Annotated in this window: 52 protein-coding genes and 5 pseudogenes; 34 read left to right on the top strand and 23 right to left on the bottom strand. The window is 59.9% G+C overall.

The features are described from left to right. Window positions 1–27: 27 nt before the first annotated feature. Entirely contained in the window at window positions 28–1899 is a 1872-nt protein-coding gene (locus AC1DYF_RS25455) for an adenylate/guanylate cyclase domain-containing protein (protein WP_477879695.1), read from the top strand. Between the two features lie 294 nt (window positions 1900–2193). Here the strand turns inward: AC1DYF_RS25455 and AC1DYF_RS25450 are convergent, their stop codons facing one another. Next, window positions 2194–2646 (bottom strand): Lrp/AsnC family transcriptional regulator, encoded by a 453-nt coding sequence (locus AC1DYF_RS25450; protein WP_477879693.1) that lies wholly within the window; start codon window positions 2644–2646, stop codon window positions 2194–2196. Window positions 2647–2749: 103 nt separating this feature from the next. Here AC1DYF_RS25450 and AC1DYF_RS25445 point away from each other — a divergent pair, with 103 nt between their 5' ends. Further along, entirely contained in the window at window positions 2750–3379 is a 630-nt protein-coding gene (locus AC1DYF_RS25445; RefSeq protein ID WP_477879691.1) for a LysE family translocator, read from the top strand. 151 nt (window positions 3380–3530) lie between these two features. On the opposite strand, the gene AC1DYF_RS25440 is transcribed toward AC1DYF_RS25445, so the two are convergent. The 3 genes and pseudogenes from AC1DYF_RS25440 to AC1DYF_RS25430 all read right to left on the bottom strand — a co-directional run. Beyond that, a complete protein-coding gene (locus AC1DYF_RS25440) occupies window positions 3531–4157 on the bottom strand; it encodes a LysE family translocator (protein ID WP_477879690.1) in 627 nt (208 codons plus the stop codon). A 208-nt stretch (window positions 4158–4365) separates the two neighbouring features. Continuing rightward, complete coding sequence (locus tag AC1DYF_RS25435; RefSeq protein WP_477879688.1) at window positions 4366–5589, bottom strand: FAD-dependent oxidoreductase; 1224 nt, start codon at window positions 5587–5589, stop codon at window positions 4366–4368. 270 nt (window positions 5590–5859) lie between these two features. Beyond that, window positions 5860–6067: pseudogene (locus tag AC1DYF_RS25430) on the bottom strand (transposase domain-containing protein); the annotation flags it as partial. Window positions 6068–6380: 313 nt separating this feature from the next. Here AC1DYF_RS25430 and AC1DYF_RS25425 point away from each other — a divergent pair. Together AC1DYF_RS25425 and AC1DYF_RS25420 are read left to right on the top strand one after the other, a co-directional pair. Next, complete coding sequence (locus tag AC1DYF_RS25425) at window positions 6381–6563, top strand: hypothetical protein (protein WP_477879687.1); 183 nt, start codon at window positions 6381–6383, stop codon at window positions 6561–6563. Next, window positions 6550–6801 (top strand): annotated as a pseudogene (locus AC1DYF_RS25420) (recombinase family protein); the annotation flags it as partial. The gene AC1DYF_RS25425 and the pseudogene AC1DYF_RS25420, both read left to right, overlap by 14 nt. A gap of 212 nt (window positions 6802–7013) precedes the next feature. Here the strand turns inward: AC1DYF_RS25420 and AC1DYF_RS25415 are convergent. From AC1DYF_RS25415 to AC1DYF_RS25405, 3 genes are all read right to left on the bottom strand, one after another. Beyond that, entirely contained in the window at window positions 7014–7715 is a 702-nt protein-coding gene (locus tag AC1DYF_RS25415; RefSeq protein WP_477879685.1) for an alpha/beta fold hydrolase, read from the bottom strand. Between the two features lie 178 nt (window positions 7716–7893). After that, a complete protein-coding gene (locus tag AC1DYF_RS25410; RefSeq protein WP_477879683.1) occupies window positions 7894–8598 on the bottom strand; it encodes an aspartate/glutamate racemase family protein in 705 nt (234 codons plus the stop codon). Window positions 8599–8707: 109 nt separating this feature from the next. After that, window positions 8708–9295 (bottom strand): LysE family translocator, encoded by a 588-nt coding sequence (locus AC1DYF_RS25405; RefSeq protein ID WP_477879681.1) that lies wholly within the window; start codon window positions 9293–9295, stop codon window positions 8708–8710. Window positions 9296–9491: 196 nt separating this feature from the next. On the opposite strand from AC1DYF_RS25405, the gene AC1DYF_RS25400 reads away from it, so the two are divergent. After that, window positions 9492–10349, top strand: a complete 858-nt coding sequence (locus tag AC1DYF_RS25400) for a LysR substrate-binding domain-containing protein (RefSeq protein WP_477879680.1) — start codon at window positions 9492–9494, stop codon at window positions 10347–10349. A gap of 211 nt (window positions 10350–10560) precedes the next feature. Further along, the gene (locus tag AC1DYF_RS25395) at window positions 10561–10722 is read left to right on the top strand and encodes a hypothetical protein (RefSeq protein WP_477879678.1); all 162 of its coding nucleotides are present in this window, start codon (window positions 10561–10563) and stop codon (window positions 10720–10722) included. Between the two features lie 136 nt (window positions 10723–10858). On the opposite strand, the gene AC1DYF_RS25390 is transcribed toward AC1DYF_RS25395, so the two are convergent. Then, entirely contained in the window at window positions 10859–12076 is a 1218-nt protein-coding gene (locus tag AC1DYF_RS25390; RefSeq protein ID WP_477879676.1) for a lysozyme inhibitor LprI family protein, read from the bottom strand. A 29-nt stretch (window positions 12077–12105) separates the two neighbouring features. Between AC1DYF_RS25390 and AC1DYF_RS25385 the strand changes: the two genes are divergently transcribed. Continuing rightward, on the top strand, window positions 12106–12411 hold the full coding sequence (locus AC1DYF_RS25385) for a hypothetical protein (protein ID WP_477879675.1): 306 nt from the start codon (window positions 12106–12108) through the stop codon (window positions 12409–12411). Between the two features lie 147 nt (window positions 12412–12558). On the opposite strand, the gene AC1DYF_RS25380 is transcribed toward AC1DYF_RS25385, so the two are convergent. Beyond that, window positions 12559–13605, bottom strand: coding sequence for an AraC family transcriptional regulator (locus AC1DYF_RS25380; RefSeq protein WP_477879674.1), 1047 nt, complete (start codon window positions 13603–13605; stop codon window positions 12559–12561). Between the two features lie 107 nt (window positions 13606–13712). Between AC1DYF_RS25380 and AC1DYF_RS25375 the strand changes: the two genes are divergently transcribed. Then, the gene (locus AC1DYF_RS25375; RefSeq protein ID WP_477879673.1) at window positions 13713–14483 is read left to right on the top strand and encodes an alpha/beta hydrolase; all 771 of its coding nucleotides are present in this window, start codon (window positions 13713–13715) and stop codon (window positions 14481–14483) included. Window positions 14484–14635: 152 nt separating this feature from the next. On the opposite strand, the gene AC1DYF_RS25370 is transcribed toward AC1DYF_RS25375, so the two are convergent. Together AC1DYF_RS25370 and AC1DYF_RS25365 are read right to left on the bottom strand one after the other, a co-directional pair. Continuing rightward, the gene (locus tag AC1DYF_RS25370) at window positions 14636–14995 is read right to left on the bottom strand and encodes a response regulator transcription factor (protein WP_477879672.1); all 360 of its coding nucleotides are present in this window, start codon (window positions 14993–14995) and stop codon (window positions 14636–14638) included. Continuing rightward, window positions 14992–15867 (bottom strand): S1C family serine protease, encoded by an 876-nt coding sequence (locus AC1DYF_RS25365; RefSeq protein WP_477879670.1) that lies wholly within the window; start codon window positions 15865–15867, stop codon window positions 14992–14994. Before AC1DYF_RS25365 ends, AC1DYF_RS25370 begins: the two co-directional genes overlap by 4 nt. A gap of 294 nt (window positions 15868–16161) precedes the next feature. On the opposite strand from AC1DYF_RS25365, the gene AC1DYF_RS25360 reads away from it, so the two are divergent. The 11 genes and pseudogenes from AC1DYF_RS25360 to AC1DYF_RS25310 all read left to right on the top strand — a co-directional run bounded on the left by AC1DYF_RS25360 (window position 16162) and on the right by AC1DYF_RS25310 (window position 30408). Further along, window positions 16162–17055 (top strand): LysR family transcriptional regulator, encoded by an 894-nt coding sequence (locus tag AC1DYF_RS25360; protein WP_477879669.1) that lies wholly within the window; start codon window positions 16162–16164, stop codon window positions 17053–17055. A gap of 275 nt (window positions 17056–17330) precedes the next feature. Further along, complete coding sequence (locus AC1DYF_RS25355) at window positions 17331–17708, top strand: DUF1330 domain-containing protein (RefSeq protein ID WP_477879668.1); 378 nt, start codon at window positions 17331–17333, stop codon at window positions 17706–17708. A gap of 81 nt (window positions 17709–17789) precedes the next feature. Continuing rightward, the gene (locus tag AC1DYF_RS25350; protein ID WP_477879667.1) at window positions 17790–18854 is read left to right on the top strand and encodes an alpha/beta hydrolase family protein; all 1065 of its coding nucleotides are present in this window, start codon (window positions 17790–17792) and stop codon (window positions 18852–18854) included. Between the two features lie 188 nt (window positions 18855–19042). Continuing rightward, window positions 19043–19894, top strand: coding sequence for an SDR family NAD(P)-dependent oxidoreductase (locus AC1DYF_RS25345; RefSeq protein ID WP_477879666.1), 852 nt, complete (start codon window positions 19043–19045; stop codon window positions 19892–19894). 275 nt (window positions 19895–20169) lie between these two features. Beyond that, window positions 20170–21468 (top strand): adenylate/guanylate cyclase domain-containing protein, encoded by a 1299-nt coding sequence (locus tag AC1DYF_RS25340; protein ID WP_477879665.1) that lies wholly within the window; start codon window positions 20170–20172, stop codon window positions 21466–21468. Between the two features lie 6 nt (window positions 21469–21474). Then, window positions 21475–21642, top strand: a pseudogene (locus tag AC1DYF_RS25335) (epoxide hydrolase); the annotation flags it as partial. Between the two features lie 29 nt (window positions 21643–21671). Further along, window positions 21672–21962 (top strand): annotated as a pseudogene (locus AC1DYF_RS25330) (EamA/RhaT family transporter); the annotation flags it as partial. A gap of 230 nt (window positions 21963–22192) precedes the next feature. Beyond that, complete coding sequence (locus tag AC1DYF_RS25325) at window positions 22193–23200, top strand: SLAC1 anion channel family protein (protein ID WP_477879663.1); 1008 nt, start codon at window positions 22193–22195, stop codon at window positions 23198–23200. Beyond that, complete coding sequence (locus AC1DYF_RS25320) at window positions 23197–24150, top strand: GlxA family transcriptional regulator (RefSeq protein WP_477879662.1); 954 nt, start codon at window positions 23197–23199, stop codon at window positions 24148–24150. Before AC1DYF_RS25325 ends, AC1DYF_RS25320 begins: the two co-directional genes overlap by 4 nt. 760 nt (window positions 24151–24910) lie before the next feature. After that, a complete protein-coding gene (locus tag AC1DYF_RS25315) occupies window positions 24911–26662 on the top strand; it encodes a M10 family metallopeptidase (protein ID WP_477879661.1) in 1752 nt (583 codons plus the stop codon). Window positions 26663–26781: 119 nt separating this feature from the next. Further along, entirely contained in the window at window positions 26782–30408 is a 3627-nt protein-coding gene (locus AC1DYF_RS25310) for a M10 family metallopeptidase C-terminal domain-containing protein (RefSeq protein ID WP_477879660.1), read from the top strand. 387 nt (window positions 30409–30795) lie between these two features. On the opposite strand, the gene AC1DYF_RS25305 is transcribed toward AC1DYF_RS25310, so the two are convergent. Next, a complete protein-coding gene (locus AC1DYF_RS25305; protein ID WP_477879659.1) occupies window positions 30796–31011 on the bottom strand; it encodes a hypothetical protein in 216 nt (71 codons plus the stop codon). Window positions 31012–31141: 130 nt separating this feature from the next. Here AC1DYF_RS25305 and AC1DYF_RS25300 point away from each other — a divergent pair, with 130 nt between their 5' ends. Then, window positions 31142–31642, top strand: a complete 501-nt coding sequence (locus tag AC1DYF_RS25300) for a hypothetical protein (RefSeq protein WP_477879657.1) — start codon at window positions 31142–31144, stop codon at window positions 31640–31642. Between the two features lie 145 nt (window positions 31643–31787). On the opposite strand, the gene AC1DYF_RS25295 is transcribed toward AC1DYF_RS25300, so the two are convergent. Further along, window positions 31788–31997 carry a cold-shock protein gene (locus tag AC1DYF_RS25295; RefSeq protein ID WP_477879656.1) on the bottom strand — a complete coding sequence of 70 codons (210 nt, stop codon included), beginning with the start codon at window positions 31995–31997 and terminating at the stop codon, window positions 31788–31790. Window positions 31998–32265: 268 nt separating this feature from the next. Between AC1DYF_RS25295 and AC1DYF_RS25290 the strand changes: the two genes are divergently transcribed. Next, a complete protein-coding gene (locus AC1DYF_RS25290; protein ID WP_477879655.1) occupies window positions 32266–32469 on the top strand; it encodes a hypothetical protein in 204 nt (67 codons plus the stop codon). Between the two features lie 81 nt (window positions 32470–32550). On the opposite strand, the gene AC1DYF_RS25285 is transcribed toward AC1DYF_RS25290, so the two are convergent. Further along, the gene (locus AC1DYF_RS25285; RefSeq protein ID WP_477879654.1) at window positions 32551–33489 is read right to left on the bottom strand and encodes a LysR substrate-binding domain-containing protein; all 939 of its coding nucleotides are present in this window, start codon (window positions 33487–33489) and stop codon (window positions 32551–32553) included. A 131-nt stretch (window positions 33490–33620) separates the two neighbouring features. Between AC1DYF_RS25285 and AC1DYF_RS25280 the strand changes: the two genes are divergently transcribed. From AC1DYF_RS25280 to AC1DYF_RS25270, 3 genes are all read left to right on the top strand, one after another. Next, window positions 33621–34979: an LLM class flavin-dependent oxidoreductase gene (locus AC1DYF_RS25280; protein ID WP_477879652.1), complete on the top strand. Its 1359-nt coding sequence runs from the start codon at window positions 33621–33623 to the stop codon at window positions 34977–34979. 33 nt (window positions 34980–35012) lie between these two features. Continuing rightward, a complete protein-coding gene (ssuE, locus tag AC1DYF_RS25275) occupies window positions 35013–35603 on the top strand; it encodes an NADPH-dependent FMN reductase (protein ID WP_477879651.1) in 591 nt (196 codons plus the stop codon). A gap of 113 nt (window positions 35604–35716) precedes the next feature. Beyond that, window positions 35717–35956, top strand: coding sequence for an aldo/keto reductase (locus AC1DYF_RS25270; protein ID WP_477879650.1), 240 nt, complete (start codon window positions 35717–35719; stop codon window positions 35954–35956). 48 nt (window positions 35957–36004) lie between these two features. On the opposite strand, the gene AC1DYF_RS25265 is transcribed toward AC1DYF_RS25270, so the two are convergent. Continuing rightward, window positions 36005–36940 carry a hypothetical protein gene (locus AC1DYF_RS25265; RefSeq protein WP_477879648.1) on the bottom strand — a complete coding sequence of 312 codons (936 nt, stop codon included), beginning with the start codon at window positions 36938–36940 and terminating at the stop codon, window positions 36005–36007. A gap of 437 nt (window positions 36941–37377) precedes the next feature. Here AC1DYF_RS25265 and AC1DYF_RS25260 point away from each other — a divergent pair, with 437 nt between their 5' ends. The 3 genes from AC1DYF_RS25260 (at window position 37378) to AC1DYF_RS25250 (ending at window position 41589) form a co-directional block, all read left to right on the top strand. Next, window positions 37378–38679 carry a hypothetical protein gene (locus AC1DYF_RS25260; RefSeq protein WP_477879646.1) on the top strand — a complete coding sequence of 434 codons (1302 nt, stop codon included), beginning with the start codon at window positions 37378–37380 and terminating at the stop codon, window positions 38677–38679. Between the two features lie 67 nt (window positions 38680–38746). After that, complete coding sequence (locus tag AC1DYF_RS25255; RefSeq protein ID WP_477879644.1) at window positions 38747–40333, top strand: helix-turn-helix domain-containing protein; 1587 nt, start codon at window positions 38747–38749, stop codon at window positions 40331–40333. Window positions 40334–40500: 167 nt separating this feature from the next. Beyond that, window positions 40501–41589 (top strand): DUF3800 domain-containing protein, encoded by a 1089-nt coding sequence (locus AC1DYF_RS25250; protein ID WP_477879642.1) that lies wholly within the window; start codon window positions 40501–40503, stop codon window positions 41587–41589. Window positions 41590–41776: 187 nt separating this feature from the next. Here AC1DYF_RS25250 and drt2 read toward each other — a convergent pair whose 3' ends face one another. The 3 genes from drt2 to AC1DYF_RS25235 form a co-directional block, all read right to left on the bottom strand. Next, entirely contained in the window at window positions 41777–43105 is a 1329-nt protein-coding gene (gene drt2 / locus AC1DYF_RS25245) for an antiviral reverse transcriptase Drt2 (protein WP_477879804.1), read from the bottom strand. Window positions 43106–43532: 427 nt separating this feature from the next. Beyond that, window positions 43533–43922, bottom strand: a complete 390-nt coding sequence (locus AC1DYF_RS25240; RefSeq protein ID WP_477879640.1) for a VOC family protein — start codon at window positions 43920–43922, stop codon at window positions 43533–43535. Window positions 43923–44038: 116 nt separating this feature from the next. Beyond that, complete coding sequence (locus AC1DYF_RS25235; RefSeq protein WP_477879638.1) at window positions 44039–44773, bottom strand: SDR family oxidoreductase; 735 nt, start codon at window positions 44771–44773, stop codon at window positions 44039–44041. A 72-nt stretch (window positions 44774–44845) separates the two neighbouring features. On the opposite strand from AC1DYF_RS25235, the gene AC1DYF_RS25230 reads away from it, so the two are divergent. Further along, window positions 44846–45766 (top strand): AraC family transcriptional regulator, encoded by a 921-nt coding sequence (locus AC1DYF_RS25230; RefSeq protein ID WP_477879636.1) that lies wholly within the window; start codon window positions 44846–44848, stop codon window positions 45764–45766. A gap of 257 nt (window positions 45767–46023) precedes the next feature. Here AC1DYF_RS25230 and AC1DYF_RS25225 read toward each other — a convergent pair whose 3' ends face one another. After that, on the bottom strand, window positions 46024–46860 hold the full coding sequence (locus AC1DYF_RS25225; RefSeq protein ID WP_477879634.1) for a transporter substrate-binding domain-containing protein: 837 nt from the start codon (window positions 46858–46860) through the stop codon (window positions 46024–46026). 15 nt (window positions 46861–46875) lie between these two features. Next, window positions 46876–49155: a bifunctional diguanylate cyclase/phosphodiesterase gene (locus tag AC1DYF_RS25220; RefSeq protein ID WP_477879632.1), complete on the bottom strand. Its 2280-nt coding sequence runs from the start codon at window positions 49153–49155 to the stop codon at window positions 46876–46878. Between the two features lie 558 nt (window positions 49156–49713). On the opposite strand from AC1DYF_RS25220, the gene AC1DYF_RS25215 reads away from it, so the two are divergent. Further along, the gene (locus AC1DYF_RS25215) at window positions 49714–50235 is read left to right on the top strand and encodes a hypothetical protein (protein WP_477879630.1); all 522 of its coding nucleotides are present in this window, start codon (window positions 49714–49716) and stop codon (window positions 50233–50235) included. Further along, window positions 50222–50920: a hypothetical protein gene (locus AC1DYF_RS25210; RefSeq protein ID WP_477879629.1), complete on the top strand. Its 699-nt coding sequence runs from the start codon at window positions 50222–50224 to the stop codon at window positions 50918–50920. The genes AC1DYF_RS25215 and AC1DYF_RS25210 overlap by 14 nt, the downstream gene beginning before the upstream one ends. A 166-nt stretch (window positions 50921–51086) precedes the next feature. On the opposite strand, the pseudogene AC1DYF_RS25205 reads toward AC1DYF_RS25210, so the two are convergent. Next, window positions 51087–51353: pseudogene (locus tag AC1DYF_RS25205) on the bottom strand (helix-turn-helix domain-containing protein); the annotation flags it as partial. Between the two features lie 179 nt (window positions 51354–51532). On the opposite strand from AC1DYF_RS25205, the gene AC1DYF_RS25200 reads away from it, so the two are divergent. Together AC1DYF_RS25200 and AC1DYF_RS25195 are read left to right on the top strand one after the other, a co-directional pair. Next, the gene (locus AC1DYF_RS25200) at window positions 51533–52519 is read left to right on the top strand and encodes an aldo/keto reductase (protein WP_477879628.1); all 987 of its coding nucleotides are present in this window, start codon (window positions 51533–51535) and stop codon (window positions 52517–52519) included. A gap of 11 nt (window positions 52520–52530) precedes the next feature. Then, a complete protein-coding gene (locus AC1DYF_RS25195) occupies window positions 52531–53784 on the top strand; it encodes a multidrug effflux MFS transporter (RefSeq protein ID WP_477879627.1) in 1254 nt (417 codons plus the stop codon). 336 nt (window positions 53785–54120) lie between these two features. Here AC1DYF_RS25195 and AC1DYF_RS25190 read toward each other — a convergent pair whose 3' ends face one another. Together AC1DYF_RS25190 and AC1DYF_RS25185 are read right to left on the bottom strand one after the other, a co-directional pair. Further along, window positions 54121–54510, bottom strand: coding sequence for a nuclear transport factor 2-like protein (locus AC1DYF_RS25190; RefSeq protein ID WP_477879626.1), 390 nt, complete (start codon window positions 54508–54510; stop codon window positions 54121–54123). Between the two features lie 23 nt (window positions 54511–54533). Beyond that, on the bottom strand, window positions 54534–55286 hold the full coding sequence (locus tag AC1DYF_RS25185; protein WP_477879625.1) for an SDR family NAD(P)-dependent oxidoreductase: 753 nt from the start codon (window positions 55284–55286) through the stop codon (window positions 54534–54536). A gap of 107 nt (window positions 55287–55393) precedes the next feature. Here AC1DYF_RS25185 and AC1DYF_RS25180 point away from each other — a divergent pair, with 107 nt between their 5' ends. Together AC1DYF_RS25180 and AC1DYF_RS25175 are read left to right on the top strand one after the other, a co-directional pair. Further along, a complete protein-coding gene (locus AC1DYF_RS25180; RefSeq protein ID WP_477879623.1) occupies window positions 55394–56296 on the top strand; it encodes a LysR family transcriptional regulator in 903 nt (300 codons plus the stop codon). A gap of 482 nt (window positions 56297–56778) precedes the next feature. Beyond that, window positions 56779–57202 (top strand): hypothetical protein (locus AC1DYF_RS25175; RefSeq protein WP_477879622.1); only part of this gene is annotated, 424 nt, incomplete at its 3' end.

Below are 57202 nucleotides of genomic sequence, written 5' to 3'. Positions count from 1 at the left end.
CGCGCCTTCGGCCTTCTGGGATTGCCGATGGATCGCAAGCTTGCCGCCATCCTCGCCTCTGACGTCGTGGGATATTCCGCGATGATGGAGCGCGATGAGGCGGGGACGCATGAGCGGGTGCAGGCGGTGCGGCGGGATCTGTTCGAGCCCGCCATCGCGCGGCATCACGGCACCGTCTTCAAACTGATGGGCGATGGGCTCTTGGCGGAGTTCGGCTCCGTTGTCGAGGCGGTCGAATGTGCGGTCGAATTGCAGCGCACACTGGCCGCGTGGAGCGCGGATTTGCGGCCCGAGCAGCAGATCCGGGTGCGGATCGGCGTCAATCTCGGCGAGGTCATCGTCGATGGGCAGGACCGGTTCGGCGAAGGCGTCAACATTGCCGCGCGTCTCGAACAGCTCGCCGAGCCGGGCGGCATCTGGGTGTCCGCCAAGGTGGCGCGGGAGGTCGAGAAAAAGCTCGCCTTCGGCTTCGAGGCCATGGGGGCGCAGAAGGTCAAGAACATTACCGAGCCGGTGGACGTCTATCGGGTGACCCTGGATGGACGGCCGGGACCGCGCGCTGTCGTCAAGCGCCGGACTTTGCCCGCCGCGGCCGCACTGGGGATCGCCGTCATCGCCGCCGGCGGGCTCGGCTGGTGGGGGTGGGCGCTCTCGGGCCGTGGCATGTCCCAAAGTCCGGTTTCGACGATGGAAAATGCCGGCGTGCCGGTGATCGCGGTGCTGCCGTTCCAGAACATGAGTGGCGATGCCAAGCTCGATTATTTCAGCGATGGCATGACCAGCGACCTGATTTCCATGCTGGCCGGCGTGTCTGAGCTCAAAGTCATGTCGGGCAGCGCCACCTATGCCTACAAGGACAAGCATACGGATGTGCGCCAGATCGGCCGCGAGCTGAATGTCGCCTATGTCATCGAGGGCAGCGTCTGGAAGGAGACGGACAGGCTGCGCATTACCGCCCAGCTGACGGACGCGCATAGCGGCGAGCATGTCTGGGCGGAAAAGCTCGACAAGAAGGGGACCGATCCGCTGGCGCTGCAGGACCAGATCGTCGACCGCATCGTGGCGACGCTGGGCGGCCAGCGCGGCAAGATGTATGAAAGCGAATACAAGCGGGTGTGGGAGAAGGACACGCCCAAACTGGCCGAATACGACTTCTTTCTCCGGTCGAATTTCTATTTCCAGCAGTTCACCCCGCAAAGCCTGGTCAAGGCGACGGAGATCATCCAGGAGGGGCTGAAGAAATTTCCCGATTCCGCCCTGCTGCGCTTCGGCCTGGCCTGGGACAATGTGCTGGCCGCCAATTACGGCTTTGACCAGACGCCGGCAGAGCATTGGCAAGTTGCCTCCGATCTTCTCCACGAGACGCTGGCACGCCCCAATCTGGGGCCGGACGCGAAGAAAAGCGGCCTCTGGTCGTTCAGCTATGTCGCCGCCCATGAGGGCAAGTTCGACCTCGCCGTGCAGAGTGCTGAAGACGTGGTGGCGCTGTCGCCCGGCGATGCGTTTCTCAGAGGCGATATGTCGAGCGCCTATCGCTGGCACGGCATGACCGACAAGGCGATCGCATGGGCCGACGACGCGCTTGGCAACGACCCCAACAATGCGCATTACTATCTCAGCATGAAGGCCTTCGTTCTCACCGATATGCAGCGCTATGCGGAGTCGGCCGCGCTGATTGCCGGCACGTCGGATGTCTTCGTCGGCGTTCCGCTGCTGCGGGCGATCAATTTCGTCAATCTCGGAAAACCCGATGAAGCGCGAAAGGAGGTTGCCAAGGTTTTGGCCCAGCAGCCCTGGTACACCGCGCCGCGCTGGCGCGACCTGACATTCAACATCGACCCCGCCGTGATCGACAGGCAGGTGGATGATCTGGTGAAGGCTGGGCTGCCGGAGAAGTAGCGGGTCATGGGGTGGGGCTGGCCGAGCTCTGGTCAAGGTCGGCGATGGCGCTCTGCAGGAGCGGCGTTTCACCCCTCACCAAGCGCGCCCAGGCACTCGACTTCGTCTCGCGCGGGCTTGCTATCCTCTCCCGCAGGGGGAGAGGTAGGGCGCCACGAGCATCGGCCTCGGTTGTGGCAAGGCAGTGCCGCAGATTATTCCTCGCCCCTTGCGGGAGAGGATACGAAGGCCGGGTGAGCACTTGCGAACCCTTGGCCGAAGTTGGTGAGGGGTAAATCCCCACTCGCCCCACAATCAAACCGGCAGCGGCCGGTTCTGCAGAACCGTCTTCATTACCAGCGTCGAGGACAGCCGCAGCACATGCGGCAGGGTGGCGAGCTTTTCGTCATAGAGGCGCTGGAAGGCGGCGAGGTCCCTGGTGATGACGTTGAGCATGTAGTCGGGGTCGCCGAAAAGGCGCTGCGCCTGGATGATTTCCAGAACCTTCGGCAGCGCGTTCTCAAAAGCCTCGACAGACTCGCGGTTGGCTTCGCGCAGCGTGGCGAAGACGATGGCCGAAAAGCCGAGGCCCAGTTTGGCCGGATCGATGACGGCCCGGTAATCCGTGATCACGCCGGCCTGTTCCAGCGCCCGCAAGCGCCGGTGACAGGGCGACAGGCTGAGCCCGACCCGCTCTGCCAGGTCGGTGGCAGAAAGCCGGCCTTGCTGCTGCAGGTGAGCAAGTATCTTGCGGTCTGTTGCATCCATGCGCGAGATTATGCCTCAACTGGCCTCGTTCAGGCAAGAGATAGGCAACATCTCCTTGCTCTCGTGGCGTAATCTCCCTCTATCGGTAGCGGAGGGATTGCACATGGATTGGAGCTTGCTGGCGGCGTTCTGGATGCTGTCGTTTTCGCTGGTGGTGACGCCGGGCGCGGACTGGGCCTATGCCATATCGGCGGGGATGCAGGGCAGGGCGGTTTTCCCCGCCGTCAGCGGCATGCTGATCGGCTATCTGATGATCACGCTGCTTGTCGCGGCGGGCATAGGTGCGCTGGTCGCCAGCCTGCCGGCGCTGCTGACCGTGCTGACGGTCGTGGGGGCGGCCTATCTGCTCTATCTGGGGGTCGGGATCCTCAAAAACCCGCCCGGGCCCTCTGCCGGCAGCGGCGAGACGACGACATGGCCGGGGCTGCTGTTGCGCGGCTTCGTGGTCAGCGGGGTCAATCCCAAGGCGCTGCTGCTGTTCCTCGCTTTGCTGCCGCAGTTCACCAGCCGGGCCGCGCAATGGCCGATTGCAGCCCAGATCGCCGCCATGGGACTGGTGCAGATCGTCAATTGCGCCGTGGTCTACCTCCTGGTCGGTTTTAGCGCCCGCGCCATCCTACGAACCCGCCCGCATGTCGCGCGCCGGGTCAGCCAGCTTTCGGGTGGCGCCATGATCGCGATCGCGTCGCTATTGCTCGCCGAGCAGGGTTTGGTTCTCAAGGCGATGCTGTGAGTGCGGTCGGTCGAGCGACCAGCCTGGCCTTCGCGGTCTGCACCTTGCCGGCGTGAAGACGGCGACCATTTGCGTGCATTGCTCTTGATTGCCTTGCGGCGATTGCGGACAAAACTGGGAGGAAAACCAGCCGCAGAAGACGGATTGGCCTTCAGCGCTGCTGAAGTGCCAATCTCACGCCAACTGCGCAATAGATTGAGCCAACAATCTTACCCTGCCACTTCGAAACCGCTGCGTGACGGCGCAGGAAGGCGCCGAGCCTGCCTGCGCTGCAGGCGAATACAAATGTGCTGACGAAACCGAGGAGTGAAAAGATGACGCCGAGGATACTCAATTGCACAAACACAGCCCCATTTTCAGGGCGCACGAATTGCGGAAGGAATGCCAGAAAGAACAATGCGGTTTTCGGATTGAGCACTTCAGCGAGAATGCCCTGCCGAAAGGCCTGGGCAGCCGTCAGCGGCAGTTCGTTTTTGCCGATCACGGAGGCGTCCTTTGCCAGGATCGCCTTGACGCCGAGATAAAACAGATAGGCCGCCCCGATATACTTGATGACGCTGAACAGCGTGGCGGATGCCGCGATGATCGCCGAAATTCCAACCACTGCAAAAGCCGTGTGAATGATATCCCCCGCTGTGATACCTGCGCCGGTGGCAACACCAACTTTCGTCCCGGAGGTCGAAGCTCTCGCAACGGTCAACAGCGTCGCCGGCCCCGGAATGAAAACGAAGCCCAGAACAATCGCGCAATAGGTCATGAGGGTCGTGTGATTGATCATTTCGCGTCCTCCCGAGAGACCTCAGGTAAGCGATGTCTCGCTTGCACCTTGATCGTTATACTCTTTGCGTTTCGAAGACGACTGCCTTGATGGTGACGGCCAGCTTCGTGCTACGAAGCGGTCACGCCAGAGATGTGAGGCACTACGTTGAAGCAGACGGGCAGCCATTTCCTTTTGATGGCTGCCCAAATTTCGCACCAGGGACAGACTACGCTGTCAGCGGGCTTTGTCCGATAACCATTGCCCCTTTTGCGGCAGCGTTGCGGACGACTTCAAAGCCATATTGCATCATGTCACGCTCATAGACAGCGAGAGCATCGGCCAATGGCAGTTCGCCTCGTGACACTGCAACAATCTGCCTCCCCAGTTTTGCCGCGTCCCGGAGGGCGACATTTGCGCCTCGACCGAGGCTTGGTGACATGGCATGGGCCGCGTCACCAAGCAGTGTGACATTGGGTGATGGGGCCAAATCGAATGGGATACTGCTATACATCTCCACATAGAAGAATGATCCTCGCTCTCCACCAAGGATGACATTCCTTGCCTCTGCGGGCCAATCTTTCAAGAGATCGCCTGCGAGTTGCTGGAGGTCATCGCTGCTTGCGAGTCTGAGCTCAGCATCTCCCTTGCCGATGTACTGAGGACGCGCTGCAACGATACATGCGACATAGTCCTCGCGGTGTGGAAGATTTGCCGCCGGCAGCAGACTTCTTGCAGCCGCTGACGGCTCGATCGGAAACATGACGCCTCCTAATCCGAGCAGGACCTTGCGGTCATCCGAGCAGAAGGTGAACACATCAGCCACCGCGTGGGCGGGTAGCAATTGGCGAGCGCGAGTAGCGGAAAGCCGGCCGTAAATGCATCGCACGCCGGTGTCCATTGATTGTGCATGAGGAGCCCRCTGCCGACGAACAGCCGAACGGATGCCGTCCGCACCGACCAGAACAGCCCCGGTCACTGTCTGCCCGTCGGAAAGGGTAACTTCCACGCCGTGGTCGCGGCCTTCATAGGAGACGACAGGGTTGCCGTAGTGGCAGGCGTCATCCAGTCCGGTGAGTAGGATCTGGCGAAGGATGGCGCGGTCGACATTGACATGCGTTGCCAACCCTGCGGCGATGTGATGTTCGGTGTGGCTGTAGATGTCGATCGGAATACGCTTGTTCAACAAGAGATTGGCATCGACCATCGTCGTGTAAGGCAAAGCGCGCATCGCGGTCGCCTCGAAGAGCGCCAGAAGCTTCGGCGACAAGACCTCACTGAGGCCGCCAACGCCATCGGCATCGATATGCAGGCGGTAGCCTTGGGAACGTTCCCAAGGGCTGGCGTCGCGCTCGAAAACGTGAGCATCGACACCGGCATTCTTGAGCATTTGCGCGAGTGCTAGGCCGCCAAGACCTGCCCCGGCGATAAGGACTTTGAGTTTAGTTCTCATGACTTCTCCAGTTATGAAGAAGCGTCCGGAACATGGAAAAACGAGGTGAGATGCAAGAAGGCTCCACGACGAACACCATGCCCGAAACGCATTCGGGTTGATGCCGTGGGTATCGCGTCAGCGATGCGGACCTGAACTCAGGGACCGGAAATACCAACCGGTCTTTTCCTTTTCGACAAGACGCTGATTAGTGTGAATTTCGAAAATCGTCAAGACGAATGGTTCGGCTCCTGTGGGACAGGCGGGTTTAAAGGGTCCTTCGGGCACAGATTACCGTGCTGGGCGATACCACGGCAGCAGCTCATCAAATCTGGCTCTGCTTGTGGCCATTGACGATGGCAGTGAGCGTGCTGGTCAAATACACAGGCGGGTCGATTGCATTTCGCTTACACGTCTCGATGAGCGAGGCAATGGTCGCCCAGTTCTCTGCACCCGCGTCATGCCCTGCGAAGAGTGCGTTCTTTCGGTTCAGAGCCATCGCAGGTTCATTCTGCCCATGTCGGGCTGCTAGTAGAAGTTCATTATCGATGGCGCCCACTTTACGGTGGTTGTTTTCGGCATGAAGGTCGTGAGGATCGCGCTGGTGGCGCGATCGTGCGGGTGGAGGTTAGGCCGGGCGAAGTCATTCATGTCTCGGAATGGATGCTGGATCGGGCATTTTGCGCCGGCATGGAGATGGGCGAACCGCGCGTTGCGGTGACCAACCTCATGGAGCTTCATGGACTGCTTGCTGAGCGTGGTTTCAGGCAAACCTTCGACGGATGGACTCACAGCCATCCAGGAGGCGCGCCATGAAGATACAACCACCCTCGACATTACCAATACCGATCCGGCAACTGAGCATGTCGTTCGACACGCCGCAGATACGAGGCCTGAGCGATACGGAACGGAGCGCCGTTGTCGCCAGACTGGCAACCCTTCTGATGGCCGCGGCCGGCGTCGCGGCGAAGGAGGCGAGCGATGACGAGCAATAATCTCCTTCCCGCCTCGGTGCTGACGCGCAAGGCTGTAGTTTACGTTCGACAGTCGACCCCAGGTCAGGTCCAAAACAACCTGGAGAGCCGGAGGCGACAATACGAACTTGTCGACGTTGCGCGCCGCTGGGGTTTCCGTGATGTGGACGTGATCGACGATGACCTTGGTCGTACCGCCAGCGGCGCTATTGACCGCACTGGTTTCGAACGACTGGTGAGCGGCCTGTGCACGGGCAAATCGGCGCGGTTCAATCACATATCAGGCCACGGCGGGCAATGTGGGAGCAGAACGCCGGTTACGACCTCAGTTTGAAACCGACACGACTATGCGTCAAGCGCCTGCTCTTTTCCATCGCCTGTTCCCACGGACTGCGTTGTGCCCTTGATGACCGCGCCGGGTCGCGAGGAGCCGAGACGTCAGGTCTCTGATGCGTCAAAAGAGGACCTCAACTAGGCTGGTGAGGCGCACAATTTTCGGAGCCATGGCACGACCAATTCGGCCAACGTACCTGGAGCTTCGATTGGCAGCATATGCCCCGATCCCTGAACGATAACGAGTTCTGCATTGGGGATGCCAACTCTCAGTTCCTCGGCTTCCAAGAGGCTTCGAAGACTGTCGTCGGCAGCGGCAACAACGAGCGTCGGACAGCCAATCTCGCCCAGCCTGTCCAGGTCGCTCTCTCTTTGCGGAGCCACCTGGCGAATGAAAACGTCTTTGCCCAGATCAAGGCCCATGCGACGGACACGCTCCATCATCGCGACGTTGTTCGCATTCCCTGGGTGGAGTGATTGCAAGATTGTCRCTCGGCTCAATCCGGTAAAACGGGAGATGCGCAATTGTTCTGAGGCTCTGGCCTTTCGAATGATCTGCTCGGGCCTATCTGTGCGGGCGGATGTGGCGATGAGCACCAGCGCCTCCACTCGACCGGAAGCGATACGAGCTATTTCTCTCGCCACGTAGCCGCCCATGGAGAACCCAATCAAAGCGAACGTCTCTGGCGCTTGGACAATAGCCTTCTTGGCCATGTCGGATATTGAGGTTCCATCGAACACGTCGGCATGAGTCACAGGGCCGATTTTTTCCAGATCGGATATGACATCGTCCCAGAGAGACTTTGTCGCCATGAATCCGGGAACGAGGAGAATGTTCAAAACGCCAGTCTCCCAACGTTGAAGAGTTGACTATCGGCGGTTATGTCGGTGGTCCATCCCGCCCGTGATCCGACCAGACGCTTTTTTCAGCGCCGAGCGCGACAAGCGAAGGGCCAGTTCAAACCATCGGGTCTGTCGCTCCTATGCCATTTCGTTTCCACGACCGTTGATGTTCAGTTCAGCCAGATTGCAGTGCCTTCTCGACTGCTGCCTCGGCGTGGGCAATTGTTGTGTCGATTAAGGGGACCGGGCTGTCCTCTGCCTTAATGAGCATGCCAAATTCGGTGCAGCCGAGAATAATGACCTCCGCACCTCGGCTCGCCAGAGATTCCAGGGCAGCCTTGAACTTCAACCGCGTTTCAGGCCGGAAGATTCCTTTGGTCAGTTCTTCGTAGAGAGCATTGTGAACATTGGCTTCATGCTCACCGTCTGCGACAAGCACTTTCAGGCCATACCGATCCTTCAGCCGGTCAACAAAATACGTTCCTGTCATCGTATACCGGCTACCAAGCAATCCGACCGTTTTGAACCCGCTAGCCAGTGCCTGCTCAGCTGCTGGATCAACGATATGGATAAACGGCAGGTCAACCCGTCCCTCAAACACATCCGCCGCTGTATGGACCGTATTGCAGGCGACGATGTAGAAATCCGCTCCGGCCGCCTTTAGCTTGTTGGCCTCTTCCGCAATCAATCCCCCGACCAGATCCCATCGGCCTTCAACCTGTCGACGTTCAACTTCGTCGAAGTCTGTCTGGGCCATTACCAGCTTTGCACAATGCCGACCGCTTCCGCCCATTCGCTTCGCTATCAGTTCATTGATGGTCTGATAGTAAATGATCGAGCTGGGCCAGGCGACACCGCCAACTATCCCGATGGTTTTCATATTATCTCCAGGGTGTTTCTCGCAGCTGATGGCCGGCTGACGCGGGCTTGGACCCGTAAAAGCAGGAGGGCGGCCAAATTGGCTTCGCTGATCGAGTTCTGACGCCCCATCAGTTCAGCACCACTGGAACCAGCGAGGCGAGAAGCAGGATCGCCATCGCGATGTTGAATACCCTCAGTGCGCGGTCCGAACGCAGTACGTGTCGGGCCGATGCCCCCATCAATGCCCAGCTTGCACCGCAGGGCATGCTGACCGATGCGAACACAAGCGCGAATGCGACGCTCATCGCCAGGGCGCTCCACCCGTCTGACATTGCGCCGTAGGCCAGGATGCCACTTGCACCACCCAACCAGACTTTCGGATTGAGCGCTTGAAAGAACACTGCCTGAATAAAGGTGAGAGGTTGGGCGCTATCCGCCTCTCCTTCGGATGCCGTGCTGGGACGGCTCATGGCGATCTTGAAAGCGAGCCAGGCGAGGTAAACGACACCGCCCCACTTTAGCACGTTCCGAAAGGTCTCATTCTGCAGTAATTGGCTGCCAAACACACCAAGTCCCAGAAAGATGATGCAGATGCCGACGCCCGTGCCAAAGACGTGCGGCAACGAACGCGCGAAGCCGTAGTTTGCGCCGGTTGTCGTCAAAAGCATGTTGTTCGGCCCAGGCGAGCCGGACGAAGCCACGGCAAAGAAGACCACAGATAAGATCCAACTCACAGTCACAGCATTGCCTCGCCCACAGGGCGGTCGCGCCCCTCGGCATCTCGATCAACTATCCGTTCGGTCGACATTGGCATCCCAGCCTCCAGTCAAGTGTGGCCATAGCTTCACAAATGCAGCGTCACCAATCAAACGAATAGATTTGGAGAGCGCTATTCGATATGCTGATAGCGCCATGAACAAAATCTTTGACCTTGAACTTCTGAGTACCTTCGTCGCCGTCGTCGAGACTGGGAGCTTCACGAATGCGGCTCCTCGCGTCGGGCGCAGTCAGTCCGCCGTCAGCATGCAGATGCAGCGACTGGAGCAATCCCTCGGGACGCAACTTCTCGTGCGAACGCCCAAGGCAGTCATTCCGAATGCGGTCGGCAAAGATCTGCTGGCCTACGCACGCCGTCTTCTGAAGCTCTCTGACGAAGCGTGGACGAGCGTCACCGGGAAGCCGGATATAGGAAGCGTTCGTCTCGGCATTCCTGACGACTATGCGGCCTCCCTGCTGCCTCAAGCCCTCCGACGGTTTGCGAACGAATATCCGCAGATTGCTGTCAATCTCGTCTGCGAACCAAGCGACAAACTCAATTTGTCGATTCATGAGAATCGCGTCGATCTGGCAATCGTCACTCGTGCACGGGATCAGGCCATCGAAATACTCAGGCGCGAACGCTTGGTATGGGTTTCGTCTCCGACACATATGGCCTGGGAGACTGATCCGCTACCTGTCGCCTTGTTTGAAAACTCTACGGCACGCGCCCATGTTCTCCGTGCTCTCGCTGACAGCGACCGCGCCTATCGGTGCACCTATTCAAGTCCTAGCCTGCTTGGTCTGGTGACGATCGTTCAGACGGGACTTTCGGTAGCCGCGCTGGCACTATGCAGCGTGCCGGATTCCCTGCGGATAATCGGGGGAAACGAAGGGCTTCCAACGCTCGACGACCTGGAAATCGGAATTATTCGAAACCCGTTGTCTGATGGCGCGGCGGTTGACCGCCTCTATGATACGCTTCGACGTGATCTGTCGCACATCGGGTCCTAACTCGCGCGGCTCGCCCGACGCAGCGTTTTGTTATCTTTTGAAGAGCGAAAGTTTGCTCTGAGCCAAAGGCGGCCGATGAGCCAGGGCAGCTTCGCGCCGGAAGCCGAGAACCACGAAGCGGCCATGCGCGCCGAAACCATGGGATCGGGAAGCAGGGGTGACATGGTTTGCCTGCCGACATAATGGTGCGCAAGTGAACCGGCGGATAAAGGTGTCTTTATGTCTCCGCAGATCAGGCTTCAGCGCCCGCGCCATTCTGCGAACCCGCCCGCATGTCGCACGCCGTGTCAGCCAGCTCTCGGGTGCGGCCATGATCGCGATTGCGTCGCTGCTGCTCGCCGAGCAGGCTTTGGTTCTCAAGGCGACGCTGTGAGTGCGGCCGGGCAGGTTCGGCCAGGCGATCGGAGAAATCGATCCGGTGGATCGATTTCAGCGACGAATGCCGGCAGGCCAGAGAGGGTCTTTATCCCAAATGCGAGTGCCCGGCATGTCTCCCGAAAGCGATGGGATTACTGCCCCTTCGTCGGCAGCACTGCATCCTCGGCAAGGTGTGGTCTCAGCGTCTCGTAGGACATTGTGCATTCCTGGTCGAAGTCGGTGAAGGGCAGGGTGAACGTGATCGATTTGCCATCGAACTCCCAGTTGGCCGGGTCGCGAAAATACCCCATGAATTCGTTCGATGGCCGATGGTTTGCCTTGTCACCGGTGCTGGCCTGCGGAAGGTATGTTTCGTCTTCCAGGCCAGCCATGACATGATCGTAGCATGACTTGGCCAGAAGCGAGGCGTCGTATTCCTGAAGCAGGTCGCGGTAGGAAAGCGTGGCTCGTTTGTCCAGGAATTGATTGATATATATGGTTGAACCGTAGATGTGGAAGCCGTTGTCGGATTGCTCGGCAATGGGGGCGGAGATGAAGTTTTTCACCTGAAAGGGTGGGTTCATCATCTGGCTTTCGCTGCAGTGGCTGCAGTCATAGGTGTTGGTGGTGTCGACGCTGACGGACTTTGCGACCGGCTGCTGTCCGCCGCCGTTATCCGTGAAAATCTTGTCGACGGCTGCATTGAAAGATATCTTGCCGTCCGTGTCCGGTTCTTCGAACTCGTAGAGGGAGATATCCGTCCCGCCCCAGCCGTCGCCAGCATCCACATAGACACCTTTGAACACCAGCTTTCCCTGGCTCGTCGGGCCTGTTCCATCCGCGCTCAGCAGGAATTCGGTCCTGGCACGGATCATCGACATCAGGCATTGCGGATCGGCTTTCTCGCAGTCCTTCCTGCTCCAAAGCCATTCTTTTTGCATGTTCTTGATCACGCGCTGCTGCTTCTTGTCGCGACCCTTGTAGAGATTGCTGTAGGCCTCGTTCATCTCTTTGTCGGCCTGCAACAACTGGGGATCGGCGCAGATGGCGCTGACGACAGTGTCATCCTTTGCGGCTTTGCTCGAACAATCCAGCGCGTGCGCCGGAAGCGCGAAGGCGACCAAACCGATGATTGCAAGACATTGCGAAAGCCGAGCCATGGTGAATGATCCTGATCGAGCGGACAAAGGGTTTGCGTTGGGGCCGCGCGGAACATCCCTGCAGGCCCGACCGAATGCATCTAAAATAACGAAAATCCCTTTTGATCGCGTAAATCGAGCCGATCGAAGATTGCAGGCCCGGACAGCCGCGCGAAACGCATGGCGCCCCGGCAAAGTTTGCGTTGACCGTTCGAATTCGCCGCGCCACACTCCGGCCTGGAGTGAGACAGGAGGAAAACATGGACGAACCAGACCGTTGGCGACACATGCGCAGCGCGCCCAGGGACGGCAGCCGCATCCTGGTGACGATCCGTGAGTCCGAACAGGGGCCGGGAACCGTCGACCTCGCCTATTGGTCGAACGGCGATCAATTCGGCGGCGAAGCCTGGCGCTCTTCCGATTCTGCGCCAGGCCGGATCATCGAATATGCCGAGCCGGAATTGAAATGCTGGATGCCGCTGCCGACAGCCAATCTCGACCGCATGACATTCCCCACGCCCTGGGAGGGCGAAGACGCCAAGGAGCTCGACGGGTCGGGGATTTGAGAGCGCGGATGCGGAAGCGCTGCCCGATCGTGCCGGGCCGGATTGCGCCAACAGAAGCCAAGACCTCAAGTCTCCGAGGCGCCAAAAGCCGTCATTCGGCTCGACAGATGCCATTTCGGAATAACCCATACAGCTTCTGCATCCTATTCACGGCGTCAGACGCGCCTGCCTCGGCGACAGGCCGTATGACGTCTTGAATGCCCGGCTGAAAGCGGCCTCGGAATCGTAGCCGACATGGCGGGCGATGTCTCCGACGCGCAGGTTCGATTTGCGCAGCAAGTCGGCCGCGACAGCCAGACGCCAGCCATGCAGGTATCTGAGAGGTGGTTCGCCGACAGCCGCCAGGAATACTTCCGCGAACCGCGAACGCGACATTCCGGCAATCGAAGCCAGGTCAGCCACCGACCAGGGTCGGCTGGGATTTCTGTGCAGTGCAGACAATGCCCGGCTGACCCTGGCGTCTGCCAGCGCACCAATCCAGCCCTGCTTCTGACCATGTAACTTTGACCAGGTCCTGATACTGCGGATGACCAGGATATCGATCACCCGCGAGATCATCAGGGCGGCTCCCGGCTCGTTCGCCTGCTTCTCGAAAACCAGGAATTGGGCGACATCCCTGATGAGGACGGCGGATTGATCGATGTCTCTCGCTATATGGATATAGTTGGGCAGCAAGCTTACGGCAGGCTGCATGCCGCCCGTGTTTTCGAACTGAAAAGTCGCGCTGAGTGTCCTTGCTATCACCGGCCCGGTGCCGTCCCGAAGCACGTCGACCTTGACGCCCGATCCATCGACTCCAAATTCATGCCTGGCCTGGCGCCAGCTTTTGCTGGGACAGGCCAGAGCATACCTGATCGGATGCGGCAGCACGAAGACGTCACCCCTGGACACTCTCAGCGGCGGATCGTCCTCGACATAGATATCGATCTCGCCTTCCTGCACGACATGGATGCATCCTGAACTGGGTTGGAAAACCATATTGAATCCTTGGGCGCATTCCGTCGTAAAGACGCGCCCTCCCGTCAGCTGCACGAACCTCAGGATATCCGACAGAAGGTCTGGGGACGTCTCAATATCGGACGCTGGAGCAAGAACTCCGTTGTTGCCGTCATGGGGTGCCAAGACATTTCCCTCTAGTTTCAACGGCAAGCGATACAACGAAAATTGCTCTCTGTTGCGGGCATTTAGGCCCACCGGATGGAGGCCGCAATCGACCGCAGCTTTGGTATCGCGACTTTGCTGAAACGCCTGCTTCCTCGCTGGAAGCGTGCATCGGTTCCATTCTTCCAGGAGAAAATAAAATGCGTTCTCTCATCATGACAGCCGCAGCATCGCTGCTTGCCAGCGCCGCCTTTGCCCTGTCTGCCACCGCAGGCGAAGTTCCCAAGGGCGCGGCGCACAACATCGTCCTCGTTCATGGCGCTTTCGTCGACCAGACAAGCTGGCAGCCTGTTGCCGACATTCTTGTCGCCAAGGGCTACAAGGTCACCCTGGTCGAAAATCCGCTCACGTCGCTTGCCGCTGACGTTGCTGCGACCAAGAAGGCGCTGGCCGAACAGAATGGCCCGACCGTTCTCGTGGGGCACTCCTGGGGCGGCGTTGTCATCACCGAAGCAGGCAACGATCCCAAGGTGAAGTCACTCGTGTTTGTTTCGGCGTTTGCCCCGGATGTCGGCGAGTCTGTGGCCGCGCTTGCCAAGTCCGGCCCGGCGACTGACGGTGCGAAGTCCATCCATCCGGATGACAAGGGCAATCTCTATCTGGACCAAAAGACCTTTCCCGAATTCGTCGCGCCTGAACTGCCGCTGAAAATTGCCGAGAAACTTGCCGCCGACCAGATGCCCTTGAACCACACGGCCTTCGAAGCGCCGGTGGATACCGCCGCCTGGCACGTCAAGCCCAACTATTTCGTCATCAGCACGAAGGACCGCGTGATTGCTCCTGAAGCACAGCAAATGATGGCAGCACGGATCAAGGCCAAGGTAACCGAAGTTCCCGGCAGTCACGCGTCGCTGGTCGTGTTCGCCAAGGACGTCGCTGATGTCATCGAACAAGCGGCGCTCGCCAAATAATAGCGGGGCTCGGCCTTCGGCCCTGACTGGCCGCCCAATCGGTTGGGCGGTCATTGTTGTGTAATATCCTAAGCGTCCATGGCGCTGTCGGCGGCAGGGTCACCAACCCGATGACAGACCATTGAAGCCGTATTGAGCATGATCGGAGACCTTTACAGATGAATGACGCCGAGCCGAGCGGCGTGCGCCACCGCATCGGTGCGGCCTGTGGCGTCCAGCTTGTCGATCACCCGCCCGACGTGGAATTTCGCCGTGTCCGCAGAAATCCCGAGCTTGCGAGCGATCTGCTTGTTCGAAAGCCCATCCGCGAGCAGCGCCACGACCTCGCGCTCGCGAGCCGTCAGGCCCGCACTCGCCAGGCTGGCCTGGGCAGTGGAGAGGACCAGCTCGGCCTCCTCTCCATCCGCCGCAACGCGTACCCCATCGACTGACGTCAGCAACGCCCTCAGCCGCTCCGCAAGCGCCGGGTCGTCGATGCGTACCGCGATCGTGACAGGGCCCGTGTCACTCATCCGCGCGGCCGGGTCCCGATAGTGATCGTCGCCTCGACGTCCACGCCCGCACGCCTGATTCCCAAGGAAACCGATTGGCCGATGGATTGATGATCGAGGGTTCGCACGAGCGCATTGACCGAAGGGACAGTCTCGCCGTTCCAGCGAAGGATGATGTCTCCTTGGAGGAGACCGCCGACAGCGCCCGGTCCATCGGGATCGACGCTCATCACCATCGCGCCCTGGCCGCCCCCCGTGGCGATGACCTGATGGAGCCCGAGACCCAGATAACCACGCCGGACTTCGCCATGCTCAAGGAGGAGGCCGGCCGCGGCCTCAATGGTCGCGGACGGAATGACCAACGTTCGCCCACGTGGTCCTCGGACAACCATGCCAATGGCTTTGCCGTCCCCTGTGATGGCCAGCCCCCCTTCTGCGCGATCACGCAATTTCATGTCGAGTTCGATGCGCGCGTCAATCTTGCCGCCGCGCATCGACCGCCAAGCAGGACCAACCGCGATCGCGCTTGCGAACGAAACAAGAGGCGCGCTTTCTGCCGCAGCCGCGATCACCACGAGGGTTCCAGGTCTAAGCGGTTCTTGACTGAGCACCGCCGATGGCGCGTCAGCTCCGTCGACCCGAAGGAGTGCGACATCGGTCGAAGGATCGCGGCCCACCACGCTCGCCGTGCGCTCGGTGCCATCGGCGAATTCGACCAGAACCTGGCCCTCGTCGGCAAGAGATTCGTCGGCGGTGATGATGAGCCCCGCACGCCATACAAAGCCGCTGGCGAGCGATTGGTGGGAGGCAATCTCGACAATGCTCGGCGAAACGCTGGCGGCAGTCTCGACGATCATGGAAGACATGTTGGCAAGGAAATTAGGTTCGGTCATGGGTGATCTCCTGTAGAGCTTTGAATATGCGTCTCCAAGCCGCTGTTCGCTACTGCCCGGTCAGGTAGGTTGATCGACTTCGGCTTGCGCTCTGCAATTGCTCGGCGTCGACATTTGGCCAGATGCGCGTCAAATGATCGACACAGCGCCTACGACCAGGCCGGATTAGGGCGATGTCCGCGCCGCGCCGGCCAAAAAGAGACCAAACCAGAACCGCACAACCGGCCCTGTGGAATTTGCCACATGACGTTGCCATCTCTATTATCGGTCTGGATTTAGCAATGGGATTGATAAATGAGGAAAGGCGACTTTAGCGACCTGGCGGTTTTTATCGCCGTCGCCGAGGAAGGTAGTTTTACCCGCGCCGCAGCCAAGCTGGGGCTGTCCCAGTCCGCCCTGAGCTACGCAGTCCGCATGCTCGAGGAGCGCCTGAAAGTCCGACTGCTCTCGCGGACGACGCGAAGCCTGTCGCTGACCGATGCCGGGGAAAGGTTGTTGAATGGCCTCAGACCTGCGTTCGACCATATAGACAGCGAACTCGCCGCGCTTACGGCGCTTCATGATAAACCCGCCGGAACGATCCGCATCACCACATTCCGGCATGCGGCCAAAACCGTGCTCTGGCCTGTCCTGTCCAAGCTCCTTCTGGAATACCCGGACATCTCGGTCGAGATCAACCTGGAAGAAGGACTGACCGATATCGTGGCAGGTCGGTTCGATGCCGGCATCCGCCTTGGCGAGCAAGTCCAGAAAGACATGGTGGCAGTGAAGGTCGGCCCGGATATGCGGATGGCAATCGTGGGCTCGCCCTCCTATTTCGCCAAGAATAAGGCACCGGAAACCCCGCGCGACCTTGGCGACCATCGCTGCGCCAGCTATCGGCAGACCACGAGCGGGGGTCTTTTTGCCTGGGAATTTGAGCGGGACGGCGTCGAGTTGGAAGTCAGGGTCAATGGTCCGCTCATTCTAAACGACGGAGAGATGTTGGAAGCTGCTGCGCTCGACGGGCTGGCACTGGCGTGCATGTTCGAAAGTCAGGTCTCCCAGCATATCGCGGCAGGACGCCTCGTGCGCGTCCTGGAGGATTGGTGTCCTGCTTTTGCGGGCTACCATCTCTACTATCCGAGCAGACGCCAGCACACGCCCGCGTTCGCCGTCCTGCTCGAAGCGCTTCGCCATAAGGGATAGTGGCTCCGCGCCGCGCCATCTTGTCGTACGCCAGGACAAGCTCTTCTCGCGACGAGCACCTGGAACAATAACGCGGATTTATCTCTCTGATTTCTAGCTTCATGCAGATTATGCCGTCTAATCGCATGGATCGGTCCCGGCTATATTCGTCTTCATGAAAGCCGGACGGACGAACCGCCAGTTTTCACATCACACCAACGGTTTTCCCAAAAGCCGCGATCCCTTCGATCGTGGCAACGGAGAAACGTGGCCAATCGACGGAAGAGGACACGACCATGAAGAAACTCATCATATGCGCAGCGAGCGTTATCGCGATTGCCGCCGGCTCGACTGGCCACGCGCAGGATGCACAGGTACCCGGCTATATGATCGCCAACTACACGATCAAGGATCAGGCCGGCTTTCAGAAATACATGGAAGAAGCTGGCCCGCTGGCTCCGAAATTCGGCGGAAAGATCATCGTCTTCAACCTGAATGCGACTGCAGTCGAAGGCAAGCCGCAGTCCGTCATGGCCATCGCCGAGTTCCCGAGCGTGGCGGACGCCCAGCGCTTCTACAACTCTCCCGAATACACGGCGGCGCGCAAGTTCCGCATCGCTTCGACCGAAGGTTCGGTTGTGATCACCGAGGGCTTTGTCCCGCCCAAGCAGTGACGGGCAAGCGAGGCGGCACCTGATCCCGAGCGCCGCCGCCATTTTCTGTCAAACATCCATCTCATCAGGAAGGAGCCTGAAATGGGCAACCAGAATGACACGCCGCTTCACCCAGATGGCGTAGCGTCCACCAGCCGTCGGCAGCTTTTGAAAGCCGGCGCGGCACTCACCACCCTTCCCATCATGGCCGCCGCCACCGCAAGCGCCCAGGCCGCAGACGTGAAAGTGACAGCAACCATGACCGATACGAAATCAGAAGAGTTCATCAACGGCATGGCCGACCTGATGGCGCACTCGACCCGCACTCCCATCCTGCGATGGCCGCATGAATACGGCATGGAGTTCGAGGAAATCTTCTTCCCGGCGATGGATGGTGTGACGATCGAAGGCTGGCTCATCCCCGCCGATTCAGATCGCCTGATCATCTGCAATCATCCCATGCCCTGCAATCGCTACGGATATCCCGGCCACCTCGAGCCTTGGACGAATTTCGGCGGCTTCGAGGTGAACTTCCTGCCGGAATACAAGATCCTGCACGATGCCGGCTATAACATCATCGCCTACGACATGCGCAACCATGGCCGCAGCGGCACGGGAAGCGGCGGCGTCAATGGCCACGGGGTCCTGGAATATCGCGACGTCGTCGGCTCGATGCGCTACGCCAAATCCAGACCCGACACCAAGGACATGAAAACGGTTCTCTACAGCCGCTGCCTCGGTGCCAACGCGACCATCGTCGGCATGGAGAAGCACCCGGAAGAGTTCAAGCACATCAAGGCGTTGATCGCACTGCAGCCCGTCTCGCCGAGTGTGTTCGTCCAGACCGCGGTCGAGAACCAGAAGATCGAGAACGGCCTCGAACGCTTCGACACCGCGTTCCACAAGCGGACCGGCTTTCATCTCGCCGACGTCTGGCCGATGGAATATGCCAGGGCGGTCACCGTACCGACGCTCGTCGCCCAAGTCCGCGACGACTTCCTGACCAAGCCATCCAATGTCCAGGAAATCTACGACACGATCTCGTCGAAGGACAAGAAGCTGTTCTGGATCGAGGGAACCGATCAGCGCTTCCAGGGATACAACTACTTCGGTCAGAACCCGCAGCTCGTGCTCGATTGGTTTGGCACGCATATCAACGCCGTCTGATGGCTCGATCGGCGCTGTCTCCAAGATAGCCATATTGGAACGCCGCCCGGCGGCGAGGAGACGCTGTCGGGCGTTTACGGCAAGGCGCCAATTTAGAAATGCCCTTTCTAAGTACATGCAGATAATAGCGCCTAATCAGCACGCCGCACCTGTCTTATCTTGTCGTCACACAACGAAGGAATGTGAATATGAGCAACGTATGGATGATCACAGGTGCCGGGCGCGGCATGGGACTTGAATTCGCAAAGGCCGCGCTGGCAGCCGGTCACAAGGTGGTGGCGACCGGGCGCAATCCCGACAAAGTATCCAGCGCCATCGGCGACGCGGCAGAGTTGCTTGTCGTCAAACTGGATGTGAACGAGCCTGAGGATGCCGCGCTCGCGGCAAAATTGGCAGTGGCCCGCTTCGGCCGCATCGATGTGCTGGTCAACAATGCCGCCAGCTTCTACGCGGGCTATTTCGAAGAACTGACGCCTGCCCAGATGAATCTGCAGCTGGCCACCAGTTTCAATGGCCCTATGAACGTTACGCGTGCCGTGCTGCCAGTGATGCGAAAGCAGCGGTCGGGCAAGATCATCTCGATTTCGTCGAGTGCCGGATTCGGCGGCTTCGAGTTCGGGAGTGCCTATGCGGCCTCCAAGTTCGCGCTTGAAGGATGGATGGAGTCGGTTGGGGCCGAGGTCGCGCCATTCGGCATCCAGACCATGATCGTCAATCCGGGCTTCTTCCGGACGGAACTCCTCACCGAAGAGTCCACCAACTACGCGGCCCCTGCGATCGAGGACTATGCCGAGCAGCGGTCGCAGCAGTTGGGATTCTGGAAGTCCTACAACGGTAAGCAATCCGGCGACCCCGCCAAGCTTGCCCGGGCTTTGCTGAAGCTTACCGATCTGCGCGAACTGCCAACCCGCTTCATCGCAGGCGCAGATGCCATCGGCACCGCCGAACAAAAGATCGCGACGCTTCAGAAACAGATCGACGCCCATCGACAGCTCTCGACATCGCTGGATTTCGACGACGTTGCCGCCACGGGCAACTGAGCGCCAATTGCAAGAATGGCTTCCAGTCGTCGTCCTGCGAACCCCGCGAGTTCATGACCGACGCGCAGACACCGTACGCCCACGTCGCCCTCGCCGACGGGACACCTGTCGTCAGGCGACGGAGCTGACCAGTCGCGTCGGCGCGGGTCGGAGCGCAGCACGCATGGACATCCGGCCGTTCCCCTGGCGAAGCAAGCCGCCGTCGTTCCCATCACTCACGATCGATGCTATGCTCCGGCATGCGCCCAAGCACCCGCTATGCTCGCAGTGGCGAATTGAACATTGCCTATCAGGTCGTGGGCGATGGCCCCATCGACATCGTCTATGTTCCAGGCTGGGTTTCGAATTTTGATCACACCTGGGAAAATCCGCGTTGGGCGCGCATGTTTGAGCGCCTGTCGGGTTTTGCGCGGGTCATCCTGTTCGACAAGCGCGGGACCGGGCTTTCGGATCGCAATGTCGGTTTTCCGACGCTTGAGCAACGCATGCAGGACGTGCAGGCGGTCATGGATGCGGCGGGCTCGCGGCGTGCGGTTCTGATGGGCACGTCGGAGGGCAGCAGCATGTGCATGCTGTTTGCCGCGACCTTTCCGGAGCGCACCGCGGGGCTGGTCCTCTATGGCTCTTTCGCCAGGGGCCTGTGGGCCGAGGACTATCCCTGGGCCAAGACCGCCGAGCAGGTGGAGGAGGAACTGGCGATGATCGCGCGCGACTGGGGCAATGCCTTCGACCTCAGCAACGCCGCGCCGACCCTCGTAGGTGACAGGCAGGTGAACGAATGGTTCGCTGCCTATCTGCGCAATTCGGCTTCACCGCAGGACGCGATCGCGCTCTGGCGCTGGAATACCGAGATCGACGTGCGCGACATCCTGGGCTCCATCCACGTTCCGACGCTGGTTCTGCATCGCACCGGCGATCGATGGCTCAAGGTCGAGGAAGGCCGCCTGGTTGCCGATGGCATTGCCGGCGCGAAATTTGTCGAGCAACCCGGCAACGACCATGTCATCTGGGGCGAGGGCGTGGACCGCACCGTCGACGAGATCGAGGAGTTCCTGACCGGAATGCGCCCGCTGCCCGCATCGGAACGCGTGCTCCTGACGGTGCTGTTCACCGATATCGTCGGCTCGACATCCATGGCGGCGGAACTGGGCGACCAGCGTTGGCGCGATCTGCTGCGCCGTCACGACGAGCTTGTCCGCATGGAATTGCGCCGCTTCAACGGCGTCGAAGTCAATACGACAGGCGACGGCTTCCTGGCGGCCTTCCAGGGGCCGACAAAGGCGATCCAATGTGCCGACGCCATCCTGAAACAGGCAGGCAAGATCGGCATCGCCATTCGCACGGCACTGCATACCGGCGAATGCGAGCGGCGCGAGGACGACCTGAGCGGAATTGCCGTTCACCTCGCCTCACGTCTTCTCGGCTTGGCCGGAGCCAACGAGATCATTGCCTCGCAGACCGTCAAGGACCTCGTCGTCGGATCGGGCATCGCGTTCGACCCCCGCGGCGAAGCGGAATTGCGGGGTGTTCCAGGGACGTGGCAGATTTTTGCGGCGCGCGCGGTGGCAGGCTGATGGTTTGAGAATGCGTTGCCTCTGATCATGACCCATCGCTGGCCAGGTTTGATCTTCGAACTGCTGGGTGTCATCGGTCCGTTGACGGATTCCACCAACCACGGCGGCAAGGCCGAGGACGCCTTCCATCTGGTCATCCCGTCCATTTCCGGTTTTGGCTTCTCGCAAAAGCCGACGCGTCTACTGGGAGAATCTAAAGGCAGGCGCGAAGCTCGCTCTATCTTTGGGGTACATCCTTCGCACTTCTGGCGACCGTAGGCGGGGTGTGGGCGTGGAATGTCGCGTCGCGAAGTCTGCCGGTCGCGCTGGCCGCGCAATTGATCGTGTCGGAAACCGCCTTTGGAGTCATCGGGGGCCTTGTCGTTCATGGTCGGTGGCCGACAGTAATGGAAGTAGCAGGGATCGTGATCCTGCTCATTGGGGTGGTCCTGTCAGTCCGCATTTTCTACGAAAGACAGTTTCGATCGGGCGGCGCAGTGCCCGCCCATAATTAAATGTGTCGCTGCGGTCCTCGTCGTCTCGACCTCGTGTCCGGATTGGCCGGAACCGGTCGAGTGGTCTCGGCAGTTTGCGCCGGACGCAAACAAGCCCGCCGACAGGCGTGACGACCTCCGCGGCCGTCACCAGCCACATTTTGGCAGAATATGTATTCGCTATACATTATCCGCCAAACCGGCATTGCACTACATTGAAGGCATATCATTTGCCTAAATGGAGTTTTGCAATGTCCGAGATGGTTTTGACTGATGACACCAGGTTTGTGTCCAAACCCAAGCATACGATCAGGCTCCTGCCGATCAATCTCTTCGCCTCCGTGATGGGGCTTGCCGGACTGAGCCTGGCGTGGAGGGAGGCGGCGAAGCTCGGTATCGTCGAGGCGGCTGTGGGGGAGGCGATCGGCTGGGTTGCCGTCGCCGTTTTCATCGCGCTTGCGACCGGCTATCTCGCCAAGCTTGCGCTGCATCCGGGTGCTATCCTGGCCGAATATGATCACCCCGTGCAGAACAACTTCTTCGCCACGATCGCCATCGGCATCCTGCTGCTGTCGTCGTTCCTGCGGCCGTACAGCACCATCGTCGCCCAGACGGTCTGGACGATCGGGACGCTGTTGACCTTTGTCACCGCCTATGCGGTCATGCAGCGCTTCCTCGGCCGGCAGCACCGGGGCGAGGACACGCTGCCGGCTCTGCTCATCCCGGGTGTCGCCACGCTCGATATTGCCGTGACGGGGTCGGCCATGCCCCTTGCCTGGGCGCACGAAGTCAACCTGCTCGCCTTTGCCGTCGGGTCGGTGATCGCCGGCGTTCTGGTCGTGTTGATCTTCGGTCGGTTGCGGCACCACGAGGCGATCCCGATGATGATGCGGCCGTCCCTGCTCATCCTGATCGCTCCGTTCGCCGTCGGCTTTCTGGCCTATACCAATCTGACCCGACAGGTGGATATGGTCGCCGCCTCGCTCTACTATTTCGCGCTCTTCCTGCTCTTGGTCTTGGTGCCGAAAATCTTCCGGTCCGGCATAGCGTTTGGCGTCAACTGGTGGGCCATAGGCTTCCCGCTCGCCGCCTTTTCCATTGCCAGCTTCCGCTATTCGTCAGCCGTCGGCAGTCCGTTGCTGCAGGGCCTTGCGGTTGCCATCTTTGTCGCGCTGGCGATTGCGATTGCCGTCTTGTTCACGCGCACGCTGGTGATCATACTGACGGGGCGTCTGTTCCGTCTGGAGAGCGGCAAGTGAGAAAGATCGCCATCCTGGCCATGCAAGGTGTTCAGCTTCTCGATGTCATCGGCCCCAGCGACGTGTTTGCCGAAGCAAACCGCCAGCTGGGGCAGCGCTATTATCAGCTGGAGATCGTCAGCGCCAAACGCGGGCCGGTGCGGGGATCGTCCGGCGTGCAGCTGATCGCCGATCGGGGGATCGACGAACCTGCGGGCGAAATTGATACCCTGCTGATTGCCGGCGATCCCCTCATCCAGGAGCGCCCTGTGCCGGACGACATCCTGCAATGGGTGAAATCCGTATCGGATGAGACGCCGCGCGTCGGTTCGGTCTGCTCAGGCGCCTTCGTGCTGGGGGAGGCGGGATTACTTGACGGCTTGCGGGCCACGACACATTGGTCGCAAGCCGGTGAATTCGCCCGCCGATTTCCTGCCGTGAGACTGGAACCGAACCGCATTTTCACCACGGACGGAAAAGTGTGGACGTCAGCCGGCGTCACGGCTGGCATCGATCTGGCGCTGGCCTTGGTGGAAAAGGATGTCGGCCTTGACATCGCGCTGTCCGTCGCCAGGGAACTCGTGGTTTTTCTCAAGCGGCCCGGCGGCCAGTCGCAGTTCAGCACGCATCTGATTGCCCAGAGCGCGCAAAAGACGTCGATCAAGGCGGCACAGGATTTCATCAACGACCATCTCGAATCCGATCTGGCAGTGCCGGCCCTTGCCGAACGTGTCGGCATGAGCGAACGCAATTTTGCGCGGCTGTTCAAGCAGGAGGTACAGATGACGCCGGCGCAATATGTGGAGTCGGTTCGCCTGGAAGCGGCGCGCCGGCTGGCCGAAGATGCGAGGATTCCGATGAAGACGGTGGCGAAACAATCCGGATTTGGCGATGTCGTCACCCTGCGCCGCGCCTTCCTGCGCAAATTCTCGATCTCTCCCACGCATTATCGCAAGAGCTTTTCGCGCTGAGGCTATGTCGGATCACCGCAGCACGCGGAAATCGCCAGGCACGCGGTCGGATTCGAGCGGCTCGCGGTCAACGCCCTGCACGCGGCCGCGAATCCGCACCAGCAATGCCTTTTCGCCTTCATCCATGCGCGGCTCCCATCGGCGCGGGGAATTCTAAGCCGACTTTCGTTGGCAAGCCAGGGATTCATCCGCTGACTGCATCAGAAGCGGAGATGCCGCGGCGTTTCATGTCCAAATCGGCAGCGGCCCGTTCTGCAACACCGTCTTCATGACAAGGGTCGAGGACAGCCGCAGCATGTGCGACAGGGTGAAAAGTTTTTCGTCACGGAGCGCTGGAGCGCGGCGAGGTCCTTGGTGATGACATTGGCCGCCCGCACCGTGTCGAGCAGCAGCAATGCGCGCGGACGCTTCCGCGCCTCGATCCCGACAGCTTTCATCGAGACCTTGCCGATTCCTCTATGCTTTCCATTCCCTATACATGTCAAACGCGATAAAAGGTGTATCTTGAAGAGTTGAGGATGAATTCTACTTCAGGAGGAATACGATGAGCGGTACTGGAACAACTTCTTCGGTCGTCACCGCCACCGGCGATCAGTATATCGATGGAGTTTTGGTTGGTCATAAATGGGCCGATTCCGTTATTTATTATTCATTTTCAACATCTAACGCAGCCTATAGTTACACTGATTCAAGCGTGACCGACCTGCCGGCCAACTTTCGCGTTTTCACCGCACAGCAAGAGACTGCGGCGGAGTTTGCCTTGGATGGCTCGCAAAATGCCGCAGCGGTGGGTTTTTCCATCGAAGGCTTCACGCTGGCCGATATCCAGAGCCGTGGCGACGTCAATTCCACCAGCGGCACAAATATCCGCTTCGGTGGAACGACATCCAGCCAGCTCGGGACGTCGCGGGTGGCCGACTTTCCCGGCAACATCATCACGTCCGACACCAGCGACGACGGCGATATCTGGATCGGCAGCTCCACGGATGGAACGATTTACGACTATCGCACGCCGGTTGCGGGAGGTTATGCATGGTATACCCATCTGCATGAAATCGGCCACGCAATGGGTCTCAAGCACTCTCAGGAAAGCTCGGTCTACGGTGCCGTTCCAGCAGACGAAGACTGTATGGAATTCACCGTCATGTCCTATCGGTCGTATGAGGGTGCGAATATAAGCAATTTGCACAACGAGGAATGGGGCCACGCGCAGACCTATATGATGCTCGACATCGCTGCGCTGCAGACGATGTACGGCGCTGACTACACGACCAATTCGGGCGATACCGTCTATAAGTGGACCCCCGATTCCGGCAATACGGTGATTGATGGCACCATAGTGATCGAGCCCGGTGCCAACCGGATTTTCGCCACCCTCTGGGACGGCGGCGGCAGCGACACCTATGATCTCAGCGCCTATACATCGGCCATCAGCATCGATCTTCGGCCGGGTAAATGGTCGGTCTTCGACAGCGATCAGCTCGCCGGTCTCGGTGACGGACATACCGCGCGTGGGAGCATTTTCAACGCGCTGGAATATCAGAGCAATCAAGCTTCGGAGATTGAAAACGCCATCGGCGGGTCGGGCAATGACACGATCACCGGCAACGATGTCGACAATGTCCTGACCGGCGGCGGCGGCGGCGACGCCTTGATCGGCGGAGACGGCTCGGACACCGCATCCTATTCGAACGCCGCCGCGGGGGTCACCGCAAATCTGGCCACGCCGGCCAGCAATACCGGCGACGCCGCAGGCGATACCTATGACTCGATCGAAAACCTCATCGGCTCGGCTTCCGCCGATAGCCTCACAGGTGACGGCAATGCCAACGACCTGGCCGGCGGCGGCGACAATGACACGCTGACCGGCGGCGGCGGCGCCGACGCCTTGTCCGGCGGAGACGGCACGGATACCGCATCCTATTCGACCGCGGGCGCGGGGGTCACGGCCAATCTGGCGGCGCCGGGCGGCAATACCGGCGACGCCGCGGGCGACACCTACGACTCGATCGAAAACCTCATCGGCTCCGCCTTCGCCGATATCCTGACGGGTGACGGCAATGCCAACAGCCTGGACGGCGGCGGCGACAAGGACAAGCTGGACGGCGCCGGCGGCAAGGACACGCTCGATGGCGGCGACGGCAATGACAAGCTGACGGGCGGAGCGGGCAGGGACAAGCTCTATGGCGGCGGCGGCGCCGATCACTTCCTGTTCGCTGCAGACCAGACCGGCGACACCAAGAAGAGCGCCGATACGATCTTCGATTTCTCCAAAGCCGAACACGACAAGGTCGACCTTCACGCGATCGATGCGAGTACCAAAGCCAGCGGCGACCAGGCTTTCACCTTCATCGGCGCCGGCAATTTCGACCACCATGCCGGCGAGTTGCGCTATGTCGACACCGCGACCGACACTTACATCTACGGCGACGTCAACGGCGACGGCAAACAGGATTTTGCCATCCGCCTGCACGAGGACGTGACGGTGACGGCGGGGTATTTCGTGCTGTAGGTTTGTCGTCCTGGGGTGCTGAGCCTTTGTTTTACGACGCTCCATTCCCCAGGCAGGTCAAAAGCGATAAAATGTCCCTCTTGGACAGTGGCAGATGAGATCTTCCTCGGGAGAGTTCAATGAGTGGTACTGGAACAACCACCTCTGTCGTCACCGCCACCGGCGATCAGTACATCGACGGGATTTTGGTCGGTCATAAATGGGCCGATGCCGTTATCTATTATTCATTTTCGCAGACCAACGCGGCTTATAACTATACGTCACTGCCTGACCTGCCGGCCAACTTTCGCGTTTTCAGCACAGGGCAAGAGACTGCGGCGGAGTTTGCCTTGGATGGCTCCCAAAATTCCGCAGCGGCGGGTTTTTCCATCGCCGGCTTCACATTGGCTGATATCCAGAGCCGTGGCGAAGTCGATTCCACCAGCGGCACACATATTCGCTTCGGTGGAACGACGTCCAGCACATTGCCAACGTCGCGGGTGGCCGACTTTCCCGGCAATCTCGTCACCGCCGACCCGAGTGACGACGGTGATGTCTGGATCGGCAGTGCCTATGACGGAACGACGAACGACTATCGCTTTCCCACGGCGGGAAATTATGCATGGGCTACCCATTTGCATGAAATCGGCCACGCAATGGGCCTTAAGCATCCCCATGACACCGGAGGGTCGGGCGTTGTCGTTCCGCTCGACGAAGATACGATAGAATTCTCCGTCATGTCCTACCGGTCCTATTACAACGCGTCGACGGCGGGTGGATATAGAAACGAGCAATGGGGCTTTGAGCAGACCTATATGATGCTCGACATTGCCGCGCTGCAGACGATGTACGGCGCCGACTACACGACCAATTCGGGCGATACCGTCTATAAATGGACACCCGATTCCGGCAATACGGTCATCGACGGCAGCATAGCGATCGCGCCGGGCGCCAACCGGATTTTCGCCACCCTCTGGGACGGCGGCGGCAACGACACCTATGATCTCAGCGCCTATACGGCGGGCATCAGCATCGATCTGAGGCCAGGAAAATGGTCGGTCTTCGACAGCGACCAGCTCGCCTATCTCGGTGACGGAAATTTCGCGCGCGGCAGCATTTTCAACGCTCTGGAATATCAGAACAATCAGGCGTCCGAGATTGAAAATGCCATTGGCGGGTCGGGCAATGACACGATCACCGGCAACGATGTCGACAATATCCTGACCGGCGGCGCTGGTGGCGACGCTTTGTCCGGCGGAGACGGCACGGACACGGCATCCTATTCGAACGCAGCCGCAGGGGTCACGGCAAACCTGACCGCTCCGGGCGAAAATACCGGCGACGCCGCGGGCGATAGCTATGACTCGATCGAAAACCTTATCGGTTCAGGTTATGCCGACAGCCTGACGGGCGACGGCAATGCCAACGGCCTGGATGGCGGCGGCGGCAATGACACCTTGACCGGCGGCGCCGGTGCCGACGCCTTATCCGGTGGAAGCGGTAGCGACACCGCATCCTATTCGACCGCCGGTGCAGGGGTGACGGCCAACCTGGCCAACCCGGCCGAAAATACCGGTAATGCCGCCGGCGATAGCTATGACTCGATCGAAAACCTCCTCGGCTCCGCCTTCGCCGATAGCCTGACGGGTGACGGCAATGCCAACCGCCTGGACGGCAGCGGCGGCAATGACACCCTGACCGGCGGTGCTGGCGCTGACGCCTTGTTCGGCGGAGATGGCAGCGATACCGCATCCTATTGGACCGCCACCACAGGGGTCACGGCCAATCTGGCCATCCCGGCCGAAAATACCGGTGATGCCGCCGGCGACATCTATGCCTCGATCGAAAACCTCCTCGGCTCGGCTCTCGCCGATAGCCTCACGGGCGACGGCAATGCCAACGGCCTGGACGGCAGCGGCGGCAATGACACCCTCACGGGCGGCGCCGGTGGCGACGCCTTGATCGGGGGCGACGGCACCGACACCGCATCCTATGCGAACGCGGGTATAGGGGTCACGGCCAACCTAGCCGCCCCGGGCGGCAATACCGGCGATGCCGCCGGCGATACCTATGACTCGATCGAAAACCTCCTCGGCTCGGCTTCCGCCGATAGCCTGACGGGTGACGGCAATGCCAACGGCCTGGCCGGCGGCGGCGGCAATGACACCCTCATAGGTGGCGCCGGCGCCGACGCCTTGTCCGGGGGCGATGGCACGGATACCGCCTCCTATGCGACTGCAGGCGTGGGGGTCACGGCCAATCTGGCCGCCCCGGGCGGCAATACCGGCGACGCCGCTGGCGACACATATGACTCGATCGAAAACCTCATCGGCTCCGCCTTCGCCGACAACCTGACCGGTGACGGCAATGCCAACGGCCTGGATGGCAGCGGCGGCAATGACACCCTCATCGGCGGCGCCGGGGCCGACGCCTTGTCCGGCGGAGACGGCATGGACACGGCGTCCTATTCGACAGCCGCCGCCGGGGTCACCGCCAATCTGGCCGCCCCGGGCGGCAATACCGGCGATGCTGCCGGTGACACCTATGACTCGATCGAAAACCTCCTCGGCTCCGCCTTCGCCGATAGCCTCACCGGTGACGGCAATGCCAATGTCCTGGACGGCAGCGGTGGCAATGACACCCTGACCGGCGCCGTCGGCGGCGATGCCTTGCTCGGCGGAGACGGCACGGACACCGCATCCTATGCAACCGCGGGGGCCGGGGTCACGGCCAATCTGGCCACCCCGGGCGGCAATACCGGCGATGCCGCGGGCGACACCTATGACTCGATCGAAAACCTCATCGGCTCCGCCTTCGCCGACAGCCTGACCGGTGACGGCAATGCCAACGGCCTGGACGGCGCTGGCGGCGGCGATACGCTCAACGGCGGTGCCGGCGCCGACGCCTTGTCTGGCGGAGACGGCACGGACACGGCGTCCTATTCGACAGCCGCCGAAGGGGTTACGGCAAATCTCGCCGCCCCGGCCGGCAATACCGGTGACGCCGCCGGCGATACCTATGACTCGATCGAAAACCTCATCGGCTCGGCTTTCGCCGATAGCCTGGCGGGTGACGGCAATGCCAACGGCCTGGACGGCGCTGGCGGCGGCGATACGCTCAACGGCGGTGCCGGCGCCGACGCCTTGTCTGGCGGAGACGGCACGGACACGGCATCCTATTCGACCGCGGCCGCAGGGGTCACGGCCAATCTGGCGGCGCCGGGCGGCAATACCGGCGATGCCGCCGGCGATACCTATGACTCGATCGAAAACCTCATCGGCTCAGGTTTCGCCGATATCCTGACGGGTGACGGCAATGCCAACAGCCTGGACGGCGGCGGCGACAAGGACAAGCTGGACGGCGCCGGCGGCAAGGACACGCTCGATGGCGGCGACGGCAATGACAAGCTGACGGGCGGAGCGGGCAAGGACAAGCTCACTGGCGGCGGCGGCGCCGATCACTTCCTGTTCGCTGCAGACCAGACCGGCGCCACCAAGAAGAGCGCCGATACGATCTTCGATTTTTCCCATGCGCAACGCGACAAGATCGACCTTCACGCGATCGATGCGAATAGCAACGCGAGTGGCGACCAGAAGTTCACCTTCATCGGCACCGACAACTTCGACCACCATGCCGGCGAACTGCGCTATGTCGATACATCGACCGACACTTTCATCTATGGGGACATCAACGGCGACGGCAAACAGGATTTTGCGATCCGCCTGCACGAAGACGTGACGGTGGGCAATGGCTTTTTCATTCTGTAGATGTGTGTGTCTGGAGCCTGGAGCGCAGTTCTGATGGATTCAGCACCGCGCTCCAGGCTTTAACGGACCTTTCCCGCCCCTGGCACCTTATCGCTTCGCCCGGGGCAGCCGCTCGACGGCGTCGGCGATCATGTCGCAGAATTTCGCATGGTCGAGCTTCATCGCAACCATTGGCAGCCACGACCTCGGCCGCTTTGCGCCAAGCGCAGCCGGGGCGAGGGGGCCGCGTCGACAAAGCGGCAGATGTTCAATGATCACAAGAATTTACCGCAAACAGCGCCTTGGCGGTCAGATCGCGATGCATCGGCTTTTCACAGATCACGTCGCCGGACTATCGACCGGGAACGATCGATGGATTGACGCATCCACCAGTCGGCGCCGCCCCGGCTACTTCGATTGCTGGGCGCGCTTGCGCGACGGCGGTGCTTCCACGGCAGGCGCCGGAGGCTGTTCGAGCCGCAATGCCTTCAGCTTGGCCGTCTTCTTCTCGCGGGCGGCGGTTTCGGCCGCCACGATAAGACGCGCGGCATTGTCGGTTGTCGCCGCTTTCGCTTGGGGGTTGGCTCGTTTAGCAGGGAAAAGCTGTTCCCGGTCGGTTGCCACTGTCTTAATCCTCTTGCGCAATTCGCCACGGGCCGGTGCGCGCGCGGTTTGGTTCTGGTTCCCGGACCCATGCGCTCGCGCTACAGTTTCTTTCGCAATGCCCTGCGCTGTCTGCGGATTGCTTCCGCATTTGCCGCTTCATGACGCGAAGGGCCTGATCGATATTGTTGTCATCCACTCAGCAGACTTTCGTTGGCAAGCCAACGATTCATCTGCTTCGTTCCTTTATTTTGTCGCGGCTTGGGTGACCCTTTGCCGGACACTATTTCCTGGTTTGCAATGTCAACGGCTTTATCCAATTGCGCGTGCTGCCGCCGGCGTCAGGATCGGCGGAACTGCCGGGTGGCTTGGCCGATCGTTCGGCGTCGATCTCGCTTGCGCGAATGCGCCGTTCAAAGCCTTCTTGCCGGGATTGAACGCGATATTGCGCTGCGCCGGATTCATCGTTTGGAAGCAGCCCGATGACTTGATACTGGCCTTCCGCCCGGGCGCTGCGAACGGACCCCGTGAGCAGATAAACATGGTCGCCGACAGCGTAGGTCGCCTTTGTCATCGCGGTTCCAATCTGGACGAGACATGTCTCCCGAAGTGGTCACCGGTTTCGGGAGGCATGCGAAAAAACAAAAGCTGAAGCGCCCGGAGCCAATCCGAAAAGTCAGCGAATCCGAAAAATCGCGACGCGCTTCAGGGACAAAAAAGGCCGGGCATTGCCCGACCTCCATCAGCATTCATCCGTCAGCCGCCAGTACATCCGTGGTCGGCGACAGAGAATGCGATCACACCGCCACCAGGTTATCGGCGGCCGATTTGCCCGACCGATTGTCCCGGACGATGTCGTATTGAACCTTCTGGCCTTCGACCAGCGTCCCCATGCCGGCACGCTCGACTGCCGAGATATGGACGAACACGTCGGTCGCGCCATTCTCCGGTTGAATGAAGCCAAAGCCCTTGGTGCTGTTGAAAAACTTTACGGTGCCAACGTTCATGACGATTTCCTTTCAACCGTTGAATTGCCGCGACAACCATTCACCGCAGCGTCGATTAATGAAAGGAAATCTGGAGAGCGTGGTGCTCGAGCAAAGATCACAAGCAAAGGTCGATGCATCGTATGTAAGCTCTACCAGTGGCGGAGACAAGACCACAAGATAAATAAAAGCAAAACAAGGTCATGCCGCTGCCCTTTCGGGATCGGTGCATTGCCGCGTCGGGGGCGGTGCTGATGATCGCCATCGGCGCCGCACTGGCACTCCGCGCGTGCCGCCGACCACCGATTTGAGCTATCCGCGGCTGATCGGTTCTCTCTGGACCCTGGTGCGGACGCACGCCGTTCTCAGACGTGCCGTCGCGGTGCAATTCCTGATCTTTGCCGCCTTCATCGGTTTCTGGTCGAACCTCGCACTGCTGCTGGCCGGCGCGATCTCGGCCGGCCTGGCACTGTTGGTGTCGCGGCGGTCCTGACTTTGGCGGCAGACTGTCGACGTTGATTGCCTGGTGGAATCTTCCGTCTTGTTGGCTTGCCAACGAGAGACTGCCTGGGAATCACGCATCCGCCGGAAGATGGCGCTTCATGCTTTCCACGCACTGTCGGCATTCGTTTTCGAACCATTGCTTGAAGGGCAACACCGCGGCCCGATGGCGGCTTCGGTTCGGGACCGTCACGCAATAGGGGTTGGCCAGCCTCATCGCCTCGCCGACGACGACCAGCCTGCCTGCCTCCAGGTCATCGGCACAAAACAGGCCTTGCGCCAGGACCACGCCCAGCCCCCCGCGTGCCAGGTCGAGCGCGGCCATCGACGAATTGGCGGCCATGCCATGCCGAACGGTTCTTCGCTGTGCGATCCCCATCTCGTCGAACCAGTTTGTCCAGGACGGAAACGATGCGCCCGCCGGTCCCCAATCCGTGTGGATCAGTCGCATCCCCGCCAGCGCGCCGGGTCCGTCGATCCGGCCGCAATCGGCAAGCAAGGATGGGGCACAGACGGGATAGACGCAGTCGGTCACCAGTTCCTCGGTCTGGTGCTCAGCATAATGGGACGGGCCGTAGGAGAGGCGCAGGTCGATCAATTCCCTGTCGAAGGCAACTGGATCGTCCTCGCCTCGAAGGGAGATGTCGAGCCATCCATGGCTGCGGACGAAGTTCGCAAGCCGCGACGACAGCCAGCCCATCGCGACGGATGGAGCCACCGAGACGACGAGCGTCGAAACCGGATCGCTCGCCGTCAGCTCGCGCGAGACGCCGCGCAGCTCGCCGAAGGCCTGTGCGAGCCTGGGAAAAATGTCGACGCCGGCCTCGGTCAGGACAACGCGGCGGTTTGCCCGGTGGAAGAGCTTGCGGCCGACCTGGCTTTCCAGGCCGCGGATCAGCTGGCTGACCGCCGCCGGCGTCACGGAAAGCTCCTGCGCGGCTCCGACGAAGCTGCCGGAACGCGCGGCGGCTTCGAACGCTTCAAGCGCGCGCAGCGGAACGGTACCTGGCATGGGCAAACTCCGAGAGAAAGCTGGGCTTTCCTATCTCGCAGAAATATTCCTTTTTCAAAAGAGAATTTCTCGCATAGCGTTCACCATGAGAACGGTTGGGAGGCCGGAAAACGCAAGCACGGAGATAAGGCATGTCACCTGGACACATGATTTTGGCGGCGTTCTTCTTCAATCCCCAGGGCGACCATCGCGTTTCATGGCGCCATCCCCGGGCGCCCGGCCATGAATTCATGGATTTCGAATTCTACCGCGGACTGGTCGAGGCGGCGGAAGCGGCCAAGCTCGATACGATCTTCATTGCCGATCATCTCGGCATCTGGAACGGCCTCGGCAGCGGCGTCGCACATTACGCCAATCCTCGATTGGAGCCGCTGTCGCTGGTCTCAGCCCTTTCGGCGGTCACCCGGCATATCGGCTTCATGGTGACCGCGTCGACCTCCTATACCGAGCCCTTCAACACCGCCCGGACATTCGCGTCGATGGACCATATCAGCCGCGGCCGCGTGGCATGGAACGTGGTGACGTCGGCGCTTGAAGAAGAGGCGATGAACTACGGCCGCGACGCCAATATCGACCATGCCTTGCGCTATGACCGCGCCGCGGAATTCCTCGACGTGGCCAAGGCATTGTGGGACAGCTGGGAGGACGATGCGGTCGTGCTCGACAAGGCGTCCGGTCTCTTCGCCGATCCTGCCAAGGTCCACTTCCTGCATCACAAGGGCAAGCATTTCAGGGTCCGTGGGCCGCTCAACGTCACGCGGCCGCCGCAGGGCTATCCGGTGATCGTGCAGGCCGGATCGTCGGAGGCGGGAAAGAACCTTGCCGCACAGCATGCCGAAGTCCACTTCGCCGTCATTCGCAATGAAGCCGACGGCATCGCCTATCGCGCCGACATGGATGCGCGGCTTGCCAGATTTGGAAGACGACCCGAAAGCTTCAAGCAGCTTCCCGGCATCCTGCCGATCGTCGGCGAGACGACCGCGGAAGCCGAGGAGAAGCAGCAATATCTGGAATCGCTGATGCTCGATGAGGTGGCGGTGGACCTGCTGTCCACCTGGGCGGGCGTCGACCTCTCCGCCTATCCCCTCGACGGTCCGGTTCCCGACCTTCCGGAAGAAGCCAATTACAACGGCTGGCGAACCTGGCTGGCGCTCGTCCGGGACAAATCCAACGAGGGACTGACCATCCGCCAATTGGCGCGCAAGATCGCCGCCACGGGCTCGGTGCCGCTTGTCGCCGGTACGGCAAAGCAGGTGGCCGACCAGTTGGAGGCGTGGTTCGTTTCAGGTGCGGCGGACGGCTTCAACCTGATGTTCCCGCTCCTGCCGGACGACTGGATGAATTTCATGCGCAGCGTCGTGCCTGAATTGCAACGACGCGGACTGTTCAGGACCGAGTATGAACCGGGAATGCTGCGCGACCGGCTGGGCCTTGCGCGCCCGGCGAACAGTTTCGCCAGCGCTGCGAATTCGACCGGTCTGCGCGCCTGATCGACCGCAGGCTCATATCATGGATGTAGTGAAATGGGTGTCAGGAAAGTCCTCGCCATATCCGGAAGCCTTTCGGCGTCTTCCAAAACCGCAATACTCGTCGACGCCGTTCTCGGGGAGTTCCAGTCTCGCGGCATCGACACCGAACATCTCGCGGTCCGCGAGCACGATGCCGCGGCGCTGATGACGGGTGATGTCGGCCATGCGTCGCTGGCGGTGCTGATAGAGGCTGTTGGCCACGCGCATGGCGTGATCGTCGCGACGCCGATCTACAAGGCTTCGTTCACAGGCCTGCTCAAGGCGGCGCTCGACATCCTGCCGCAATTTGCCTTTGCCGGAAAGGTCGTGCTGCCGCTGGGCACCGGCGGCAGCATGGCCCACGTCCTGGCCCTGGATTACGGGCTTCGTCCGGTCCTTCAGTCGATGGGTGCGCGTCACATCGTCCAATCGCATTTCGTCGTCGAAGCAGACATTCCGAAAGACGGGCAGCCGATCATGATCGGCGAGCCACGCTGGTCCGGCCTCAGGCACGCCTGCGCCAACTTCCTGCATTCGCTACGGACGATGAGCACGCAGCGACCCTCGGCCATCCGCGGCCGGCGGCATAGCTCCTGCGATCGGTGATTGGGCGCGTTGCGGGCGCGATGTCCGGTTCGTTCCTTGGCCAACAGAAGCCAAGACCCCCAGGTCCCCGATGCGCCAAGAGCGGTCACGGCCTGTTTTCGCGGACGGAGGACATGGACCGGAAGGTCGTCGAACCCGTCGCCGCGGTCGCCGCAAGATTGAGCCTGCCGATGGCGCAGGTGGCCCTCGCCAGGGTTCTCGCGAAACCGGACGTATCCGCGCCTTTGATCGGCGCGACGGAAGCGTCACAGCTGGGGGATGCCATCGCCACCGTCGACGTCAGTCTCTCGCAGGCTGACTTCGGCAAGTTGGAAGCGCCCTATGTCGCACACGAGGTTGCGGGTTTCGAATAGACTGCCACCCGCAAGGAGGCAGCGGGCCGTCGTGTGACCAGCTGTATGTCAGGTGAACTTCTCGGCAAGCTCTCGTTTGCCACGGGGATCGACATGGGTGATCTTATCGCTCTCTGGATAATAGAACCCGGAGACATAGAGATCGTACTTCCCGATCATCACCCGGACCGAAATCTCCTCATTGTCGTCCCAAGTGTCGCGCAGTGAGGCATTCAAGGTCTCGCCACGCATTTCGAAGTCGAATGAAGCGGTCTTCCCGTCCCAGTTGTTGATCGCGGTTCTAATGAGAAGTTCGCTGACCGTGTTGCGCTTCTTCTGGGACAGCATGTCGAGGGAAGATTCCTTGATCGGCCCGAACATACCGCTGTCGTTCATGGCCTCGAGAATCTTGCGCATGTGCGCCCCGGCATGCTGGTTCACGAACAGCGAGGACCGGGAACCGTGCGGCGCGCCCAAAATGTTGGTGCGGATGTTCCACCACGTCTCGGCCACTTCCGATCTCGTGGCCTCGTCGGCCGCCTGCTGCACAAACCAGGCAAGGGCGTCACGGCTCCGGATGGTACCGTCAGCCTCAAGGTGTACGTTCAACGCCATGACGACCACGGGGCGGGCTGTATCTGCATAGAGGGGTTCGTCGAGGCGGTATGCGTGGAGGTCGGGAACAGACCTGACCGCTTCAACAAGCTTGTCGGCTGTCTTGTCCGAATAGGGGCATGTCACGAACCCTTTGACGAACTCGACCGTGTGGTCGATGCCTTCATACGTCGCCAACTGCGACAGACCGGAGACATGTTCGCCCCGCTTTCGAGGAGGGGTGGTCAGGATCGGATGCCAGTCGGGATAGACATCAACCGCGTTGCCCAACTCTTCGATGAGAAGCTTCACCTGTAGAATGCCGGCTTCCCGGTCCTTCAGGCTCTTGGTGAGATAGGCGGTCGCCTTTGCATTATGTTGTGACGCCACCGTCGGAGCCCTAAATTCCATGTTCACACGACCTTACGTGAAATTCTATAGAAACGTAAGTTGCACACTTTACGTGATATAGCAAGTTTACGATTTGGATTTGCCCGCGACGACGGGTCGATCGATCACCTATTATCTCGGCTCGAGCGTGGCTGGGTCTATAGTCGGACATTTCTGGGTCGTCTGGGGCTGTGACGGCGTCATGCTTTTCTGCCTGACGATGACGGTCTTCGTAGCCGCCGCAGCCATGACTGCCCGGACTTTCCTGAAGGGTCGCGCGTCCTGAGGTTTTTGGATTGAAGTGAGCGGTCAAGGACGCCCGCCATGGCACGCCATGCCGGGTTTAGGCGTTCGCATTTGCCAACGCTGACGGCGTTCGGTTGCACTCTGTTGATACTGCAACGCCACTATTGACTTCATGTCCTCAAATCGCCAAAGCGGGAGTGAGGACGGAACACATGCCGAAAACGAAATCTTTCGACGACCAACAGGTCGCTTTGCACGCTTCTTTGCGAACTCTCAAGGCGCGGGATGCCGACAACTACCGTGCGGCGATCGTCCTCATGTACAGGGTCGCGTCGGCGGCGCTGATCAGCACCAAGAAGAGGTTCTCCGACTGGGAGGAGTCTGACCTCAAGCGGGAGGCAGACGACTTGATCGAGTCTTTGTCCAGCGATGCGTTCGGCTTTATTCCCGGTCCGCCCGGAGACGAGCTGGCAAACTTCCGTGCCCTCGTCGTGCGCATACGCAGCTTGGAGCTCGCGCTCATGATGGGCGACACAGGTGGGCATCCAGTGGACCCGAACGACGCCTGGCGGGTTACCTTCGAAGACGAGGACGATGAGGATGACGCGTTTCTGGTGCCCGTGCCGAGACGGCGTTGGCGGACGCTGGTGCCCGGGCAGAACTACGAGTCATTTAAGAAGCGCATTTTGTATGCCCACCGCTTGATCCCGGTTTCAGCCGACGGAGCCGAGGTCACTTTCCATTACGCCGATCAGAGGAGGCCGTGCGATGCCTCGCTCCGTTTCGGCGGAGTTCTTTTTGAAGCCCTGAAGTTTTCGGAGAAGACGGCGTCCGGCACTTTTGTGATCGACGGCGTGACCACGCAGAATACCGCTGCCATAATCGAAACGGGCCTCAGGCGCTCCCACGACGAGAGATGCTTCGCGACTATCTTGCCGGAACTGCTCGTTTCCCCGACATCTCTGGAGGACGTGGTCAAGATACTCTCCGAAAAGCCGTTCCCTTCCTTGGCGGGTGCTTTGCCCCCCGCTATCGTCATCGCCGGAACGTGGCACGAGACCGACGGCACGACCTACACGAACACGGCGCATGTTCTCGACGGCGACGGCGAGAAGATCGTAACCTACGACAAGAGGTTGGCATACGGTGGCGGCCGCACCGAGCTGGAAGGCATCGTTCCAGGCAAACGTTTCCCCATCATCGTCACATCCGAAGGACTCGTCGCGCTGGCGATCTGCCTAGACTTCTGCGATCTGCAACACGACGGACCCTATGCGGAACTCGATGTCGATTTCCTGCTGGTGCCGTCATGCGGCGACGACAAGACGATGGATAGCCACATCGCCCGGTCTTACTCGGCGAGTGTAAGGCATGCCACGACAACGTTTGTCGTCCAACAGCGTTACCCTGTGCGTCCGGACACGGTCGGCTATGTGCTCCTGCGACGCGAAGGACCGCTCGCGGCGTTGGCGGACACACTGACAAGTGAAACATGGGTAACTAAGTTTACTTGAACTTTACGCCGGATGGTTGACAATCGCGCTGATACGCACAATGTAAAGCGATGTAAAGTGAGCGACGATGGCCATGGAAACGACAGTTCGGGAAATCAGCAAGCAGCTTGAACTCATCGGCCGCGGCGAGGTCCCCGTCGACGAGGCGCAGCCGATCGTGAAAGCTGCGTTCGCCCATGAGGAACTTACTCCCCACATCTCGGCGTCGCTCTTCGAGGCGACCTGGCGGTTGGTTTCGGCGCGCATCTTCGACGACGAGCTGATAGACTGGCAAAATCTCCAGAAGTTCGTCGCGGGTCATTTCCGGCGCAAGGGCAATCTCGAGGCCGCTGGGCAGATCAAGACGATGCACGAGATGATGGCCCGGGCGCATCGGTTTGCCGAGGCTCAGCCGATCGAAGAGGTTCTAGGGCGTAAACACGTCCGCTCCATTCTCGTGTTCCTGCGCAGCCAAGACCTGGCTGCCAGCCGGCAGGCGATCCTCGATCATGTCAAAATCGGCGAAGCCAACCTGTCACGGGTGATGTTGGTGCTCTCGTCCTCCGGGCTCGTCACGCGGAAGCTCGTCGGCAAGACCGCGCATTTCAAACTGACCGACGCGGGCACGAACGCCATCGCCCATGTGTCGGCTCCCGATCATCCCGGAGTGACCTTGCCCACCCACGAGGGGAAGTGGTGGGCGAACTTCCCATGTCCCGCGATCGTCTGGGATCGCGATGACGACGTTGCCGGCTACAACGAGGCATTCGCTGAAGCGTTGGGGAAAATGGGTGCTAGTAAGGAAACAGCACCTTCACTGGACACGTGGCGCATCCACCTGCGCACATTCGGCGAATCGACTTACGACGAATGGGACACGTCCGAGGTTCGCCTCGATGAGTCCAAGGTCCTGAGTTGGCGGGTAATGAAGATGTCTGACGGGAGGAAGTTGGGCATCGGCTACGACGTCAGCACATATCGCAACGCGATCGACGCGCTCAGCCTCCAAATCTCCCAGTTTGCATCCGCCAACGCAAAGCTGGGCGAAGAACTTCAGGCACTGCGTGGGCGCTTGGTGGACTACAACATGGCTGAACGGGCAGTCCGGACGTCCTGGGCTACACGCATACGCTCCCACATCAATCACATCGGCGTATTGGGAAAGAGCTCCGACGAATTCCTTCAAGGCAGTTTCAAGCTCCCACTGCCAGGAGTCTACTTTCCGGACAACGATCTTCCCGCCCAAAAGATGGACTACGAGAAGCTGGTCACGGGCGTGCTCGCTACGTGCGAGGGACTTCTTGATGAAAAGCTCACGCGCAGCTTCAACTTCAAGGGCACCATGATCAATGTCGCGAGAGAACCAGTGGAGCAATCCCTGTTCTTCGTTTCGGCGCTTTGCATCGGAAACTTCGATCCACTTCACGACCGCGACGTCGCCGGGTGGATTGACGGGAACAACTGCGTCCTAGCGTACAAGGGTAGGCTGGGGAGGAGTTGGAGATCGGCGAAGGCTTATGGGTCCCACTACGGCGTGGCGATGCCCGTGGAGCCAGTATCCGCGATGGGTCTCGAGTATGCGAGATCAATTGCTTCCGATTGGGGTGGTGATCTTTCCGTGGAGATCGACGACGAACTCGACGCCCAAGTCCAATTTAGAATCCCGATCGGCTGACATCGAACCGTCGACAACCGGATTTTCTGAAGTCGACCAGCCGAGGTACGAAATTTAGCCTCAACGCCGCCACGATCATTGGTAAAGTGATTATCGGGGACCACCTAGAGAAAATTCTCAGCCATAGCAGTCGCGACGGTAACCTTCCTGCAACAATGGGTACGCCGATGCCGCTTCGCACATTGTATTTCGACGAGTCCGGATACACCGGATACAACCTTCTCGATCCAATCCAGCCAGTCTTTGCCGTCGCGAGCAGCCTCATCGGCGACGGCGAGGCCGAGACGCTCATGCGGCGCGCGTTTCCCGCGTACCGCGGATCGGAGTTCAAGTTCGCGAACATCTGGAAGTCAGGAGCACGCGGCGGCTTCGCCGACTTTGTGCAACTGTTTCGAGATCGCCCCGAAAGCACCTTCGTGTACTTCATCCAGAAGAAGTTCGGCGTCCTGACGAAGATCGTCGACTTTCTGATCGAGCCGATAATGACCACTCAGGGGTACGACTTCTACGACGAAGGTTTCTGCTGGAGGTTCACAAACTACATCCACTTTGGCCTGTCTCAGTATGCCCCAGACCTCTACGAAGTCTTGCTTCGCGACTACCAGACCTTCAGTCGCGATCCCACCGAAGAGACGCTCGCCCAGCTTTGTTGGCGACTTCGCGTCATGGCAAACAGCGCGGAGCCGCGCACCCGCCACTACCTTCAATTGATGGCGATTGGGGCCGAGGCCTTCCATCATTTCAACAACCTAGAGACTTTCCGTTCAACCAGTGAACTCCAGACCACGTCGATGATCGCCACCATCGCGTATTGGCGGCAGCGACTTGGCGAAGACTTTGCGGTGGTCCATGACGTGTCCTCGACATTCATGCGAAATCGGGAGGTTTGGGAGCACATCACCAATGCCGACGTGCCGGAGCAGGATCATCGTCTGGGAGATGGGAGCTTTACGCCGTTCCCTCTAAAGGTCGTGTCGACWACACCAATGGACTCGAAGTCGAGCTTCGCAATCCAGCTCTGCGATTTGATCGCTGGATTGGCCACGAAATCGATAGGCGTAGGTCTTGACGATCCCGATCGGCCCTTCCTGGAGAACCTATTGTTCTCTGGTCTCGGCGATCTCAACTCAAATGGCATTAGGCCTGGGCCTGAATTTCCAGTTCGAATCCCGCCCAAACGCCTGGAAGGGCTGGACGCCGTTGATCGGATGACGGACATCATCCAAGGCTCGAAGGACAGAAGGGCGACGGCGTAGCAGCCGCTCTTCTACCCGACTACATGACGTTATCCCGACGTCCGCAATGGGCCAACAGAAGACAAGACCCGAGGTCTCCGATGCGCCAACAGCCGCCGCCGTTGCCCAGCAGCGTTAGGTTAATTCGGAGATAGGTACCGGAACGCCCGCCCGCCTCATGGGAAGCCGAACGCCTTATCTGCCATTTTCAGAGCTCCTTGAGCCTGCGAAGCTCGATTTCGACTTGTCGTTCGAACTTTCTCAACTGCCGCAGTATCTTCTCGTTTCCGGCGAACAGTTTGGCGCTTCGGCGGGCATAGGAGGAGAAATTTCGGGCGGCAACGGACGTGAACCTCTTGCGTAGCTTCTTGGTGTAAGCCTTTTCAGCCTTGCCAAGTGCGATGGCTTTCATCGCGGCTTCTCGCGTCCGGCGGACACCCTTGCGCATTTTCCGCCACTGCCTCGATAGCGAGCTCGGTCGAATGACCGCGCCTTCGTGGTGAAATGTGAACCCTAGATACTGCGCCGACCGCATGTACCGCAGCATGGTCTGCCCCGGGTTGAATTCCACGATCTCCGTCTTGTCCTTGCTGATCTGCAATACCTCGGCTTCTAATAGCGTCTCGATCTTCACCTCGACATCGCGGGCACTTGGCAACTGGCAAACGACCAGGATGTCGTCGGAATACCGTCTGTACAACGCCCCGATGCCAGCACAGAATGCAGTCATCTCCCGGTCGAAGTCGATCATGTAGAGATTGGAAAGCGCCGCACTGATCGGCGTGCCCTGCGGGATTCCGAAGCCGTTCGGGTTCGAGTGTATCGCGATCCCTGCGGCCTTGACGTCAGCCATGCTTGCGATGGGATCGCGCGTCTTCTTGCGGAGTTCTTGGGCAATCTTCGGATCAGTCTTCAGGTCTTCCAGTGCGACATTGTGGTATCGAGTCATAAAGCGGAAGACCTTGAACCAGTCGAGTGGCAGCTCCTCGACGTCCAACAGCCGCTTCAACCGCGATTTCAGAAGACGGTGATCAAGATTGTCGAAAAAGCCTTTCACGTCATAGGCCAGTATGGCCACCGGAGCATTTTCCCGTACATGCCGATAGACGTCGGATGCGAAATGGTAGTTGCCCTTGCCGAGTGCCCGATAGGCAATCACGCATTCCCCGATCTCCGAGGACGCGTAGGTTCGTTCAAGGAGCTGGTTGAGCTGCCATGCATAGAAGGACAGGATGCACGCGTCTCGATGCGATGCAAACATGATCGGCCTCGGCTTGAGAACCGTCTTGTGCTGAAGCGGTTTGTATCGCTTGTCGGCCTTGATGTAGTGGATGAGAGGCGAGAACGAATGCGACGCGACGAAGGAAGGTTCGGTTGCCTTTTCCGCAAACGAGGCACCGACCTGTCTGTCGAAATGCCGATAACCTCTCGCGACGAACCAGGGGTGACGCTTCAACGGCAAGCGCCCCGCAGAGTTCGGGGAATTGGTCCTGACCCTGGACCCCGGCCCATCGGACCGGGCACTCCCCGAACGCACGCCGCCATCTGCCTGCACCTCAGTCGAAGTCTCTACATCGAAGGCGATCCAGACACGGGTCTGTAAACGCGAGGCGGTATATTACCATGGAGGTCCGAGCTATGCTCAGTGTCTCATTCTCATGGGCGGCCCTGGTGTCGAAGCTGATAAGCTTCATCATGACGGGCGGCTCTTTCGAACTTGACAGTCTCAACGGTCCGACCCTCTGGCCAATTCCAGGGGCAGCGTCAATATAGTTGTCGTGCAACGTCACTTCAACCGTCGAAATTCTTACGGACCGCACTATCAACACCTAAGGCCTCGATAGACCGACTTGCGCACCATTGACGGAAGTCTACATCACAACGCCGGATAATTTTGGCGTGCAAATAATGGCCGACTGGAGGCGAGCCCTCTGGTCCCCGATGCGCCAAATGGGGCCGTCGGCCTAATCCCACGCTGCGTTCTGTAGGACAATCCTGTAACCGTCAGGGTCTTCGAAGGTTTTTCCATTTCGATCCCAATAGGGATTAAACGCTGTAACAGGCGGGAACCCAGACGCTACCATGCGGGCTACGGATGTATTCCACTCGGTCTGGTCGGGAATATAAAAGACGATCAGATTGTCTTCAGTCGGAGCGCGGCCGACAGTGTGCCCTACTTTCTTCGTGAATTCAAAATGATACGGGACTCCACGGTGGCCAACCATCATACCGTCGAAGCCATCGTGCCCTGCGAACTCGTAAAGCAATTCAAGCCCAAGACCGGCGCAGTAGAATTGGCGAAGGGCTTCCAAATTATCACTTGGCCGCGCCACGCGGATTGTCAAAGGTTGCAAGTCTCGGGCTCCTCGGATGTCAATAATCCGTGCATTTTCACGTCGTGACACCCTCGTCGTCAAGGAATTGATGTCCGGTTTGGGCCAAGGCCGGAGATTCACCCGAAATCAGACGCTCAATCCTGGGCTGTCGGTCGTATGACAATGCTGCCAATGTCCACATCGGCCGGCTGCTCGATCGCAAAGGCGATGCCCCGAGCGATCGAAGCCGGTGGGATAGCGACACCAGATGCGCGTTCTGCAATTGCCGACTTCACGGCGGGATCGGTTATCGAGCTTGCAAAGTCGGTCGAGATCATGCCCGGCGAAATCTCGGTGACCCTCAGATGCGGTCCCGCTTCCTGCCTCAAGGCTTCGCTGATGGTCCGCACTGCGTTCTTGGTCGCAGCATAAACACCCATGGTGGGCACGATCTTGATGCCTGCGGTCGAGACGATGTTGATGATGTGGCCCGACTGCTGACGCTGGAAGACCGGCAATGCCGCAGCGATGCCATAGAGCGTGCCACGCAGATTGACGTCGATCATGGCGTCCCAGTCCTCGACGCGGAGCGCATCGAAACGGGATATGGGGCCAATCCCGGCATTGTTCACAATGACGTCGAGCCTGCCGCCATGCTCAATTGCCAATGCGACAAGCGCTTCAAGATCGCTCCGCTGGCGGACGTCGGTCGCCTTGTGCACGGCCTTGCCGCCTGCAGCGGTAATTTCATCCACGATCGCTGCGAGCGCCTCCTCGCGGCGCGCGCCAAGCACGACAAAAGCCCCTCGTTCTGCGAGCAGTTTCGCCGTCGCGCGCCCGATCCCGCTACTTGCGCCTGTGATGGCGACAACCTTGCCTTCGATGCCCATAGCATTTCTCCTTCATTGATGTCATCGGAGAAGATAGGCACCTGGTTCGAGATGAGCTATGCTGGGATATCCATGGATTTATCGCGATCGTCCAAAACTGTGACTGACCCACTATCGGATGTCCTCAACGTTCTTGGCGCCAGGGTGAGCCGCCGCACCCGGCTGGAGGCAGCAGGACAATGGGCTCTCACATTTCCAGCGCTCGACCGGCTCAAGTTTGTGGCGCTGTTGCGGGGAACCGGCTGGATAATGCTGCCGGCGCGGGCGCCCCAGCCCATGAGCGCAGGGGATGTCTGCCTGTTGGGGCGCACGGCATATGCTATCGCCAGCGATCCGGAGGTACCGCCGCTCGACGGCCAAAGCTTCTACGGCACCGGCGGCGATGTTGCGCGTCTTGGGGGTGACGAGACGATTGCGATCGGGGGAGCCGTCACGTTCGACCCCGGAAATGTGGACTTCCTGCTCGACATGCTGCCGGATTTCCTGTTCGTCCCTCGATCCTCGGCCGCATCTGGAGCGATGGCGACGATCCTTGGGCTGATGAATGACGAGATCGAGCGCGATATTATCGGTAGCGAAATCGTCAATGCGCGGCTCGCTGATGTGTTGTTGGTGGAGGCGATCCGCGCCTATGCGGGGAGCATCGACGCGGTCGCGATCGGATGGCTTGGCGCGCTGTCGGATCCCCGGCTCGGCCGGGTACTTCGCCTCATTCATGGGGATGTCGCGCAGCCGTGGACGGTGGCCCAGCTCGCCAGTGTGGCCGGTATGTCGCGGGCTGCCTTTTCCGCGGAGTTCACGCGCCGTGTGGGACAGCCGCCACTCGCCTATGTGCGGGCGTGGCGTCTCACCATCGCTCGTGCGGCGCTGACTCGGAGTGATGAGACTGTCGCCAGTGTCTCACGCAAGGTTGGCTATACGTCGCAGAGTGCATTCGGCCATGCTTTCAGGTCCGCCTTCGGCTCACCGCCAAAAGCTCATGCTCGATCGTGAGAAGCGGCGGCTTGCAAGAGGATGAGCCTGGAAGCGCGCGTCCCTTAACGGCAGCGTTTCGGCCAGCACCTGCGGATATGATCGAATGGCAGCCTTTTGGGAAGCAGCGCACAGGCCGCAATGGCAAAAACGCAGGCGCATTGCCGTCCGGCAGCATTGGCAATCGGCCGGTCGTGTTTCTGATCGCATTTCTGCTAAAGCTGAGTAAGCGCGAATTTCTGCGCAGCTTTTCGCATTGAGCATGGTTTGCCGGCTAGCTAATTAGCGGGACTGACATCTGTCTTGAACCACTTGAGCGAGAGCCGCCGAATTGTGCCATCGGCGCGAGCTGCCTGAATTGCTTCGTTGAACATGTCCCGAAGGTCGGAATCCTCTTTGCGAAGGCCGACGCCTTCTCCGGCTCCCCAAATCGTTCCGGCGATTTTCGGACCCACAAATGTAAGAGATGTCGATTTCTCAAAGGTTTCTCCGAAATAGACCCAGTCGTCAAAGCCGAGATCGATTACACCTTTTTCGAGATCAGTATCCCGATCCGCGCTCGAGTTGTATTCCAGGATTTCGGACGCGTCTCCGAAGTTGTCATAAACGAACTTTGCGTAGACCGTTCCCGCTTGTATTCCAATTTTCTTGCCTGCAAATAGCTTTTTCAAATGATCGACTTCAGGCACTGAAACTTCATCACCCGCTAACGTGATCGTCGCGCTGGTTTGTTTTATTTCCGGGGTCAAACTGGTTTTCGCTGCGGCGAAACTTGCCGGAGTGATAGCGTAAGGTTCGCTGAAATCGATAATCTTTTGACGTTCCGCCGTTATCGAGAGCGCATCCATTATTGCATCGAACTTTCCCGAGTTCAGTGCAGGGATCATCCCGTCCCACGGCGCCGCGACGAGATTACATTTCACTTTCATCCGTTTGCATAGATAATCTGCGAGTTCCGGTTCGAAACCAATCAGTGAACCGTCGGCATTTTTCATGTTCCACGGTGCATATTGCCCTTCGAGGGCAATATTGACAGCGTGCCAGTCTTTTGCCAGCGCCGCCTCTCCACAAAACAGGAGCAGCGCATTCATGAGTACTATAACGCGTATGGCCATATCGTCCTCGGATATTTACTGCATCAGAAATTTCTGCATGCTGGTTTCGCTGTCGGTGGCCGACAAAGGGTTTCCTGCTTTCATAAAGGAGATAAACTCTTCCGACGACATGGGTTTCGCGATCGCGTAGCCTTGCAGGACATGGCAGCCCAATTCTCGCAGAACCTTGATATGCTGAGAGGTTTCAACGCCTTCGGCAACGACCTCAATGTTCAGGGATCTGGCCATGTCAATAATCGACGACAGAAGCTTTCTTTGCGAAATAGAGTTTACAATCGGGCCGACCAGCTTGCGATCGATTTTCAGCCTGCTAGGCGCCAGTTCCAGCAGGCTGACAATGGAAGCATGGCCAGTTCCAAAATCGTCGATCTCGACTTCAATGCCGATTTTCTTGATGTTCTTGATGATATCGAAATGACCAGGTCCGGAATCGTCAAAAGAAATTGATTCGAGCAGTTCGAAGGCAAGCTTCCCCTTCTCGAAGTGCATGCCTGCAAGCTTTTCCAGCAGATGTGGGTCTTTCAAACGCTGAGACGAAATATTGACTGACAGTCTGGGAACATTGATTCCGTTTGCCGCCCAACGCTTGGTTTGAAATATCGCGCTTTCAAGAATAATCGCATCCAGTTCTGCAGCGCGATGCAAACTCTCGAATATATTGAGAAACCGCGCCGGCGCCAACAGTCCGTGCTCGCGATGATCCCATCTGGCGAGCGCTTCAACCCCAACTACCTCAAGCGTTTGGGCATCGATTTGCGGCTGGAAAAACGGAATAAATTGATTTTGCTCCAAGGCTGCGAGTACCTCGTCCTCAGATTGCTTTCTCCGTAACGTCGCCAATCGGAGACCTTCAGAGTAGACACCTACCCGTCCGCGGCCAGTCTTTTTTGCCTCATAAAGAGAAATATCCGCGTTGATGAGTAGTTGATTGAGATCGTCTTCTGCCCTTGCCTGCCAGGCGATGCCGGCGCTCGCGCCAATTCGACATTCATTGCCGGATATTTCGAAGATCTCATCGTGAGCGTCTACAATCTGCCTTGCCAACGCGTTGGCGCGCTGTTCGGGCGCAGAGCCACGGAGGACGACCACGAACTCGTCGCCTCCAATTCGCGCAACAAACTCGTTTGCATCGAGGAGGCTTCTTTGCCTTGCAGCACTCAAGCGTAATACTTCGTCGCCGGCCGCGTGTCCTAATGTATCGTTGACATCTTTGAAACGGTCCAGATCGACATGGATGAATGCGTAGCGCCCAGCCTCTTCCGTTGGTCTGTGGCTCCCTATCAGTTTGTCCAGGTAACGTCGATTAGGAAGTCCTGTTAGAGCATCGTGCAAAGACTGATGCTCGACCATAGCTCGCGCGTTCTCCAGATCATCTTCGCGGGATTGCAATGCGCGAATAGTACGCTGACGAGAGCGTAGAAGAAATCCGACCCATACCAGTGGTACGACGACACAAGCCGAGACCAAGGTCATGCCCAAACGGAAGATTGTCATCGGTGGATGGTTTGACCATCCACCCCTTGGCCGTGCCGCAAGATACCAAGTATCATAACCCAGATCGATGGATATTCTGACGGGGTCGTCATTCACTATATCCAGCGATCCGACGAATGCTTCACTCTGCTGCAGCGGAGTTTTTTGAAGGCTGATGGACAGGTCCAAATCACTACCTTCGACGCCGCTGTCTCCAAACAATCGATTGAGATCAATGGTCCCCGACACGATTCCCCAGAATGACTGAGATTTTCCTCTCGTCACGTATACCGGACACCTTGCCATTAGCACGAGACTACCCGAAGTCGTCCTCAGAGGACCGGCCAGTACGGAATCGTGAATCTCTCGCGCTTGGTAGACGCTTTTGCGAAGTTCTTCGTTTTTCCGGTAGTCCAAACCGATCGTGTCCTGACCCACAACACCGGGGTATAAGAATTTGACTGTGAGGTTAGGTGCGGCTGCCACGCCGAGAAGCTGAGATCTCGCTCGGAATATTTGCTCTCCAAGCTGGAAGAATCTTTCCTGCTGTATCTGTGGCTCGGTACCAATTCCCGCCACCAATCCCTGAAGGAGCTTGACGTTGCCAGTAATGTTCGTTTGAATTTGCGCAGACAATACTGCGAGCCTCTCGGTGGCACGCTCCTTTTCTTCCTCGCGGAAAAGCCTGGTCCGCTGTGTGTCGGCAAAAACAAACACAGTGACGGCGACAACGAGCGCCAAAAAAGCAGGCACGAACGCGCCTAAATCGTACCATCTTTGGCTCATTCGCCTGAGTGCAACTGGGCGGTCCTCGTTTTTCATTACTGTCCTTGAAAGCGCAAGTCCGAAAAGCCACAGTCAGGTTCATCGATATCCGTGAACTGGTCAGGTTTCTCGATGCTTTTCTCGTCAGCGGGGCGCTTACAGATTCAGGCCAGGTACCCAGAACCTACAAACTTGGTGACGGCATTCAGAGTGCGTCAAAGACTGCTCAGCAACTGGCACGGTTCATCGGCATATTCGCATGCAGAAATTAAAGTATCGTTGTACAGGCGTGGCGCGGGTCTCGTCGCAAGCCAGGTATCAGGGCTTGCCTTCAGCCGCTATGTGATCGGTTAGCGTCGCCACGGCCAACGAGGAATGAGCGACTTGGGGCCGGACCCGGACTGTCCGCTGGCGGGCTGCGCAGAACGAAAGTGGACACACAGCTATCGTACGCCGTGGTCCGGAATCGACCCCTTTGCTGCCCTTCGAGGTCGATCCGAGGAATGTGCGGTACGTGCCAGAATGCGATCCGAAGGCGGAATGCGACAGGTCAACGCCTTGTTTTGCTAGGCGAGATGCCGGGCACGAAAAGAAGACGTTTGGTGGAACGGATGCTTGCAGGATGCCATGCGCCATGGCCCTCAGGGTGTCGATGCCGCGATCTTTGCCCTCGCCCTGAATTCGGCGGAAGAAACGGCCTTCGATTCAGGTGACGCAAAAGCCTACCGAGTACGTTTGCACCAAGATCGAAAACTCAGGCAAAGCCTTTTCCGCGCGTTTGTGGCGGTGACGAGGAATAAATCGGCGATGATTTCTAGTTGCCGTGCGCACCGGTCCGAACAATATCCAACCCCAGAAGCGGACACCCGCTTTCCACTTGTCACCGACATCATCGACCGTTTAGCGGCCTGGCAGCTTTCAGGAATTCGACAAGGCGGCTCGAATGGCCGAAATGAAGGCGCAAAGCCGCTTGGTGGATACGCAGCTTCAGATGTCAGCAATGGGCCAAAATCGGCGATTGCAGAATTCTCTATGGTCTCTATCCTGCGAAGTGGCAAAAATCCGGGGAGAAGCTGGCGTTTCGTCGGGTTTTCGGTGCCAGATATGTTGAGGACCGTTCCGCATGCGCAGCATTGACCAACGTCTTCGACTTGCTGTCGAAGACAATGTTGCCTGGTGCAGTGCGGTCTGCTCCGCCCATGGATCGCAGGAGGCCAGCTCATCGGGCGCGTGGGCGAATTTCGTCGTCTCGCCACCCTTTTATCCGAACATCATAACGCGACAGCCCGGCGCTCAAAAAGAGGTACTGGAGCTTGCTCGCGCGGTGAGCACCGTCAATCAGCGGAAAAGATGGGGCATCAAGGACAGCTTTCGCGACTTGGAGCTCGCCGATCAGGGATTTGAACCACTGCTGTTGGGCCATTGGTACGGCGGAACTGTCACGGGCGACTTGCCGGCGAATTGGAAGACCGTAGCCTCTTCAGCCGAGTTGCGCTTGTGGGAAAAAGCGTGGGGTGGTGGCGAGGAACGGATTTTCCCCGACAGCTTGCTCTCGGATCGAAGGATCACCTTTTGGTTTAAGGGCGAAGCCGACGCCATAGAGGCTGGCATTATCAGCTTCGATTCCGGAGTTTCGCAGGGACTGTCGAACTGGTTTTCTCCGGATAATCATTCGCTTGCCCAAACGGGTGCATTGCAGGCCGCGAGTTCGGTATCGCGGCAGCGACCGATTGTGTGTTGGTCTTCAGACGACTTGGAATTTCAGGAGACCGGCCTTGTCGCGCTTGGACCTCTGCAAGTCTGGATGTCCAAGGAGGCCTGAAAGCGCGAAATGCGCCGCAAATCTCGCCAGACGAAACCTGGGCGGAGAGTGAAGCCGTCCAAGCGACCATCGGGTATTTGCGCCGCATCATTTTGGCGCCGGACTGCGGGTGAGGGCAGAAACCCGCTGCCGCCGCGGGCATGCCTCAGCCCGGCAGCGCCGGTCCGGTTGGGTCGGGCTTGTCGCGATACCCATCGATCTCCTCGAAGCGCGGCGCCATGAATTGACGCAGGCGTTCGCCGGCCTCGGTGGTGGAGACGCTGCGGGTCGTGCGCGTGAGAAGCCTCGACCCCATCCGGGTTTCGAGCTGCTTGATTGCATGGCTGAGCGTGGACTGGGCGACAATCAGGCGAGCCGCCGCCCGGATGAAACTCTTCTCCTCGGCGAGCGCGACGAACCAGATAAGGTCGTTGAAGTTTCCCCGCGCCTTGATCACGACCTCGCTGTCGAAGATGTCGAGGCTTATTGATGGCGAAATTCGATAAGTTCAAGCGAATTATGCCACCTAGTCCATGAAGCCTGCAGCCTTTATGTCTCCTGAGCTAGAGCGATCAGGACCGGGTTGCCGATGTGAGCCGCGGTTCCGCAAGCAACAGATGAAGGACGGTTGAAATGGACAAGCGCAAACTGGGAACGGCCGGCTTCGAAGTCTCGGCCCTGTCGCTGGGCGCTATGGGATACGGCAAGTCGCGCGACATCGAAGACCGCGCCGACATGATCCGATTGCTGCGCGAGGCGGTCGATCTCGGCGTCGATTTCTTCGACACCGCCGAGGTCTATGGTCCCTGGACCAATGAAGACATGGTCGGCGAGGCCTTTGCCGGCATGCGCGACCGGGTCAGGATCGCAACCAAGTTTGGCTGGAACCTGGACCAGGCGACGGGCGAGCATCTCGGCGGCGTCAACAGCCGGCCGGAGCAGATCCGCAAGGCAATCGAAGGCAGCCTGAAACGGCTCAGGACCGACCATGTCGACCTCTACTATCAGCATCGCGTCGATCCCAACGTGCCGATGGAGGAGGTGGCGGGGGTGGTGAAGGAGCTGATCGCCGAAGGCAAGGTTTTGCACTTTGGCCTGTCGGAGGCGGGAACCGGATCGATCCGCAAGGCGCACGCCGTGCACCCGGTCACCGCGTTGCAGAGCGAATATTCCCTGTGGACGCGGGAGCCCGAGACCGACATCCTGCCGGTCCTCGAAGAACTGGGTATCGGGCTCGTGCCGTTCAGCCCCCTGGGAAAAGGGTTCCTGACCGGCAAGATCGATTCGGCTTCGTCCTTCGCGGCCAATGATCTGCGCAGCCGCATACCGCGTTTCACCGAACAGGCGCGGCAGACAAATCAGGCGCTAATAGAGCTGATCCGCGGCATCGCCGATCGCCATGCGGCGACGCCGGCCCAGGTCGCACTCGCCTGGCTGCTGGCGCAGAAGCCCTGGATCGTGCCGCTGTTCGGCACGCGCAAGCGCGAGCGCCTCGAAGAGAATCTCGGATCGCTCTCGGTGGCACTGACATCGGGCGATCTCGCCGAGATCGACGCTGCCGCGATCCGCATCGAGGGTGCGCGATATCCGGATGAACTGATGAAACTTTCGGGGCTCTGACGGCGATGCCCGTGGTCAAGGGACGAACGATCGACATGCGCTCTGCCGGTGACGATGAGCTGAACGGGACGGCAACGGATGTCGGGCGAGGCGGCGTGTGGCGGCTTGTCGTCCTGGCCGTGCTTCTGGGCTTTGCTTCCATTTCGACCGATCTCTTCCTCCCGGCTCTGCCGGCGATGCAGGTGGCGCTTGGGGCGAAAGAGGGCATGCTGCAATTTGCCATCTCGGCCTATCTTCTCGGTTTCGCCTTTGGCCAGCTCGGATGGGGACCGGTCAGTGATCGTTTCGGCCGGCGCATGCCGATCGCGCTCGGTGTCGTCGCCTTCGTGATCGGTTCCGCCGGATGCGCCTTGTCGGCGAGCGCGGGCGAGATCATCTTCTGGCGCATCGTCCAGGCCCTTGGCGCGAGTTCCGGTGTGGCGCTGGCGCGGGCCATGATCCGCGACCTCTACGATCGGGACGAGGCGGCGCGGACGCTGTCGGGCCTGATGACCGTGATGGCGATCGCGCCCTTGCTCGGCCCGATCGTCGGGGCGCAGATTCTGGCGCTGGCGTCGTGGCAGGCGATATTCTGGACACTCGTGGCAATCGGGATAGGCACGTTCGCCGCGGTCATGACCCTGCCCGAGAGCTTGCCCATGGCCAGGCGCGAGCGCGGCCCGGCCTGGTCGGCGATCTCCGGTTATGCGGAGCTGCTGGCCAACGGATCGCTCATGCGCTATGCGGCCGTCATCGGCTGCTTCTATGCCGCGGTCTTCGCCAACATTGCCGGCGCACCCTTCGCGCTGATCCATTATTTCGGCCTGTCGCCGCAGGCCTACAGCTTGGTCTTTGCCGCGGGCATTGTCGGGCTGATGGCCGCCAACACCGTCAATGCCCGCCTGGTCAGGCGCATCGGCAGCGACCGCATGCTGCTGATCGGCACACTCGGCGCCGCCGTGTTCGGGCTGGCCCTGTTCCTGGCATCCGTGGCCGGCATCGGCGGGGTCGCCGCATTCATCGCATTGCAATTCCTGTTCGCGGCGATGAACGGCTTTATTCTCGCCAATGGCGTCGCCGGCGCCCTGGCAAGCGTTCAGACGAAAGCCGGCTCGGCGTCGGCTGTCGTCGGCGCCATCCAATATGGCTCCGGAATGATCGGCTCGGGCGCCGTCGGCTTGCTGGCCAACGGCACCCATGTGCCCATGGCGGCCGTCATGGCGATCGGCGGGATGGGGGCGCTGATCACGGCGTGGCGAATTGTGCGTTTCGGTAACCGCATCTGAGGGCGGGGTGGGGCCTAAAAGGCGGGCGACAGCAGGGCAGTCGCGTGCCGGGTAAAGACCCTCTCTGGCCGGCAGGCCAGAGAGGGCGTTTGCGCCATATGCGACTGCCCACGTTGCCAGTCGAGCTTCCATGCGATCCTGATCTCGCGCATGACGAGCGCTCTATCGGGGGCTGGGCTGTACATTTCGCGCGGCGATGTCCGCTTCGTGTCAATGGCGACCCTCGAACCGGTCGGTGCCGCATACCGTGCCTTCCGCCACCATCGCAGCGACGGAGTGGGGAAGCGTGAGTGCCGTCCTCGCTGGCCCTCACACCTCCTCCACCAACACGACATCTCACCCCGCAAACTTCGCGCCGGTCGGGTCGGGCTCACCATCAAAAAACATATAGATGGCAGCGATCTTGCCCTCTCGCGCGACGATGAAATCCGTGCCCGCATAAGCCGGCGGCTCACCCGGAGCTCCGGCGACCCATCTCATCCGCGCGGCGAGCTCGTGCAGCACGTCCGCCGGCGCGGTCGGGCTATAGCGGAAGGTTGGATGGGTGGCGCGGATGATGCCGGCGATGCGGACGATTTCGTCTCGGCCGCTGGTGACGCCATGCGGTTCGACGAAGAGCGCGTCTTCATGCAGGATTTCCTCGGCCACCTGCCGGCGGCGGGCATCGTCGGCCTCGCCGAAAATGCCCTGGAGATTGCGTTCGATCAGCGTTGCTATGTCTGTCATGGCTGTTCTCCTATATCCGGCGTTCAGATCTGTACCATGCCGCCGTCGACGAAGAGTTCAATGCCGTTGACGAAGGAGGCGGCGTCGGAGGCGAGGAAGAGCACCGCTTTGGCGATCTCCCCGGGCTGGCCGACGCGGCCGGCAGGGATCAGGCCGGCGAGATAGTTCTTGGTGCTCTCGGCGCTTTCGCCGCCGCCGAAAAGTTCGTCGACGCCAGCCGTCTCGGTGACGCCGGGGCTGATCGCGTTGACGCGGATATGGCGGTCTTTGAGATCGAGCACCCAGTTGCGGGCGAAATTGCGGATCGCCGCCTTGGTGGCCGAATAGACGCTGAAGGCAGGCGTGCCGGAGACGCTGGTCGTGGAGGAGGTGAGGATGATCGAGCCGCCGTCGCGTAAGAGCGGCAGCGCCTTCTGTACGGTGAACAGCGTGCCCTTGACGTTGGTGTCGAATGTCTTCTGGTAGTGCTCTTCGGTGATGGCGCCGAGTGCTGCGAATTCGCCGCCGCCGGCATTGGCGAAGATGACATCGATCTGCGCATGCTGCGCCTGGACCGCATCATAGAGGCGGTCGATATCGGCGAGCTTGCTCATGTCGGCCTGGACGCCGGTGACGCGGCCGCCGATCTCCTTGACGGCGGCGTCGAGCACGTCTTTCCGCCGGCCGGTGATGAACACCGAGGCGCCCTCGGCGACAAAGGCCTTGGCTGTGGCGAGCCCGATGCCGCTGGTGCCGCCGGTCACGATCACGACCTTGTTTTCGAATGTCTTCGTCATGTCTTTCTCCTGTGTTTCGGCGTGTTGCCGTCGAGGAAGCAGATGGGGACAGAACGCTGATGCGGAAAGCCGGCAAAACTGTTACTCATCGTTCCGCAGGGAGAACGATGATGAAAGCAGACCTGAACGACCTCCAGTATTTTGGCGAAGTGGTCGCCCATGGCGGCTTTGCCGCTGCCGGGCGTGCGCTGCGCGAACCGAAGTCGAAGCTCAGCCGCAGGATAGCGGGGCTGGAGGCGCGGCTCGGCGTCCGCCTGATCGAGCGCTCAAGCCGCCGTTTCCGGGTGACGGATGTCGGCCAGTCCTTCTACGAGCGCTGCAGGGCGATGGTGGCGGAAGCCGAGCGGGCGGAAGCGCTGGTGGCCGAGGCGCAAGCCGAACCGCACGGACTGATCCGCATGAGCTGCCCCACCGGCCTGGTCGAGCCGATCTCCGGGCTCATGAACCAGTTCCTCGAGCACCATCCGAAAGTGCGGCTGCAGCTTGTCGCCGTCGACCGTTCCGTCGACCTGATCGAAGAGCGCATCGATGTGGCGCTACGCGTGCGCACCTCGCTCGAAGGCGACGCCTCGCTGACCATGCGCTCGCTGGGCAAGTCGGTGAGAATTCTTGTCGCCAGCCCGCAGACCGCCGGCCGGATCGCCGATATCGGCGATCTTGCGAACCATCCGACCTTGTCGAGCAGCGACGAACCCGGCGACGCCGAGTGGCATCTGGAAAGCGAGGGCGGCGAAAGGCATGTGCTCAGCCATGTCCCGCGGATGGCCTGTGCGGATTTCACCGCCGTGCGCGCCGCCGCGGTGGCGGGGCTGGGCATTGCGCTGCTGCCGGATCACAGCTGCCGGCAGGCCCTGGACGAGGGCAGGCTGGTCCGCGTGCTGCCGGCATGGCGCGGCATGCTGGGCGTGGTGCATCTGGTCTTCACCACCCGCCGCGGCCTGCCGCCGGCCGTGCGCTGCTTCATTGACAGCCTGGCAAGGGGATTTCCAAAGGATGCGCTGGCGCGCTGAGCGGGTTTGGTGGAGATCAGCGCGAAGAGGACGGCAAGACGATTGCAGGCGGACGACGTGAACCTGCCCCCAGGGTCGACGACGTGTCTTGGCATCGCGCCAATAGGTCTCGATTGCCGCTCGATCGATAGCAGGCAATCGCATATGGCGCGAAGACCCTCTCTGGCCTGCCGGCCATCTCCCCCACAAGGCGGAGGCAGGGTGCCCCGAATGCCAGCCTCGGTTGGGGCACAACGCCGCCGCGGGCTTTCGATCCGCCACACTGGTCCTCATGCGGTCAAAATGACGTCAATTCGGAATTCTTAAGCCAAACCGCGGCGTGGCCGATTGCTATTTTCGGTGCCTTGCTGTTGGTTAATAGAACGGCGGGCTGAGCAATTTTCTCGGGAGCAGGCATGAGGATGGCGTGAGGCATCTGGCTCTCTCCTCGCCAATCGCCGGAAGCGGTCGAGCCGGATCATTTGGGCCTTGGGGGGACCGATATGACTGCGATTGCAAGCAATTTCGTCACCAGCGGCAACGCCGCCAGCTATTCCACCGGCGATACGCTGACGCTGGCTTTCGACGCCTACCTGATCAGCACGGACAGTGATTCATTGGTTCTGGGCGGCACAAGCCAGACCTATGATCTGACAGTCGATGGCCTGATCGAGGGCAAACCAACCGATATTTGTTCGGGCATCTATCTCCAGGGCAGCACGAACCACGCGACGATCACGATCAATGCTTCCGCCGTCGTGCGGGGAGAGGCGGCTGTTTACCTCGAAGGTGACGCAGACATCACCAACCATGGCAGCCTTTCCGGGCAGGCCGGTACCGGCGGTGCTGGCATAAATTATCTCGGCAGCGGAGATTGCCTGATCACCAATACGGGATCGATCGACACTGTCGTGGGTGATGCTATTT

This window comes from Rhizobium sp. P2_G9, from assembly GCF_056403475.1.
The sequence above is the reverse complement of the archived record's forward strand: the minus strand, read 5'-3'. Positions and strand labels throughout refer to the sequence as shown.

Coding starts and splice junctions, on each gene's coding strand:
- AC1DYF_RS25455 (WP_477879695.1), top strand. CDS start 28: ATGGATCGCAAGCTTGCCGCCATCCTCGCCTCTGACGTCGTGGGATAT.
- AC1DYF_RS25450 (WP_477879693.1), bottom strand. CDS start 2,646: ATGGATGCAACAGACCGCAAGATACTTGCTCACCTGCAGCAGCAAGGC.
- AC1DYF_RS25445 (WP_477879691.1), top strand. CDS start 2,750: ATGGATTGGAGCTTGCTGGCGGCGTTCTGGATGCTGTCGTTTTCGCTG.
- AC1DYF_RS25440 (WP_477879690.1), bottom strand. CDS start 4,157: ATGATCAATCACACGACCCTCATGACCTATTGCGCGATTGTTCTGGGC.
- AC1DYF_RS25425 (WP_477879687.1), top strand. CDS start 6,381: ATGAAGATACAACCACCCTCGACATTACCAATACCGATCCGGCAACTG.
- AC1DYF_RS25410 (WP_477879683.1), bottom strand. CDS start 8,598: ATGAAAACCATCGGGATAGTTGGCGGTGTCGCCTGGCCCAGCTCGATC.
- AC1DYF_RS25400 (WP_477879680.1), top strand. CDS start 9,492: ATGAACAAAATCTTTGACCTTGAACTTCTGAGTACCTTCGTCGCCGTC.
- AC1DYF_RS25385 (WP_477879675.1), top strand. CDS start 12,106: ATGGACGAACCAGACCGTTGGCGACACATGCGCAGCGCGCCCAGGGAC.
- AC1DYF_RS25375 (WP_477879673.1), top strand. CDS start 13,713: ATGCGTTCTCTCATCATGACAGCCGCAGCATCGCTGCTTGCCAGCGCC.
- AC1DYF_RS25370 (WP_477879672.1), bottom strand. CDS start 14,995: ATGAGTGACACGGGCCCTGTCACGATCGCGGTACGCATCGACGACCCG.
- AC1DYF_RS25365 (WP_477879670.1), bottom strand. CDS start 15,867: ATGACCGAACCTAATTTCCTTGCCAACATGTCTTCCATGATCGTCGAG.
- AC1DYF_RS25360 (WP_477879669.1), top strand. CDS start 16,162: ATGAGGAAAGGCGACTTTAGCGACCTGGCGGTTTTTATCGCCGTCGCC.
- AC1DYF_RS25355 (WP_477879668.1), top strand. CDS start 17,331: ATGAAGAAACTCATCATATGCGCAGCGAGCGTTATCGCGATTGCCGCC.
- AC1DYF_RS25350 (WP_477879667.1), top strand. CDS start 17,790: ATGGGCAACCAGAATGACACGCCGCTTCACCCAGATGGCGTAGCGTCC.
- AC1DYF_RS25345 (WP_477879666.1), top strand. CDS start 19,043: ATGAGCAACGTATGGATGATCACAGGTGCCGGGCGCGGCATGGGACTT.
- AC1DYF_RS25325 (WP_477879663.1), top strand. CDS start 22,193: ATGTCCGAGATGGTTTTGACTGATGACACCAGGTTTGTGTCCAAACCC.
- AC1DYF_RS25310 (WP_477879660.1), top strand. CDS start 26,782: ATGAGTGGTACTGGAACAACCACCTCTGTCGTCACCGCCACCGGCGAT.
- AC1DYF_RS25295 (WP_477879656.1), bottom strand. CDS start 31,997: ATGAACGTTGGCACCGTAAAGTTTTTCAACAGCACCAAGGGCTTTGGC.
- AC1DYF_RS25285 (WP_477879654.1), bottom strand. CDS start 33,489: ATGCCAGGTACCGTTCCGCTGCGCGCGCTTGAAGCGTTCGAAGCCGCC.
- AC1DYF_RS25280 (WP_477879652.1), top strand. CDS start 33,621: ATGTCACCTGGACACATGATTTTGGCGGCGTTCTTCTTCAATCCCCAG.
- ssuE (WP_477879651.1), top strand. CDS start 35,013: ATGGGTGTCAGGAAAGTCCTCGCCATATCCGGAAGCCTTTCGGCGTCT.
- AC1DYF_RS25270 (WP_477879650.1), top strand. CDS start 35,717: ATGGACCGGAAGGTCGTCGAACCCGTCGCCGCGGTCGCCGCAAGATTG.
- AC1DYF_RS25265 (WP_477879648.1), bottom strand. CDS start 36,940: ATGGAATTTAGGGCTCCGACGGTGGCGTCACAACATAATGCAAAGGCG.
- AC1DYF_RS25260 (WP_477879646.1), top strand. CDS start 37,378: ATGCCGAAAACGAAATCTTTCGACGACCAACAGGTCGCTTTGCACGCT.
- AC1DYF_RS25255 (WP_477879644.1), top strand. CDS start 38,747: ATGGCCATGGAAACGACAGTTCGGGAAATCAGCAAGCAGCTTGAACTC.
- AC1DYF_RS25235 (WP_477879638.1), bottom strand. CDS start 44,773: ATGGGCATCGAAGGCAAGGTTGTCGCCATCACAGGCGCAAGTAGCGGG.
- AC1DYF_RS25230 (WP_477879636.1), top strand. CDS start 44,846: ATGGATTTATCGCGATCGTCCAAAACTGTGACTGACCCACTATCGGAT.
- AC1DYF_RS25225 (WP_477879634.1), bottom strand. CDS start 46,860: ATGGCCATACGCGTTATAGTACTCATGAATGCGCTGCTCCTGTTTTGT.
- AC1DYF_RS25220 (WP_477879632.1), bottom strand. CDS start 49,155: ATGAAAAACGAGGACCGCCCAGTTGCACTCAGGCGAATGAGCCAAAGA.
- AC1DYF_RS25210 (WP_477879629.1), top strand. CDS start 50,222: ATGCGCAGCATTGACCAACGTCTTCGACTTGCTGTCGAAGACAATGTT.
- AC1DYF_RS25200 (WP_477879628.1), top strand. CDS start 51,533: ATGGACAAGCGCAAACTGGGAACGGCCGGCTTCGAAGTCTCGGCCCTG.
- AC1DYF_RS25190 (WP_477879626.1), bottom strand. CDS start 54,510: ATGACAGACATAGCAACGCTGATCGAACGCAATCTCCAGGGCATTTTC.
- AC1DYF_RS25185 (WP_477879625.1), bottom strand. CDS start 55,286: ATGACGAAGACATTCGAAAACAAGGTCGTGATCGTGACCGGCGGCACC.
- AC1DYF_RS25180 (WP_477879623.1), top strand. CDS start 55,394: ATGATGAAAGCAGACCTGAACGACCTCCAGTATTTTGGCGAAGTGGTC.